This window comes from Nostoc sp. (assembly GCF_036917095.1).
GTDB lineage: Bacteria > Cyanobacteriota > Cyanobacteriia > Cyanobacteriales > Nostocaceae > Nostoc.
Genome location: NZ_JBALFH010000023.1, coordinates 57,672 through 115,342, shown reverse-complemented (window position 1 = coordinate 115,342; position 57,671 = coordinate 57,672). Strand labels below are relative to the sequence as shown.

At 40.3% G+C, this 57,671-nt stretch carries 46 protein-coding genes and 1 pseudogene (2 of these 47 cut by a window edge); 24 read left to right on the top strand and 23 right to left on the bottom strand.

The annotated features are described in order from the left end of the window. Window positions 1-2,045 carry the 3' portion of a molecular chaperone gene (locus V7L01_RS12555; RefSeq protein WP_335035140.1) on the top strand. Its footprint begins 931 nt before the window's first position, so only the last 2,045 of its 2,976 coding nucleotides appear in the window; its start codon lies off the left edge, out of view; it ends in the stop codon at window positions 2,043-2,045. Window positions 2,046-2,286: 241 nt separating this feature from the next. Then, window positions 2,287-3,378 (top strand): hypothetical protein, encoded by a 1,092-nt coding sequence (locus V7L01_RS12550; RefSeq protein ID WP_335035138.1) that lies wholly within the window; start codon window positions 2,287-2,289, stop codon window positions 3,376-3,378. A gap of 150 nt (window positions 3,379-3,528) precedes the next feature. Here V7L01_RS12550 and V7L01_RS12545 read toward each other — a convergent pair whose 3' ends face one another. Continuing rightward, window positions 3,529-3,708: a high light inducible protein gene (locus V7L01_RS12545; protein WP_069071239.1), complete on the bottom strand. Its 180-nt coding sequence runs from the start codon at window positions 3,706-3,708 to the stop codon at window positions 3,529-3,531. Between the two features lie 272 nt (window positions 3,709-3,980). Here V7L01_RS12545 and tcmP point away from each other — a divergent pair, with 272 nt between their 5' ends. From tcmP to trpD, 4 genes are all read left to right on the top strand, one after another. Beyond that, window positions 3,981-5,276, top strand: coding sequence for a three-Cys-motif partner protein TcmP (gene tcmP / locus V7L01_RS12540; RefSeq protein ID WP_335035136.1), 1,296 nt, complete (start codon window positions 3,981-3,983; stop codon window positions 5,274-5,276). A gap of 43 nt (window positions 5,277-5,319) precedes the next feature. After that, a complete protein-coding gene (locus tag V7L01_RS12535) occupies window positions 5,320-6,069 on the top strand; it encodes a DUF5131 family protein (protein WP_335035134.1) in 750 nt (249 codons plus the stop codon). A 15-nt stretch (window positions 6,070-6,084) separates the two neighbouring features. After that, complete coding sequence (locus V7L01_RS12530; protein ID WP_335035239.1) at window positions 6,085-6,966, top strand: DNA adenine methylase; 882 nt, start codon at window positions 6,085-6,087, stop codon at window positions 6,964-6,966. A gap of 80 nt (window positions 6,967-7,046) precedes the next feature. Further along, the gene (trpD, locus tag V7L01_RS12525) at window positions 7,047-8,114 is read left to right on the top strand and encodes an anthranilate phosphoribosyltransferase (protein ID WP_335035132.1); all 1,068 of its coding nucleotides are present in this window, start codon (window positions 7,047-7,049) and stop codon (window positions 8,112-8,114) included. Here trpD and V7L01_RS12520 read toward each other — a convergent pair. Next, window positions 8,044-9,099 carry a retropepsin-like aspartic protease family protein gene (locus V7L01_RS12520; RefSeq protein ID WP_335035131.1) on the bottom strand — a complete coding sequence of 352 codons (1,056 nt, stop codon included), beginning with the start codon at window positions 9,097-9,099 and terminating at the stop codon, window positions 8,044-8,046. The genes trpD and V7L01_RS12520 overlap by 71 nt on opposite strands. A gap of 236 nt (window positions 9,100-9,335) precedes the next feature. Between V7L01_RS12520 and carA the strand changes: the two genes are divergently transcribed. The 5 genes from carA (at window position 9,336) to V7L01_RS12495 (ending at window position 13,755) form a co-directional block, all read left to right on the top strand. Continuing rightward, window positions 9,336-10,499, top strand: a complete 1,164-nt coding sequence (gene carA, locus V7L01_RS12515; protein WP_335035129.1) for a glutamine-hydrolyzing carbamoyl-phosphate synthase small subunit — start codon at window positions 9,336-9,338, stop codon at window positions 10,497-10,499. Window positions 10,500-10,665: 166 nt separating this feature from the next. Then, entirely contained in the window at window positions 10,666-11,031 is a 366-nt protein-coding gene (locus V7L01_RS12510) for an STAS domain-containing protein (protein ID WP_190893946.1), read from the top strand. A 686-nt stretch (window positions 11,032-11,717) separates the two neighbouring features. Then, entirely contained in the window at window positions 11,718-12,197 is a 480-nt protein-coding gene (locus V7L01_RS12505) for a Mini-ribonuclease 3 (protein WP_335035127.1), read from the top strand. A gap of 92 nt (window positions 12,198-12,289) precedes the next feature. Next, window positions 12,290-13,372, top strand: coding sequence for a 23S rRNA (guanosine(2251)-2'-O)-methyltransferase RlmB (gene rlmB / locus V7L01_RS12500; RefSeq protein WP_335035125.1), 1,083 nt, complete (start codon window positions 12,290-12,292; stop codon window positions 13,370-13,372). Window positions 13,373-13,452: 80 nt separating this feature from the next. Next, on the top strand, window positions 13,453-13,755 hold the full coding sequence (locus V7L01_RS12495) for a DUF1816 domain-containing protein (protein WP_335035124.1): 303 nt from the start codon (window positions 13,453-13,455) through the stop codon (window positions 13,753-13,755). Window positions 13,756-13,919: 164 nt separating this feature from the next. On the opposite strand, the gene V7L01_RS12490 is transcribed toward V7L01_RS12495, so the two are convergent. The 3 genes from V7L01_RS12490 to V7L01_RS12480 all read right to left on the bottom strand — a co-directional run bounded on the left by V7L01_RS12490 (window position 13,920) and on the right by V7L01_RS12480 (window position 18,677). After that, window positions 13,920-14,768, bottom strand: a complete 849-nt coding sequence (locus V7L01_RS12490) for an alpha/beta fold hydrolase (RefSeq protein WP_335035122.1) — start codon at window positions 14,766-14,768, stop codon at window positions 13,920-13,922. Continuing rightward, window positions 14,768-15,001 carry a hypothetical protein gene (locus V7L01_RS12485; RefSeq protein WP_335035120.1) on the bottom strand — a complete coding sequence of 78 codons (234 nt, stop codon included), beginning with the start codon at window positions 14,999-15,001 and terminating at the stop codon, window positions 14,768-14,770. The genes V7L01_RS12490 and V7L01_RS12485 overlap by 1 nt, the downstream gene beginning before the upstream one ends. Before the next feature lie 67 nt (window positions 15,002-15,068). Then, window positions 15,069-18,677 carry an NB-ARC domain-containing protein gene (locus tag V7L01_RS12480; protein ID WP_335035119.1) on the bottom strand — a complete coding sequence of 1,203 codons (3,609 nt, stop codon included), beginning with the start codon at window positions 18,675-18,677 and terminating at the stop codon, window positions 15,069-15,071. Window positions 18,678-19,175: 498 nt separating this feature from the next. Here V7L01_RS12480 and V7L01_RS12475 point away from each other — a divergent pair, with 498 nt between their 5' ends. The 6 genes from V7L01_RS12475 (at window position 19,176) to V7L01_RS12450 (ending at window position 25,024) form a co-directional block, all read left to right on the top strand. Then, window positions 19,176-19,721 carry a COP23 domain-containing protein gene (locus V7L01_RS12475; RefSeq protein ID WP_335035117.1) on the top strand — a complete coding sequence of 182 codons (546 nt, stop codon included), beginning with the start codon at window positions 19,176-19,178 and terminating at the stop codon, window positions 19,719-19,721. 138 nt (window positions 19,722-19,859) lie between these two features. Beyond that, on the top strand, window positions 19,860-20,735 hold the full coding sequence (locus V7L01_RS12470; protein WP_335035115.1) for a S1 family peptidase: 876 nt from the start codon (window positions 19,860-19,862) through the stop codon (window positions 20,733-20,735). A gap of 59 nt (window positions 20,736-20,794) precedes the next feature. After that, the gene (locus tag V7L01_RS12465; protein WP_335035114.1) at window positions 20,795-23,401 is read left to right on the top strand and encodes a COP23 domain-containing protein; all 2,607 of its coding nucleotides are present in this window, start codon (window positions 20,795-20,797) and stop codon (window positions 23,399-23,401) included. A gap of 242 nt (window positions 23,402-23,643) precedes the next feature. Continuing rightward, window positions 23,644-24,018, top strand: a complete 375-nt coding sequence (locus V7L01_RS12460) for a hypothetical protein (protein WP_335035112.1) — start codon at window positions 23,644-23,646, stop codon at window positions 24,016-24,018. A gap of 41 nt (window positions 24,019-24,059) precedes the next feature. Beyond that, window positions 24,060-24,473, top strand: coding sequence for a hypothetical protein (locus V7L01_RS12455; RefSeq protein ID WP_335035111.1), 414 nt, complete (start codon window positions 24,060-24,062; stop codon window positions 24,471-24,473). A 146-nt stretch (window positions 24,474-24,619) separates the two neighbouring features. Further along, window positions 24,620-25,024: a hypothetical protein gene (locus V7L01_RS12450; protein ID WP_335035109.1), complete on the top strand. Its 405-nt coding sequence runs from the start codon at window positions 24,620-24,622 to the stop codon at window positions 25,022-25,024. A 369-nt stretch (window positions 25,025-25,393) separates the two neighbouring features. On the opposite strand, the gene truB is transcribed toward V7L01_RS12450, so the two are convergent. From truB to V7L01_RS12395, 11 genes are all read right to left on the bottom strand, one after another. Continuing rightward, the gene (gene truB / locus V7L01_RS12445; protein WP_335035237.1) at window positions 25,394-26,284 is read right to left on the bottom strand and encodes a tRNA pseudouridine(55) synthase TruB; all 891 of its coding nucleotides are present in this window, start codon (window positions 26,282-26,284) and stop codon (window positions 25,394-25,396) included. 279 nt (window positions 26,285-26,563) lie between these two features. Beyond that, the gene (locus tag V7L01_RS12440; RefSeq protein ID WP_335035107.1) at window positions 26,564-30,193 is read right to left on the bottom strand and encodes a hybrid sensor histidine kinase/response regulator; all 3,630 of its coding nucleotides are present in this window, start codon (window positions 30,191-30,193) and stop codon (window positions 26,564-26,566) included. A gap of 50 nt (window positions 30,194-30,243) precedes the next feature. Then, complete coding sequence (locus V7L01_RS12435; RefSeq protein ID WP_335035105.1) at window positions 30,244-30,375, bottom strand: hypothetical protein; 132 nt, start codon at window positions 30,373-30,375, stop codon at window positions 30,244-30,246. Between the two features lie 50 nt (window positions 30,376-30,425). After that, complete coding sequence (locus V7L01_RS12430; protein ID WP_335035103.1) at window positions 30,426-30,566, bottom strand: hypothetical protein; 141 nt, start codon at window positions 30,564-30,566, stop codon at window positions 30,426-30,428. Between the two features lie 31 nt (window positions 30,567-30,597). Beyond that, a complete protein-coding gene (locus V7L01_RS12425; RefSeq protein ID WP_335035101.1) occupies window positions 30,598-33,906 on the bottom strand; it encodes a GAF domain-containing protein in 3,309 nt (1,102 codons plus the stop codon). 125 nt (window positions 33,907-34,031) lie between these two features. Further along, window positions 34,032-34,505 carry a chemotaxis protein CheW gene (locus V7L01_RS12420; RefSeq protein ID WP_335035099.1) on the bottom strand — a complete coding sequence of 158 codons (474 nt, stop codon included), beginning with the start codon at window positions 34,503-34,505 and terminating at the stop codon, window positions 34,032-34,034. 100 nt (window positions 34,506-34,605) lie between these two features. Beyond that, window positions 34,606-34,971 carry a response regulator transcription factor gene (locus V7L01_RS12415; protein WP_335035097.1) on the bottom strand — a complete coding sequence of 122 codons (366 nt, stop codon included), beginning with the start codon at window positions 34,969-34,971 and terminating at the stop codon, window positions 34,606-34,608. 349 nt (window positions 34,972-35,320) lie between these two features. Further along, entirely contained in the window at window positions 35,321-36,520 is a 1,200-nt protein-coding gene (locus V7L01_RS12410) for a response regulator (RefSeq protein WP_335035095.1), read from the bottom strand. Between the two features lie 525 nt (window positions 36,521-37,045). Next, window positions 37,046-37,972: an N-acetylmuramic acid 6-phosphate etherase gene (murQ, locus tag V7L01_RS12405; RefSeq protein ID WP_335035093.1), complete on the bottom strand. Its 927-nt coding sequence runs from the start codon at window positions 37,970-37,972 to the stop codon at window positions 37,046-37,048. A gap of 258 nt (window positions 37,973-38,230) precedes the next feature. Beyond that, on the bottom strand, window positions 38,231-38,659 hold the full coding sequence (locus tag V7L01_RS12400; protein WP_335035092.1) for a DUF3110 domain-containing protein: 429 nt from the start codon (window positions 38,657-38,659) through the stop codon (window positions 38,231-38,233). 326 nt (window positions 38,660-38,985) lie between these two features. Continuing rightward, a complete protein-coding gene (locus tag V7L01_RS12395; protein WP_335035091.1) occupies window positions 38,986-39,363 on the bottom strand; it encodes a hypothetical protein in 378 nt (125 codons plus the stop codon). A 124-nt stretch (window positions 39,364-39,487) separates the two neighbouring features. On the opposite strand from V7L01_RS12395, the gene V7L01_RS12390 reads away from it, so the two are divergent. The 3 genes from V7L01_RS12390 (at window position 39,488) to V7L01_RS12380 (ending at window position 41,588) form a co-directional block, all read left to right on the top strand. Beyond that, window positions 39,488-39,682, top strand: coding sequence for a hypothetical protein (locus tag V7L01_RS12390; RefSeq protein ID WP_099098922.1), 195 nt, complete (start codon window positions 39,488-39,490; stop codon window positions 39,680-39,682). Window positions 39,683-40,046: 364 nt separating this feature from the next. After that, window positions 40,047-40,424, top strand: a complete 378-nt coding sequence (locus tag V7L01_RS12385) for a surface-adhesin E family protein (protein ID WP_335035090.1) — start codon at window positions 40,047-40,049, stop codon at window positions 40,422-40,424. Between the two features lie 207 nt (window positions 40,425-40,631). Continuing rightward, entirely contained in the window at window positions 40,632-41,588 is a 957-nt protein-coding gene (locus tag V7L01_RS12380; protein ID WP_335035088.1) for a hypothetical protein, read from the top strand. A gap of 182 nt (window positions 41,589-41,770) precedes the next feature. Here V7L01_RS12380 and V7L01_RS12375 read toward each other — a convergent pair whose 3' ends face one another. After that, window positions 41,771-42,955 carry a tyrosine-type recombinase/integrase gene (locus tag V7L01_RS12375; protein WP_335035086.1) on the bottom strand — a complete coding sequence of 395 codons (1,185 nt, stop codon included), beginning with the start codon at window positions 42,953-42,955 and terminating at the stop codon, window positions 41,771-41,773. Window positions 42,956-43,418: 463 nt separating this feature from the next. Here V7L01_RS12375 and V7L01_RS12370 point away from each other — a divergent pair, with 463 nt between their 5' ends. After that, window positions 43,419-49,397 carry a translocation/assembly module TamB domain-containing protein gene (locus tag V7L01_RS12370; protein ID WP_335035084.1) on the top strand — a complete coding sequence of 1,993 codons (5,979 nt, stop codon included), beginning with the start codon at window positions 43,419-43,421 and terminating at the stop codon, window positions 49,395-49,397. 14 nt (window positions 49,398-49,411) lie between these two features. Here V7L01_RS12370 and V7L01_RS12365 read toward each other — a convergent pair whose 3' ends face one another. From V7L01_RS12365 to V7L01_RS12355, 3 genes and pseudogenes are all read right to left on the bottom strand, one after another. Further along, complete coding sequence (locus V7L01_RS12365) at window positions 49,412-49,657, bottom strand: hypothetical protein (protein ID WP_335035082.1); 246 nt, start codon at window positions 49,655-49,657, stop codon at window positions 49,412-49,414. A gap of 3 nt (window positions 49,658-49,660) precedes the next feature. Beyond that, window positions 49,661-50,203, bottom strand: a pseudogene (locus V7L01_RS12360) (Rpn family recombination-promoting nuclease/putative transposase). A 51-nt stretch (window positions 50,204-50,254) separates the two neighbouring features. Further along, window positions 50,255-51,184: a carbohydrate ABC transporter permease gene (locus V7L01_RS12355; RefSeq protein ID WP_335035081.1), complete on the bottom strand. Its 930-nt coding sequence runs from the start codon at window positions 51,182-51,184 to the stop codon at window positions 50,255-50,257. 136 nt (window positions 51,185-51,320) lie between these two features. Here V7L01_RS12355 and V7L01_RS12350 point away from each other — a divergent pair, with 136 nt between their 5' ends. Next, window positions 51,321-51,983 carry a GIY-YIG nuclease family protein gene (locus V7L01_RS12350; protein ID WP_335035079.1) on the top strand — a complete coding sequence of 221 codons (663 nt, stop codon included), beginning with the start codon at window positions 51,321-51,323 and terminating at the stop codon, window positions 51,981-51,983. A 541-nt stretch (window positions 51,984-52,524) separates the two neighbouring features. Continuing rightward, on the top strand, window positions 52,525-52,845 hold the full coding sequence (locus tag V7L01_RS12345; RefSeq protein WP_335035077.1) for a hypothetical protein: 321 nt from the start codon (window positions 52,525-52,527) through the stop codon (window positions 52,843-52,845). Window positions 52,846-53,016: 171 nt separating this feature from the next. On the opposite strand, the gene V7L01_RS12340 is transcribed toward V7L01_RS12345, so the two are convergent. The 3 genes from V7L01_RS12340 to V7L01_RS12330 form a co-directional block, all read right to left on the bottom strand. Then, a complete protein-coding gene (locus V7L01_RS12340; protein ID WP_335035075.1) occupies window positions 53,017-53,793 on the bottom strand; it encodes an ABC transporter ATP-binding protein in 777 nt (258 codons plus the stop codon). Between the two features lie 409 nt (window positions 53,794-54,202). After that, window positions 54,203-54,760: a pentapeptide repeat-containing protein gene (locus tag V7L01_RS12335; protein WP_335035074.1), complete on the bottom strand. Its 558-nt coding sequence runs from the start codon at window positions 54,758-54,760 to the stop codon at window positions 54,203-54,205. Window positions 54,761-55,159: 399 nt separating this feature from the next. Beyond that, window positions 55,160-56,002, bottom strand: coding sequence for a methyltransferase domain-containing protein (locus V7L01_RS12330; RefSeq protein WP_335035072.1), 843 nt, complete (start codon window positions 56,000-56,002; stop codon window positions 55,160-55,162). A gap of 409 nt (window positions 56,003-56,411) precedes the next feature. Between V7L01_RS12330 and V7L01_RS12325 the strand changes: the two genes are divergently transcribed. Next, window positions 56,412-57,671: the 5' portion of a TrkH family potassium uptake protein gene (locus tag V7L01_RS12325; protein WP_335035070.1), read on the top strand. Its footprint extends 78 nt past the window's final position; only the first 1,260 of its 1,338 coding nucleotides appear in the window; its start codon is at window positions 56,412-56,414; the stop codon falls past the right edge of the window.

The following is a 57,671-nucleotide window of genomic DNA, read 5'->3' as shown; positions in this document are numbered from 1 at the left end:
CTGTGGCGATATTCTTTTTATGGCGAGAATTTGGTGGTAATCTCAACATTGGCATTGAGTCATTCAAAACTCGTTGTCGCCAAGCAGGAAACAAATGGTCGCAAAATGTTTTGGTTTTAGATATTGGCGGCGGAACCACAGACTTAGCTTTAATTGAACTGACTTTAGAAGATAAAACTCCTACTTTTGCCGATTATGAAGACAGAGGTTTAGGAGGACGTTACTATAAACTCACTCCCAAACTATTAGGTTCATCTGGTCATTTACAGCTAGGCGGTGAATTAATTACACTGCGAATTTTTAGATTATTAAAAGTTGCGATCGCAGATTTTTTATTGACAGCAGTCACAACAGGTGATATTGAAAGCGAAAAACTAGAAGATTTAATTAACTCTGAGTTAAACGAGCGCTTCTTAGAACAAGGCAAATTCAAAAGTGGCAGTCTTTTAAAATGTATAGATAAAGAGAATCCAGAAGGCGATATTGCTTATAAAGATGCCCTAGATACTGCCGAGAAAGTATTGCCTACCCGTTGGCAACAAGCACCCCAACGCTTACAATCTTTTTATATTCTTTGGGATTATGCAGAAGCAGCTAAACTTAAACTTGGACAAAAGGCATCAGCAGACAATTCTCTATTAACCTTTACACTTTCTGAACAGCAAATTTCCGAACTGCTCACCCAAAGTGCCCTGAAATTGCAAGTCAAAGATCCAAATAGCATCTGCGTTACCCTAAATAACCAGCAATTTGAACGAGCCGCCGCTTCTGGAATTAAAGAAGCGATCGGGATTGCCAAAGGATTAATGGAAAGCCGTTTGCGTCCCAATGATATTACCAAAGATTCTTGGAATTCTCAAAAAGTTGATTGGTTAATTTTGTCTGGTAAAACTTGTAATTTAGACATAGTGCAACGCCAAATCTACCAAGAATTTAGTAAGTCTCCATATTTTGTCTGGAATCCAGAACGGATTACCTTTGTACTGGAATTTACCAAGCTAGCCACCTCTGCCGGTGCTTGCTATGCCGAAAAGTTACGAAGATTGAGATTCGATCCAGAAGAATCTAAAAGCTTGCTGCGTAAGGGAGCAAACCAGCTAGAAATTGATGTCAAAAACCTGTTTTATTATTTACCCTGCAACTTCAAACGCAAAACCCAAAGCAACGATTTACTAACTATATTCAAAGCCGGACAAGAACTCTATCAACTTGCACCTTGGGAAAGTGTCGCCAAAGTTCGTACTTTCTGGCAAGGAATACAATTAACTAACATTATCTATCGTCAGGATTACGAGGAAGGAGATTTACGACTATGGGGTAGCTTTGACGGCAAAAACCTGATGAATCAACTGGGAATGCAAGAAGTAGAATTCCTAAAAAAAATTAAAGTTCAGTTTGAAATTGACCAAACCCTCGAATTTAACGTTTTACTTTGTCAGGGAAATCCCCACTATTTAATTGACATTCCTGGCATTGATTTGGAATCGGTCGTTTCAGAAACTTCAGCGCTATTTGCTGATGGTAAATTGAACTGGAATATCGCTGTGGAAGGCTTCAATAAAGATTTAAATGATGGTGATATAGCCGTCAATGTTATTGAGTCTGCGACTGTCGATCAACCAGATGCTTATCATCTTGTATTTGAAGTAGGAAATGATGGTAGTAAATTGTTCCAGAAATTTCACTATCTGCGCGATGGCGTGACGCAACCAGGAATTGGGTTAATTAGTAATCCCTTACCTCCATTCCCACAAACTGGCCAGCACACTTTCTATGTTTATCAAACAGATGCCGGAACCAACAGTAAAAAATGGATAAGAATTGGCGCACTCAGCAAACCAGATGTGACAACAGATTATCCTTGCCAATATCGTGTAAGTCTTGACGATAAAGGTATCTTGCGGATGCACGCTGGTGAAGTCCCTTACTGGACATCACAAAAACAAGAATGCCTAAAAGAAGAAGGATGCGTTTATCTTGCTGAATTAGAGTTACAGCCTAATGAAGTTGATAAAGAACGCGATCCATTTTGCGGCATACATTAACTATTGCATTAAACCTTTGCGTACCTCTGCGCTAACCTTCTCTGCGAGACGCTTCTCTTTCAGAGACGCTAAAGCGAACGCGAATGCGTTCCTCTGCGTTGAAAAAATTAAGATTTTTAAACGCATAGGCGCTTCTCTACGAGACGCTACGCGAACGCCTTCCCGTAGGGTAGGGGCGCAGAGGTTTGCAAGTTTAATTCGTTACCGAATCACATACAAGTAATATTTGGAGGTGAGATTCATGCAGCACTTGCGTCAATTATTAGAGATAGAAAACTCAGAGTTAGCCCAGTTACTGCGGTTTAGTTTGTATGGACTAGAGGCGACTTTAAATCAGGCTCGTACAGCATTACCACTAGATCCAGGATCTAAAATATGCGATGAGGTGCTGCAAGAACTTCATAACCTGTTGGAACCCGCACCCCCACAGCAAAATACTGGTTGGGAAGATGTGTCAGAAGAGTTAAAGCTAATTCACCTGCGGGAAGCTTTTAATTCTGACTCAGAACTTAATTATTATTTGGGTAATTCCCAACTGCAAAGCACAACGGACTCTGATTTGTGGAATGAGATTCAACGCAAACTGCTGCGAGTCCCAGAGGATTTAGCTGCATCTTGGCGATCGCGCACTTTGGATTTAGCCCAAGAAGTTGGTGCGATCGCAGATAATTCTAATCTCTATCAACTTCCCTTTATCCGCGATGAAATTATCTACCCCGGCCTTAGCGGTACTGTTCAAACTCAGGGACTGTGCTTGTATCAACAGGCACTGTCAAATCCACTAGTTACTCAAGGGAATGCATCTGATTTACCAGCAGCATTCCTATTTTTATATATGAATTTTATCGAAATAGACCCAGATTTACATCATGCTTTAAAGAGCGTTTTTAGCTTCGATGTCATTTCCTTACACTCTAAACCAGAACAGCGCGATCAATATATTGATGCTTTAAGCGATCGCTTCCAACGCACCCAAAAAGCTGAAAAAAATACTGATCCCCTGTCAATTCTCCGTGCTTGGATTGACATGGACGAAGCGATACATTCCCTAGTCTTCGTACCACCGGCTGAACGCTATTCTTGGTGGGGAAAGCTACAACATGAATCACGGCGCATTCTGAAGAAAGTCGCTGATGAAGCTATTCATGCAGGTAATGAAGTGCGAATTCGCCAATTATCGGGACTTTATGCAGATATCTGTGCTTCATCCAAGGATGACTTACAACTAGACTGTGGTGGTATTCCAGGCGAAGTCTTAACTTGTCTTCGAGTGTATGCGCGAATTAATCAGGAAGAATCTCCAGGCCGTGTAATATTTCGCTCATCACGCTAGTAGTCTGTCAATAAAGAATTGATGGATAGATTCCTTGTAGAGACGGCGATTTATCGCGTCTCCCTAATTCTTGAGATTATGAGGCAAGGCAGAAGATTTTGCCAATCCCCGCCTTGCCTCATAATCTAATGAAGGTCAAAACGTTTAAATTTATAAAATGCCCCAGAAGTGTAGAATCCCTTGACCAGAAAACACTTCAAGTGCAACGGCAGATAAAAAACCAATCATTGCAAAACGACCGTTCCAATTTTCGCTCTGAGGAGTGAAGCCCCAGCGCAAAGCATTAGGATCTTCTGAAACCGAAGGCGTAGTCTTCTTAACGTCTGCCATAAATAATACTCCGAGCTTTTATGTTGTAACAGTTATAACTGCCTGTAAAGTAATGTAACAGACTTTTACGAAATTGCAACATAAACTCGATATAAAATTCCGTATTATGTATTACGGGTGCGTAGTTTTTTGTTAGTAGGTTTGCGATCACTCCATTTAGCAGGTTGGTACGGAAATTTTTAGAGAGTTGTTGCAATTTTTACCAGCTTTGCCTATGTTTGCTAACCTAGTGCAAAGTCATCAGATATTTTGTTACTTTATAAGGTTCAGAAATGTCAGTAAAACAATTATCTCTATTTGATCAGCAACCAGAAGATTCAAATAAATTTTTTGCTCGTAAAAGACCTTGGTCAGCAGCAAAACATAGGATAATGCTGAAATATATACAGGCTCATTGCTATAATTTGGGCGGCAGCAAATCCTATCAATCTATGTATATTAACTATGTTGATGGTTTTGCAGGAGCAGGCAAATATGATGAAGGTATTGGTATTGAAAACTTTGTAGATCAATCGAAGTTTTGGCAGAGATATAACACTGAACTTTTGGATACTGACGGTTCGCCTTTAATAGCTCTTAAATGTGCTAAAATATTCGGTCTTGAAGAACGTGTTACTTTAAGATGTTTTTTTACTGAGGAAGATAAAGACCTTAACCAAGAACTTAAGAGTAATTGTAATTTAATAGGTGAAGGATTGTCCTATAAAGTTTATGACCCTCAAAGATTTGACAAAGCGTTAACTCAAATAATGAATGAATTGGACGAATACCCAACGTTATTTTTTCTAGATGCCTTTGGAGTTAAGGGAGTTACTTTTGAGCAAATATGTTCTATTGCCGATTACGTCAGTAAATATAAAGGAGAATTATTTTTACTGTTTCATAACCGCGCAGTAGCCCGTCATGCAGGTTTATATAAAACAAGCTATAAAAATTCCAAAGATCAGAAAACTGCCGAAACATATACACAAAATTTAACTAACTTATTAGGTAGTGATTCTGATTTAGACTGGAAACGCAAGTGGATAGAATGCCAAGATCAAGAGCAAAAACAAAAATTTGAAAGGTGGGCGCTTGATTACTTTAAGTCTAGACTTCAAAAAGAAAGTAGTTTTAAAGGAGTGGCTAGTTTTGAAATAAAGGAGACATACAATGATTCTAGACCGCAGTACAATATTGTAGTTGGTAGCAATCATCCAAGGAAAGCTTTTGGTGAATTTTTAAACGAATTTTTTTGTGAAGAGAATAGGTTACTTTTCTTTGAAGATGACAAAAGTGGAAAAAATCATAAATTTTTGACTCAATCATGGGAACGCGAAAATGATGAGCGAGTTGAAATAATTAGACCTAAAATTATTGAAATTTTACGAAGGAATAATCAAGATTGGATAACATTGAAAGATGTAATAAGTCTTATTATTCTTGAAATTGGTAAACTAGGTTATTTAAGTAGACCTAAGTATAGAGAAATTTTACTGGATTTTCATAAAAAAAATATCATAGAAGCTAAAGAATTGGGCGTTAGAGGTAATTTAACTTTGGATAATTACGTCAGAGCAGTACAATAATACTAATATAGTAAAGCTAGTTTAATTGGGAAAGTAAAATTCTATGTCAGTATCTTCAACAATAGAATGGACAGAAGCTACATGGAATCCTACCACTGGCTGTCATAAAATTAGTCCTGGTTGTCAAAATTGTTATGCAGAACGATTTGCAGAACGGTGGCGAGGTGTGGCTGGTCATCCCTACGAACAAGGTTTTGATGTAAAAACTTGGAATGAAAGGCTAAGAATGCCCCTTTCATGGAAAAAACCTCGCCTAATTTTTGTTAATTCCATGAGTGATTTATTCCTTGATGATATTTCAGAAGAGTTTATCAAAGATGTCTTTCATGTCATGAAAGAAGCTAGTTGGCATCAGTTTCAGGTATTGACTAAACGTCCGCAAAGGATGCTTAAAATAGCTAATTGCATAAAGGAGTGGCCTCCTAATGTTTGGGCTGGAGTAAGTATTGAATCTCAAGCTTGGGTATGGAGAAGTGAAATTTTAAAAGAGATTCCTGCGAAAACTAGATTTTTATCTTGTGAGCCTCTTTTAGGTTCTTTAACGCTTTGTTTAGATGAGCTACATTGGATTATTGTTGGTGGAGAATCTGGTGTAGGCGCTCGTCCTATGAACATTGAATGGGTAAGAGATATTAGAGAGCAATGTATCCAAGCTAATGTGCCATTTTTCTTTAAACAATGGGGAGGTGTTCAAAAGAAAAAATATGGTAGAGAACTTGATGGAAGAACTTGGGATAGTTTTCCAGAAATTGTAGCTGATACAAGCACTAAACAAGTATCAGTTTTAAAATGAAGATGTCCGTAAATGATTATCAAAAGTCCTCTCCGATATCCTGGTGGTAAGTCAAAAGCAATAAATCAAATAGTTGAATACTTGCCAGAGAGCTTTTCTGAATTTCGAGAACCTTTTGTGGGTGGTGGTTCTGTATTTATTTATTTAAGACAAAAGTTTCCTGATATCAAGATTTGGATTAACGATTTAAACCGCGAACTCTTCTTATTCTGGAAATCTGCCCAATCTGATATAGCTCAGTTAGTAAAAGAAATTCGACATATTAAAGTCAAATATACAAATGGTAAATTACTCTTTACAGAATTAACTAGTGTAGATATAAATAATTTATCTGATTTAGAAAGAGCAGTTCGCTTTTTCGTACTCAATAGGATTACTTTTTCAGGAACTGTAGAATCAGGGGGTTTTTCTGAACAAGCTTTCCATAAAAGATTTACTGATTCTTCAATAGAACGGCTAGAAAAGTTAGAAAACATTTTATCTGAAAATGTCCAAATTACTAATTTAGATTACAGCCACTTATTAAAATCAGAAGGAAAAAATGTATTTTTATTTTTAGATCCACCATATTTTAGCGCTACAAAATCAAAGCTATATGGTAAAGATGGTGACTTGCACACTTCTTTTGAACATCAGAGATTTGCTAACCTTTTGCAACAATGCCATCATCGCTGGCTAATTACCTACGACGACTCACTACACATTCGAGACAATTTTCAATGGGCTAATATCTCAGAGTGGGAATTACAGTATGGGATGAATAACTATAAGCAGAGTGGTGCAGCTAAAGGAAAAGAGTTATTCATTACCAACTACAAAGTTAAACTTGATTTGGATAAAAAATTACAAGTTCAGAATCTTGCTAATCCAGCTTTGCAATTAAGCCTTGAGATTTAAACCTAACTTTGATAGCTTCCAATTTTCCGGTAGGATAACCCCATAGCTCTCAATATAGCTACAACATACAAACCTTAGCTATGATAACTTCTCCAATCCCTCCTCAAGAATCCTCTGCTACCTGGTATGTCCTGCTGCAACAATTAATAGATGGCCAATCTTTGTCCCGTACTCAATCTGCTGAATTGATGCAAGGATGGCTCAGTGAAGCGGTTCCCCCAGAGTTATCGGGAGCAATTTTAACAGCACTGAATTTTAGAGGCATTTCTGCCGACGAGTTGACCGGCATGGCTGAAGTATTACAATCTCAATGTTCCCCACTCAGCCCTCAGAAATCAACACTTAGCACTGTAATAGATACCTGTGGCACTGGTGGAGATGGGTCATCAACCTTTAATATTTCTACAGCAGTTGCTTTTGTTGCTGCTGCATCTGGCGTACCTGTCGCTAAACACGGCAATCGTTCAGCGTCAAGTCTCACAGGAAGTGCAGATGTATTGGAAGCTTTGGGTGTAAACTTAAGTGCATCGAGCGAAAAAGTACAAGCTGCATTACAAGAAGTCGGGATCACTTTCTTGTTTGCCCCTGGTTGGCATCCAGCACTCAAGGCGGTTGCGTCATTACGGCGGACTTTGAAAGTGCGAACAATTTTTAATTTGCTCGGCCCGTTAGTAAATCCCTTGCGTCCAACTGGGCAGGTAGTAGGCTTATTTACTCCCAAGCTTTTGGCAACAGTTGCCGAAGCTTTACAGAATTTGGGCAAGGAAAAGGCGATTGTGCTGCACGGGCGAGAAAAACTTGATGAAGCTGGGTTAGGAGATGAAACTGACTTGGCGGTGTTATCAGACAAAGAAGTACAGTTAACTACCATTAATCCCCTAGATTTGGATTTAACCCCTGCTTCCATAGGTATGCTTCGGGGTGGCGATGTCCAAGAGAATGCGGAGATTCTCAAGGCTGTACTCCAAGGTAAAGGAACTCAGGCGCAACAAGATGCAGTAGCGTTGAATGCGTCTTTGGCGCTACAAGTAGCGGGGTCGATCGCACTTCTAGATCATGCCCAAGGGATTAAAATCGCTAAGGATATCCTACAAAGCGGGGCAGCTTGGACGAAGTTGGAGCAGTTAGTTGAATTTCTGGCGGATTGATTTGCGATCGCAATTGCGGGCGAAATTCTACTACATTACGCTTAATGGTGACATCGTAGTTGCCAAAAAAGTCATGTCCTAAAAGTCCAGTTTCTAGTTCCGCACCTGCGATCGCTACTGCTACTCTATTCACTATTACCCCGCCAGCTGCCATCGAATTAACGTAGCCTACAGGAAATTCTACTGCTCTGGAACTCGCGGTATTTGCCTTAGCTCTCCCAACTGGCACAATTCCTAAAGCATCGGCCATCTGTTGGGTGATTACAGTGCCACTGGCTCCCGTATCCACAATCATCTCGAATTGTTGCTGGCCATTGAAGGTGACTTCGACAATTGGCGTTCCACCAATCCGCCTTTTAATCGGGGCTGTAAATACTGCTTCATCTGGAATTACCACTGCTGATGAGGGCAAAGCTGGTTTTGGCGGTAACGGTTTTATTTCTTGTGGAGGCGATAGAGGTGAGGTATACTTTGGTGTGGTTGGTATCTGGGGAACAACAACTACTATCCTCTTTCGTTCGGCAACGCGCACAGGGCGAGGAGCAGCTTGCTGTTGGGCATATTTGATTTGCCGCCGATATTCAGTAATCTTGGTTTGAGCGATCGCAAATTCTGGGCTTTTTCGCCGCACTCTTCGCATCAGCGCGATCGCATCCTGGTACTGACTCGCCACCAAACTCCAATCACTTGGAGATTGAGCCGATTGGCTGATACTCCAAGCACCAACGGCTTTATCTAGCCCCATCTCAAAAATACTTGGTTCGCTTTCAGACGGCTCTAGAGGCTGTGCTTCTGGGGTAGCGGTAACTGCTGGTGTTGTTGGTTTAACGGCAGGCTGGATTGATGCCATATCTCCAATTGGCGTGGGTTGCTCATTGCCACCAGTCGCAGTGTTCCGTTTGTCTTCACTACAGGCAACACACAAAACCGCTAGAGCGCTTGATAGAAAAATTAGGGTTGCACGGGATAAAAAAGACTGAAGCATAATTAATTTTAACCACCCAAGCTTTGCCAAAGCCACTCCCGCTAATTTAATTCCCTTTTAATTTTAATTAACTATCTTAAAAACTCCCAATTACTCAACTCATGGGATAATTAGCAATCGCAGTCTTGGGGAATGAGGTATGAGAAAGATGAGGGAGCAGGGGAAAAAATTGATTAATGCCCTATCCCCCATGCCCCATGCCCAATTCCCCATGCCCAATCCCCAATCTATCACCTATGCCCCTGACTGACGCAATACCAGCTTTACTTGTCCTAGCAGATGGAACCACTTATCGCGGTTGGTCTTTCGGTGCTACGGGAACCACGATCGGAGAAGTGGTCTTCAACACTGGTATGACCGGCTACCAAGAAGTACTAACCGACCCAAGTTATTGCGGTCAGATTGTCATTTTTACCTATCCTGAATTAGGCAATACTGGCGTCAATTTGGAAGATGAAGAATCAGATGGGCCCCAAGTGCGGGGTGCGATCGCTCGGAATATTTGTCACCGACCAAGTAACTGGCGATCGACACAATCTTTACCTGACTACCTTAAACAAAACCAAGTACCGGGGATCTACGGCATCGATACCCGTGCCCTCACCCGCAAAATTCGGATGTTTGGAGCCATGAATGGCGGCATTTCCACAGACATTCTCGATGAAGCGGAATTGCTAGAGCAGGTACAGGCGGCTCCCAATATGGCAGGATTAAATCTGGTTCGGGAAGTCACCACCGCAACAGCTTATGAATGGTCAGAACCCACAATTCCAGCTTGGGAATTCAACTCTGAAGCTGCGGAAAATCTTGGGGAACCCTTTACCGTTGTTGCCCTTGACTTTGGCGTAAAACGCAATATTTTGCGTCGCTTAACAAGTTACGGTTGCCGGGTAATTGTTGTACCCGCTGATACACCACCAGAGGAAATTCTCAAATACAATCCAGATGGTGTGTTTCTTTCTAACGGGCCTGGCGACCCTGCTGCCGTCACTGAAGGGATTGCAACTGCCAAAGCACTTCTGTTAAGTGAAAAACCCATCTTTGGTATTTGTATGGGGCATCAAATTTTAGGTCATGCACTGGGGGCAGAAACCTATAAACTCAAATTTGGTCACCGTGGTTTAAATCAACCTGCCGGGTTACAACAACGAATAGAAATTACCAGCCAAAACCATAGTTTTGCTATTGACCCAGATTCTTTACCTACGACAGTTGTGGAAATCAGCCACCTAAACTTAAACGATCGCACCATTGCCGGGGTACGTCACAAATCTCTACCTGTGTTCTCCGTACAGTATCACCCAGAAGCCAGTCCTGGCCCCCACGATGCTGATTACTTGTTTGAGCAATTCGTCCAAGTTATGCGAACAGCACGTCAAGCCGTAGCTAAGGTGAGTTAAAAATAGGGAATAGGGAATGGGGAAGAAGCAAGGGAGCAAGGAGCAAGGAAGAGAAATTTTCCCCTCTGCTTCTTTTCAATCCCCAATACCCTATCCCAGCAGATTGTAGACAACTTGCTCAAAAACCATCTATACTTGAGCGTTCACTTTAACTCATGAGGAGGGAATTATTGCTGAGCCACTGAATCTAACCGTTAGCCTGAGGGGCACTCGTGAAGTCCGGGATAACTGTCAGCTATTCCGCCTCACAGGTTTGTTAGATGCCTTTTCTGAGCCGACATTTCGCAAGGTGCTTGGTAGCAAGATTGATGAGGGCCCTAAGCACATTATTTTGGATCTCTCACAAATCGACTTTGTTGATAGCTCTGGCTTGGGTGCTCTGGTGCAGCTAGCCAAGCAGGCTCAAACTGCTGAGGGTACTTTGCAAATTGTCACGAATGCCCGCGTAACTCAAACGGTCAAGCTTGTTCGCCTAGAGAAGTTTCTCTCCCTGCAAAAATCAGTTGAAGAAGCTCTGGAAAACGTCAAGTAGTCTTGATTGCTCGGCCGGAGAGAGCGATTTAGCTATCTAGATTCAACATCGGATAGCTTAATTTTTAAAACTTCTGGCAGAAAACCTCTCTCCTTGTGGGAGAGGAACAAAGCCAGTTTAGGGATTATGTTTAAAGTTGAGCAATAACTAAAGATATAGACACCCAGTTATTGGGTATAGCGTTTCCTAATCACATGAGGTACATCTGAGCAAGCTCTTGGCTTGCTCTTAGGGGGTTAGAGTAAGGTTTTTTAACTCACTCAACCCAGAACCGCTATATGTAATTGTTGGCTAGAATATTCGGATAAACCATCAAGTCTGAAAAAGTTGTAGAAATACAAAGCCAGCAGATTTGATTTGTCTATATGTAAACTTGACTTGATACTGTATAGTTAAAAATTGTCGCTTACTAAGTAAGTATGGCAATGCGATCGAGTAAAAGGGTGAATTTGATGTCCAAATTTTACCCTATCTTAGGCACACACCACAAGAAGTAGGCGAAATTTGGTTTATAGGCGTTGACATCAGGGTGATTTAAAATGCCAACTCTCAAGCAAAAAGATGAAATTAGGAAGTAATTTTGATAGTATTGTTTATGCTAAGTATACTATCATGGCATACTTCAGAAAAATCAGTCTTTGCGAAGAATGCCTGCCAAATGTAGCCCGTCAAGGAATGATGTATTTGTGAAGTCACAGGAGGAAGAGTTATTAGATGGACAAGATGAAACTTCCAAAGAGAATTTATCTTGGACTCAAGCACTCTTGGCAACCACAGCGCCATTCCAACAGATTTCCCTCTCACAAGTGCAACAAATTTCTCCTAATGCTTTAGCATATTTGGGGGATGCAATTTATGAGTTATATGTTAGAATTTTCTATCTGCTGCCATTGCAGCGGTCAGGAATTTACCATCGTCTGGTAGTGGAGCAGGTAAGAGCGGAAACACAAGCGTTACATTTGCGATCGCTAATTCCTCATCTCAGGGACACCGAATTAGAAATTGTCCGACGGGGTAGAAACGCCGCAACAGGACGCCCTAAGCGACTTAATCCCGAAATTTATCAACAGGCAACTAGTCTAGAAACCTTAATTGGCTACTTATATCTCACCGATTACCAGCGTCTAACCGAACTGTTGCAAATACTTCATATAGAAAAAGAGTGAGAACTCAATTTCACAGTAGCTACAACAGTAGATTACGTCCAAGAAATTGAGGTAATCGGAACGACCAACCATACGCTATATCCATAACTCAAATGCAGAATCAACCAAGAAAAGTCAAGACTTCTAACGACCCAAATCGCGGACAACCCGTAAAAATTAAAGGTAAGCGTGTTGTTACTAACCCCACTCGCAATCCCAGAAAGATAGATAGCAACCCCATGTCTGTTACTAACCCCACTCGCAATCCCAGGAAAATAGATAGCAACCCTATTTCTGTTGCTAATCCCACTCGCAATCCCAGGAAAATAGATAGCAACCCTATTTCTGGTAACTCCCGGCAACGAAATAGCAACTTCTCCAAGCCATCTGTATCTACACCGACAGAAGAAGATAACGATCTCATCTACGGTCGTCATCCAGTATTGAGCGCATTGCAAAATCAGCGCAATCTCAACCGCCTCTGGATTACTACCCGTCTGCGGTACGATCCCAGCTTTCACCATTTTCTCTTGCAAGCCAAGGAAAATGGCACAGTTATTGATGAGGTTGAACCCAAGCGTTTAGACTATCTCACCAACGGCGCTAATCACCAAGGTGTGGCAGCACAAATTGCTCCCTACGCTTACGTCGAATTGGCCGATCTAATTGAACAGTGTAAATCTGTAACCGATGCCGTAATTGTAGTGGCTGACGGAATTACCGATCCCCACAACTTGGGAGCAATTATTCGCACTGCCGAAGCAATAGGCGCTCAAGGATTGGTGATTCCCCAAAGAAGGGCATCTGGGATCACTTCCACTGTCATGAAAGTAGCAGCAGGCGCTTTAGAAAACTTTGCTGTAGCTAGAGTTGTCAACCTCAGCCGCTCTTTAGAAGAATTAAAAGAAGCTGGCTTTTGGATTTACGGTACTGCTGCAAGTGGCAGCGAACCTGTGCATACAGTCAATTTCACTGGCCCAATCGTTTTGGTAATCGGCTCAGAAGGCGAAGGTCTGAGTATGTTAACTCAACGCTCCTGTGATTTTTTAGTATCAATTCCTCTACAGGGTAAGACTCCCAGCCTGAATGCTTCTGTAGCAGCGGGTATGGCGCTTTATGAAATTTATCGTCAGCGATCGCTAAATACGCTGCACCTGGATAAATTGCAAAAAAACTCTTTGAAAAAATATCAGTAACAGAGTATAAAGAAATGTAAAAGATAATAAAGCAACATATCGTTTAACACCCTGTAGACGTTTATAAATCGGCGAAAACCATGAAAACCATTTGGCATAACCTCAAGGAAGTGTTAATTAACACATTCGACTACATCGGCTTGGCTTGGTGGGTAGAGATTGTGACGCAGAATCCCCGTTGCACTTACTACTTCGGGCCATTTCTAACTTCTTCTGATGCAAAATTGTCAAGCATTGGATACATAGAAGATTTGGAGACCGAAGGAGCGCAGGGAATTTCTGTGAATGTGAAGCGCTGCAAACCTAATACCTTAACAATTGCTGAAGACTTGGGGGAAAGATTTGACCGCAAAGTACAGCCTGCCTTTGGCGGTCAAATTTAACTTAGGCCAGAGAATGAAAAAGACGCTCTGATGCGAGGACGCAAATACACGGAAACCCTGAGAATTCTTGTACCGTGTTATTGCGTCTTTTCGATTCATCGTGTCACCACATCTTCACTCTCTATTTATTCTTCGTCAATAGTCAAAATTGTTTAAATATTAGACTATTGACTACCAATTACCTGCGGATGAACTTCGAGCCAATGGTCAATATCATTCAGCACCTGCTGGGGGACTTCCCACGGAAAAAGATGGGCGGTGTTCGGATAGCACTGCCACTGAGAATTGTTGAGGTGTTGAGCAGTTTGTAAGCTGGAATCAGATGTGATGTGGCGGTCTTGGTCACCAGCAAGGACTAAACTAGGACATTGTATTTGTTGCAAATCTACAAGTCGGTTGTATCCCGATTGAATTGCACTATAGAGGGCGCGAGTAGCAGCAGGAGAGGTTTGCAAATAAGCTGGTACTGCAACGGTTGCGATGTAGTTGTAAGTGGTAGATGTATGTTGTTGGATTAGGTAGCGGAAAAGCGATCGCTTGCCAAAAGTATCAATATTCCATTGCCAACTCGGTTTTATATAGTTTATTAAGGCAGCAACACCAGTATATAAATTATCTTGCCAACTGATAGGAGGATGACTGCCACGGGGTTTGGCGGCTGTCGCCACCAAAATCAGCCCTGTAATACGCTCTGGCAAACGTAATGCCAGTTCCATTGCCAGAATGCCCCCAAGCGACCATCCCAATACTAGACATTTTTCAATCTCAAAGCGGTCTAGCAGCGCTTCTAAATCAGTTAAATGGTCATTCATATCAAAATTGCCATTCCAGCGACTTTTGCCGTATCCACGTAAATCAGGGGCAAAAGTTTTATAACGTTTTGATAAATGATTGGTAAAGACAGATAGACTACGACCAGTACCAGGATGACCATGTAAGCCCAAAATGGGGAATCCTTGACCTTGGATGTAGACATTGAGACGTGCAGCAGTGGTAGGATGGCGATCGCTCATTACTTGTCGTTCTCCTGTCTACCGAACAAATGTTTTAAAATGCTTTGGCTTTCAGTTCTCAAGCCTCTAATTTCACTCTTAATTTCTCTGAGTTCGGTTACAATCCCTTCAAAGTTACCTTGATGGATTTCAACTACTTGGACTAGTGAATTTGCAGATGAGCGTAGTTGGGTGTAGACGTGTAGTCCTACGCCGAAGCAAGCTAGAGGTAGTTCATATAAATGATAATTCATATGTGGGGTTCGACGACACAGTACTTGGTAAACGACACGCCACAGAAATACAGACAAGTAAAGCACTTTACTCTACCGCCCCCAAAGCTTTTAAAGTAGAAATTTCAGCCTCATTCAACCCCGTAGCTCCAGTAATAATCATACCTTCGTATGAACGGGCTGCTCGCAACGTTTGCTGAGACTGCCATGTAGCCATATCCCAACAATTGATTGTTTCATCCTTGCTGCCACTGAGAAGAGTTTGAGCATCTGGAGCTAGACTCAGCGACCATACCCAATTGGTATGATTTTTTAGTGTGGTAAGGCAGTCTCCAGTAGCTACATCCCAAATTTTAATGGTGCGATCGCTACTACTGCTAATCATGCGATCGCCATCGTCGGCGAACAAAATACAGAGAACCTGGCTGGTATGTCCAGAGAATGTACGCAGGCAAACCCCTGTGTGAATGCTCCACAGTCGCACCAAGGATTCATCACCACCCGTAGCAACGTATTGATTATCTGGACTCACCGCAACTGCCCAAACACGGTTGGAGTCTGCCTCCCAAGTATGAAGACAATTGCCTGTTTCAAGATCCCAGCGTTTAACTATTTTTTCATAGCCACTACTGAAGAAAGTTTTTCCGTCAGGGCTAAAGGCGATCGCCAACACAGAACCAGGATGCCCCTGCAATGTTTGCAAACATTCGCCAGAACGCACATCCCATATCTTGATTGTATGGTCGTAGCTGCCACTAGCAAGGAAGTTACTGTCTGGGCTGAAAGCAACTGCCCAGACCCAACTACCGTGACCATGCAAGGTTTTGAGACATTGCCCTGTATGCGGATTCCAAAGTTTAATAGTGCGATCTGCACTGGCGCTGGCAAGAAACTGTCCATTGGAACTGAAGGCAACAGAAAAAATACGATTGCTGTGTCCATGTAGTACGCGAAAAGGCTGGAGGTCAACCTTTAAGTTTTGCGGGGCATTGAAATTTACATCCCAGAGTTTAATTGTCTGGTCTTCATGTCCACTAGCAAGTAAGTTGTGCTGCCAACTGTGTGCGATGCCTCCGGGGAGCAAAGCTAACGCATAAATAGCATTGCTGTGTCCTTGCAAGGTTTTGGTACACTTTCCAGTCTGAAGTTCCCAGACTCTAGCCGCATGGTCATCTCCACCACTAGCAATTAAGTGCCCTTGAGGGTGGAAAGCAACTGACCAAATTCGATTTGTATGCTTCTCCAGCGTATCCAGACATTTCCCAGTGTCTATGTCCCAAATCTTCACGGTTTGGTCATAGCTGCCACTTACCAGCCGTTCGCTTTTGGGGCTGAACGCTACTGAGGTCACGACTCCTGCGTGCCCCTGCAAGGTCATCAAACACACACCAGTATGTATATCCCACAGTTTTATGGTTTGATCGAAACTGCCACTTGCTAATATTTGCCCTTCTGGACTGAAGGCGATCGGTTTTACCCAGTGCTGATGACCTTCTAGGGTTTGTACACAGCATCCAGTTTGCAACTCCCACAGCTTGATTGTGTTATCTTCACCAGCCGTTGCTAATATTTGATCTGCGGGATGAAAAGCTACACTCCACACACAAGCATTATGTCCTTCTAGAGTTTGCACACATTTGGCTGTGGCTAGATGCCAGATTTTAACTGTGCGATCGTAGCTAGTACTAGCAAGGAGTTGACCGTCAGGACTCCATGCGATCGCTGTGACAATGCTAGTGTGACCATACAGCGTTTTGAGAGATTCTCCTGTGGTAGTGTCCCAAAGTTTAATTGTATGATCCTGACCGCAACTAGCTAAAACTGAGTGCACGGGGCTAAAAGCAATATTCCAGACCCAACTGTTGTGTTCTTTAAAGCTAAATAGTTGTTTACTATTGTTAACATCCCAAACATGAATTTCACCATTTGTATCACTGGTAGCAAGGGATTGCCCATCTGGGCTAAAGACAACGCTAGTAATTCCACCAAAGGTGGCAGCAAAAACACAATCTCGAAACGTTGTTTGGCTAAAGTTTACCCGATGTAAGTTGAGCGATCGCAAATCACAGTTACGGATGGTGAGATGCGAAAAATCATACCCAGTTAAATCGGTTTCTAATTGTGTCAGTAAATTCAAAAGATTACCGCCACCATACCCAACTGTATCTATCGCTTCATTTTGGAGCTTTACAACTAGTCTGCCAAGTTTATGCTCAAGCTGATGAGTAGAGCCAAGCTTTATTTGTAGCTGATTTAGGATCGGTCGCACAATTAAGTGAATTTGACTATCGCGGATGTAGTCTTTTGCCTGAGCTTGCATCAAAGCATGAGTCAGCAGGTATTGTGGTGATTCTGTGACTATTTCCTGGCAGATTTGTTCAATCAAGCAGTCTGTCACATATTCCATCACCACAGGTTGCTGTGTAAATCCTCCAGTATTGCTTTCTATCAAGCTACACCAGCGTAAAGATTCTAGGACTGACATTAACTTAGGCTTAGGCAATGTTGGTGTGAAGGCTGTTTGCAATTCTGTCGAGAAAAGCTTTTCCCGATTAATCGCCAGCCAGTACATTACTTGCTGCTCTGAGGTGGAGAGTCTTTTGAAATGCTGCTCTAGGAGATTACCAATACCCTTAAATACGCTTGTGCCTTCAGCAAAGAAGCTGGCGATATTGCCTTCATGTAAATCCCGAATTGAGGTGGCGGCAATTTTCAAAGCTAGTGGATTACCACGGTAACACTCAACCAGTTGGCGGGTTTCGTCTTCGGAGCCTGATAGCCCTTTGAGTGTCAAAATTGTTTGTCCGGCTGCGACTTCTAATCCTGATAAAGCAAGGGTACGAACTGACAAACCATCACCTTCCAAGGCGGCCACTTCAGTAGGTTTTTCCCGACTGGTGAGCAGGACACAGCTTTGATGCTTAGTTTCTCCTAATCGCCACAGGAGTTCGCCGTAGGGTTCGTAGCCTTCACGGTAACAGCCTGTCCCTTTACCTTGCTGCAATAATGTGTCGAAATTATCTAGAATCAGCAAGCATCGAGATTTGCGGAGGTACTCGATTAAACAAGTAATTTGCTCATGAGGGGAAGCAGGTAATGTAGTAACTTGCCCATCGGAAAGGATTTTGATGCACTCTGTCACCTTGTCAGAGAAAAAAGGTGCGTGCCGGAGCGATCGCCAAATGACATATTCAAATTCTCCCTGCAATTGTTCTGCTAACTTCACCGAGAGTGCGGTTTTGCCCATGCCACCCATACCTAACAGTGTGACCACACGAGTGCGATGGCTTCGCCCGCCGCAGGCATCGCCCACAATCCATTGGCTGAGGGTTTCTAATTCAGTGGTACGCCCGTAGAACTGGGAAACGTCGATTGCTTCCCCCCAATTTGTGCAGTTCGTGAAGGGTTGAAAGTTTAAGGTTGAGGAGGCATTTGTGTCTTTTTGTTGCTGTACGGTTCGCTTCAGTACTCCGTGCAGATTATTTTTCGTAACTTTTTCGCCCAAAGCTTGAGAAAGCGATCGCCATAATTCCGAGCCAATGTCTTTGATGTAACCACAATCGTAATCGGACTCTACAGCCATTTCTGAGTACGTCTGTCCTGCCCAAGATTGACGGAAAACAATCTCTTGAACTTTTGTTAAGCGTCCCTGTGGCAATAATTGTTCTATTAGTGCGATCGCTTCTTCAACCGTCATTTATTTCCGTAACGCTACTAATTAACTACGATATTCGCACCATAAGCTTTATTTCTTCAAAAAACTTATGTAAATATACTTAAAATTTATGCAACTTGGACATAGATTCGGGTGTGTCAGAGGCGCAAATCCTTAATAATCGCTCCATAACTTCGTCTGACGCACTCAACAAGTTGATTTAAGTGTGACAGGCAGGTTTAGCCCTAGATACTAAAAAGATCCGACTTTTTTCCGACCTTTTCCGACCGTCAAACTTTATACCAGCCAGTAGAGTATTAGATAAGCAGTTCTAGGAGCGCAAATTAGCACGTACCACTGAAGGAAGATGATTTTATGCGATGCCTACGGTCGTCAACTATGTACTGGCAATAGTCTCAATCGCACATCTGAATTTTTCGATTAATCGGTGGTTCAATCGCACAGACTTGATAAAAGCTGATTGCAGAATAATCTGCAATTTTTCTGGGAAACACTTAATACAATAACAAGGATTTGACTATGAAACTGAATTTAGCTAATCGGGTTTTATTAGGAACACTGGCATTATTAGTATCAATGCCACTTGCAGCAAATGCTCAAGCTGATGAGCCAACTGGTGAGCCAACTAAAGAGTCTAGTGGGAGTTTTGTTTGCGTGGCTGATGATAGCGGCACACCTACCACTGTTTTCCAAACAGATGGAGAAAATGAGGGCCCAATTATAATTTGGAAGACTAAATTTTTTGGCACTAAATACAATCCGAAACAACGCTGTAAGATTGTTTCTAAAAAGTTGAATGATGCAGTAGCTAGTGCTAAGGGATTAGAAAACTTATTTTTGACACACGGACCAGTTAATAAACTAACCGTAATTTGCTATACCGAAAGCGAGACTGGTAAGTGTAATAGCAAAAATATGTTGTTCACTTTATCTCGTGAACTTGCTAAAAATCCCCCAGCTGTACTAGAACTAATTGAGAGACATGCGATGGGTGAAACAGATGTTCCACCTATTGACAATAATACACCCCAAAAATACGTGAATTTAGGTGTGTTCAAAAAATAATCAATCTTGGTAAGAAAGCAGCTTGTTGACTTTAAATATAAAGTCACAGACTCACGTTAACTTTTTTATCTGTCTCTTATATAAACCTGAGTCATATCACTGCTCAGGTTTATCCACAATCAATAATTATTTTGTTAAATGAGATTAATATCTAGCAATAAAGCTTTAGCACTACTTATGCTTGTGTTATTACTTTTTAATGATTCAACTAGAGCCGAATCCGATATTTCTTATGTACAACATAGTATCTATCCACAACAAATAATTTCTCAAAATAAACAACGAGGCTTATCCAGCTTAAAAAGTAAAACACAACAATCTCAAGAATCTACGGAAAACATCCCTATAACAGTAATTGCCCAAGAGGTAACGGTTCGAGTAATTGGGGATTCTGGTGTTGGTTCGGGAGTAATTATTGAACGTAAAGGAAAAACTTATACAGTTTTAACGTGCCGTCATGTGATAGCTAATTCCAAAAGCAACCAGGTTCAGATTTTAACAAATGATGGTTTTACTCAAACTGCTACATGGAATCTTTCTAGACAATTGAATGATATTGATTTAGTACAACTTCAATTTACTAGTGATTCTAACTACAAAATAGCAGCGATTGGAGAAACAAGTCTTTTAAAGGTTGGCGATACTGTTTACGCCGTGGGTTTCCCGAATTGGCATTGGAAAAATCCTAAAACTATTCAAAACACACGCGATTGGGGCTTAAAAGCTTACAAACTTACAACGGGTATAATAGGAATGATGCCAGAAAATTACCTAAAGCGTGGATATCAAATTGGCATTACTAATAATATTTATAGAGGTATGAGTGGTGGACCATTATTTAATCAGCAAGGTCAATTAGTTGGTATTAATGGACGTAGCAAATACCCACTTTTAAAAGGTAAAGCATTTCGTTATCAAAACGGTAAGTTAGTTGCTACAAATGTTGCTGGAAAAATGCAAACTTTAAGTTGGGCAATTCCAATTACAAGAATTAGAGAATTAAATAAAAAATAGCTCTAATTTATTAGCATTAGTACATTAATTAAATTCATAGGTTATAGGATATAAACGTAATGAAATCATTTACTAGATTTTTACCTCATTTATTATTTAGTAGCGCGATTATTAGTGCAATTATAATCCCTGCTTTTCTAAATAGTAGTACTTATGCTAATCAGAGCAATAGAACAGAAACCAAAATACCAGAAACAGTTAAAAACGTGGCAGTTAGAGTTGAAATACATGGTGTTATAAATGGTCAAGAACAAATTGAAAATGGTTCAGGAGTTATCATTTCACGTAATGGTAATTACTATACTGTACTAACTGCTGAACACCTTTTATATTCAACTCCTATGCCAGCAAAATACGCAGGCTATCACCCTTATTTCTTTGAGCAAAACTATAGAGAAACATATCAAGGTAAATTAGTTATTGTTGTTAACAATCGTTCTTATGAAGTTACTCCAGAAAATATATATCGACTTCGAAATGACAGAGTTGTAGGACTTGATTTAGCACTAATTAGATTTGAAAGCAACGAAAATTATCCCGTTGCTAAACTAGCTCTAACAGCAGGAATCTTTGACCCAGTTAACGTTTATGGCTGGCCCGATCCAAAGAAACTAAGCCCACAGCCAAAAAAATATGAAGACAGGTATCTTACTTCAACTATTTACAACCTGAGTACAGACTATTCCGGAAGATCAATCGCTCGTGGCTATACCATGTCATACGGTTCTGATCTTAATGTAGGTGGGCTTAGTGGAGGCCCAGTTTTTGATGAGAACGGAGAGTTCGTGATTGGAATTCATGGCAAGGGTGGGGATGTACGTAGCGAAATTCCAAGCATAATGAACATCTTTGAAGAAGATAAAAGTTTAATAAATCGAGCTGCTGCAACTCCGATTGATAACTTTTTAGATCAATTACTACCTAATTATCCGCAATATAATCGTGACTCCTTAATTGCTAAGATTAACCCTCAGTGGTTAACGGGCATAAATAATAGTAAAACATCTGCACAAGCAAATAGTAGTATTAATAAAAATACAGAAGCACGCCAGAATTATCGTGACGCAGTTAGGTCAATGAGAGGAAAAAATTTTAGTGATGCAATTAATTTTCTTCAAAAGGCGGTAACACCTAAGCCGGATGATGCTATTGCTTATTTGGCTTATTTAGCTTTAGGTGATGCCTATTATCAGAATGCTGAGAACGGTAATATAGATCAAAAGAAAAAAGCTAAAAAGAAAGCTTTTGCTCAATATCAGGAAGCTGAGAAGATATTGAACAAAAATAAAGAAGACAAAACTGATATAATACTGCGAAAATTAGCTATTTTATACAGAATGAAAAAAGATGAAAATGATGATGAAAATGATCGAGATATGAAAATCGAACTTAATAAACTAAAAGCTTCATCTGATGAACGAGGTTCTCTACCTTTAAGTATTACTTATTACATAAATCAGGCTTTAATTGATAAGAATAAATCAGATGCGAAAACCTCCCTATCCAAGGCACTAGAAATGGTACAAAAAAAGGTAATAAAGAATAAAAAACTATTAGAAAAACTATTAGAAAACAAAGAAGGATCGGAAAATTTAAAACAATTTGCGTATATAGAAAGGTCAATGAATGCTTTTTATTTAGTAGCTATTGGCAAAGAATATTATAAAGCCCACTTTTTAGAAACAGGGAAAGAAGAAGCACTTAAAATTTTTGATGAAGCGATTGATATTAATCCTAATGAGGAGAGCACTTATTTAGCAATTATCACATTTCTGATTGAACAAAATCAGGAAACCGCTTTAGGATATTTACAGAGACTACAAAAACAAAACTTCAATAATCCAGAGATATTGCGTACTATTGCAGGAATATATGAGAATAATTTTCAATTGCCAGAGCAAGCGATTATAATTGCAGAGAAGCTTGCTAGCGAATATCCAGAAAATCCTGAAGTTCATTTTGAAGCTGGTCTATTACTAGAGAAGAATAACAAGAAGGAAAAAGCTGTTGAATACTTTAAAAAGGCGTTAGTACTATTCATAAACATAAAAGATCCTTATGGTATCTCATATGCAAATAGAAAACTTTGCTTCCTCAGCCCAAAAGACAACCGAGAAAGCTGTAGTACAACATCACTTGCACCAAAGAAACCGCCTACAGTTAATCCACTACCTACAAAGAAAATGATTCCTACAACTCCAGAATCAACCTTCAGTTGCGATCCAAAAACTAGTAACTTAACGCTACGCACAACTAACGGCAAACAGCGCATCTTAATAAACTGGCAATCTACAGCTTTTACTCCTTCGGGTTACAATCCGCAGATACGTTGTAAACATATTTCTGCAAGGTTAGAGAAATTCCAAAAAGAAAACAGATTAAATCCTGAAAATATCACTTCCAGCGTGAGAACCTACAAAATTAAAACAGATAGAGGTTCGATACCATACACCCTGAATATTTTATGCCTTGCAAAATCATCAAGTGACGCAGCAGCAAAAAAATGTGCAGAAGATGGACTAATTATTACCTTAGAACGCAGCGAAAAACCTGAACAAATACTTAAGCAATTCCGTGAAGCTTTATCACAAGAATTCGCAGGTGAACCACTCACAAAAGATATTGATAAGCAGAAAAATAAACCTACATCTGAAAATCAGAAATGAGACTTGAGTAGATGTAGGTGCTGTGCAGGCACAGGGAGATAGAAAAGATTGGGCTAATTCCCAGCAATATTGCACTCATCCTAAAAATAGATTCTCTTTTGGCTCTGAGGAAAATGTTTTTAATTTTCCTTGTAGTGGACGAAGTGCAAGCAATATTAGTTTCATTTTTCAATACAGGAAATACATCTGATTTTAACACATTTACATTCAAGCAAGCGCTGAATAATTTGTGAGGTTAACCCATGTTTCGCAATTTAATTTTACTAGCGATCGCTGCTTCTATCTGTACTGCTCCTACTGTAGTATTCGCACAAGATAGTTTGCCCAAACCCAATAGAAAAGGAGATTACTATTATGGACTATGGCGTGAATGGCTGGTTGTTGATCGCGATCGCAGAGGGTTGAACTGTCGTAGTGGTGCTGGTGCAAATTACAGTGTCATCAAAACATTTGACAACAACAAAAAAATTTATGCTTACACTTTAGACGATAATCCGATTGAACGTGATAGGCAAGGTAAACCCTGGATAGAAATTTTACCCACTGGCTATCAATATGAAAAGCCCTGCTTTGTGAGAGCTAATAACAGTTTTATCCGACCGATACCACAAGAGTAAAAGCTGAATAATAATAAGTCTTCATCACAAATAAAATAAATATGAAAGTCATACAAGCGACATTTTTTACTTGTTTACTATTGCTGCCAATTCCAACTCAAGCAGTACAGTTGATATCAATTCCTAAGAATTCACCAGTTGAAAATAAATTCATCGCGCAAGCTTTTTTAGATGATAGATGTCCGGAACAATATGTCCACTTGCGAGGTTCAACAAGCAATCGTACAGTGACGATTTGCGGAGAGCGCGATACTGGTATCCCCACACACTATATTGCAGATACTAAGAAAAATGGAGGTAGTATTTTTCTACCCCTAAGTAGCTACACAAAGACTCAGTTTGTTGCTCGGAATGGTAGATACATTTATATACTTGACATCAAAAAGAGTAACTTAACTATTAAAGTTTCTCGCCAGCGTCCTCGCGTTGAAAAATTCACTATTGACTTACCATAAGTGTTGTAAATATATCCACATTTTTATTAGATTAAGGGACAGACTCAAAACTTTACTTATCGTCTAACTAATTAAATGCTGATTCATTCCAGTTAATTCCGGGCAAAACATTTAATATTCCCAATTAAACTTATACACTAAAATTCATGAAATTACTTTTATTAATTACCTTGAGTACAGCAATTACTCTCACTTCCACATTAGCGATCGCTCAACCTAATTTCCAATATCCCCAACCGAATCGACAAGGTGACTATACATCAATTTTCAGTAAGCTTCAAGATGGGACAAAATCTCTACATTATGTGTGGAAGGTTGTAAGTAGCGAACTTAATTGCCGCGCTCAAGCTGGAGGGAATTATCCTGTGGTGCGAACCCTTTCAAAAGGCGACAATATCGATATTGTTGGCAAGCCGAAAATTTATCGAGATAAACAAGGTAAAACGTGGCTGTATGTTGCCAAGGAAGGTAGTGCAGAAGATGTAAAAATTCGATGCTTTGTGCGTGCGAATACTCAGTTTATTAAACCGATCCCTTATTCGATTTATTAAACCAATCTCTGATTCGATTAGTTAGTAATTTGATTAGAGCGATCGCACTTTCCATTACATGATTATTTTGTGCAATGCCTGCGGCGGGCGTAGCCATCGCATCTTTCATCACGCGACAACTTATATTAAGGTGATTCCTTTCTTTGGATGTCCTTAATCAACCTAATTGGCGTTTTGCTCATATTCTATTCCCAGTTTTATTTGATTTTGGCTAAACAAAACTAGCAAACCACTGGTTGTTTGACATCTAATTTCAGGTTAAATATCTGCCCAATTATTTGGTAAAATTACCATTTAATTAATAAAGATAATTTTACACATTGCGGTCGAACTCTGTATTAAAATTCAGACCTTCAATTTAGTACGGTTTTAAGTAATCGGTTCATAAACCATTTGGGGAATCAACACTTGGTCTTGTACTTGTAATTGCCCAATACCTAAAAAACGAGTCTCTTCATCATAAACTCGCACTATTTCAGAAACATCAAAAGTTAGAGAAATTCGCTGTCCTTGACACCATTTTTGAGCAGATGTTGCTGGTAAAGTCACAGATGACAAATGTTGTAAAGCTGCATCTGGACAAATCACTTGAAATATTCCGGCTTGCAGTTTAGTTTCTAAATCTGTCAAAGTGAGACTATCTGTTAAATCGAAACCACTGCTTTGGGTGCGAATTAAAGCCGCAAGAGTGCCACCAGTTTCTAAAATTGCGCCTAAGTCACGAGCGATCGCTCTAATATATGTACCAGAACCACAGGCGATCGCCACATCCAATTCGGGAAAATCGCCTTCTCTCCAGTCCAAAATATCTATCTGAAAAACTTCCACTGTTCGCACTGGAACTTCCACCGTTTTTCCTTGACGTGCTAAGTCGTAGAGACGTTTACCATCCACTTGGATTGCACTGTAACTAGGTGGTATTTGCTCAATCTTGCCTTTAAATTGTGCCAGTGCAGTTTTCACCTCTGCCAAACTCAATCCAGCACAAGGTTGAGAAGTGATGATTTCACCTTGTAAATCATCGGTTGTAGTACGCACACCCAGCCGAATAGTGGCTTTGTAAGCTTTGTTTTCTGGCAGATACTGCAATAATCTTGTGGCTTTACCAAGCGCGATTGGTAAAACCCCTGTAGCTGCTGGATCTAAAGTTCCCGCGTGTCCCACACGTTTGAGGCGCAACAATTTTCGCACCCGCGCTACGCAGTCGTGGGAAGTCCAGTCAAATGGTTTGTTTAAGTTAAGAAAACCTTGAGATAACACAATAGCAATACTTTTAGTCTTTTCTCTCTCAAATGCTCGTCTAATGCTCAAATATCTTAATTCTAGCATTCAAGCATAAATTATTTAGTATAAAATTATACTTATTGTAATTCAGAAAATGCTCACCCTCTCAACCCCGTTATCGGGCAAAGAGGAATAAAAGCATATCTCTATCCTATATCCTTAGAGTTCTCTAAGTATTACTCCAATAATTTCAGACCTCTAAAGGGCGGGTGCATCATATCTCGAAAGTAATGTCAACTAAAATTAAGATTAATTTTAATGATTTGTCGCTACGAGTAAATGATTTAAATCATCTGGATTACTATTAATTAAAGTCTTAATTCTAGAAAGAAACTCATGCTCTAAATAAGGCTTAGTCAAGTAAGCCCTTGCACCCAATTCTTGGGCAAGCTGACGATGTTTTTCAGCGCTGCGAGATGTGAGAATCACTACAGGGATTTTTGCTAAATTTGGGTATTGGCGGAAATTGCTCAACAACTCAAAACCATTCATTCGTGGCATCTCTAAATCTGAGACGACAACTTGAATTTCAGGATGTAACTGCAATTTTTCTAGAGCTTCTACACCATTTTGAGCTTGTATTACATGATAGCCAGATTTTTGCAGAGTCAGAGAGAGAGTTTGCCGGAGGCTAATTGCGTCATCTACTACTAAAACAACTTTTGGTAATTTATTATCTGACTCTTGAGAATAACTAGGTTGGGTTTCTATAGTTGTTGTGGAAGTAGATGCAACAAGTAATGGTGTAGATGAAAAAGTATGTCCTGATATCGGCAACGCCTTTTTATTTGAGGAAGAAGCGACTGGTAGCGCCCTGATATCAAGTGTTGTTTGTTGGATTTCGCTAGACTTTACTAGCAAAGAAGCATCAATTACTAAGATGAGGTTACCATTGGCTAAACTACTACAACCATAAATATATTTTGGCGGTGCGATCGCATTTCCTAAAGGTCTAATTACCAGTTCTTGTTCGCCAATTATTTGGTCAACTTCTAAAGCAACCTTTGCCTGATTTCGTCGTAGTAAAAGCACCGGATTTTTGGCTATGCTTGGGTCGTGAGTATTTGATGTGTTGTATGGAGCCTCACTATTAAAAGATGAACCATTATAATTAATCAACTTTGAAAGTTGACGGAGGCTGACCATAGTTTCATCATTGTCTGTGTTCAAATATAAGACTTTTTTTCCTTCAATTTCTTTAATCTGTTGTTCGGAGGGAATCAATATTTTTTCGATACTATCCAAAAGAAGTGCATAAACAACGCCTTTGGCTTGAACTAGCATTAATTTTTCTGTAGTCATAGAAAAAGGTATTTTGAGTATGAATATTGTTCCTTGGTTGGGTAAGGATTGAACTGAAATTGAGCCGTTGAGTGCGTGCATCTGAGTACGCACAATATCTAACCCCATACCGCGCCCAGAGATTTCACTTACTTTATCGGCAGTAGAAAAACCTGGCCAGAATATCAAATCTAAAAGTTCAGGTTCAGCCAGATTAGAAGCAAAACTTCTAGTTTTTTCTTCAGTTTGTATGGGATAAAATTCAATAGCTTTTCTGCGAATTCTGTCTAAATTCAATCCCTGACCATCATCCCGAACTTCGATAACAGTTTGGCTACCCTGATGATAGGCGCAGATTTCGATTAAACCTTGTTCTGGTTTACCAAGCTCTCGGCGAACTTGGGGAGCTTCAATACCGTGGTCAAAAGCATTACGCACTAAGTGTAATAAGGGATCGTAAAGCTTTTCTGCGATCGCTTTATCTACTAGTACCTCAGTACCATTAAGTTTCAATTCTACAAGTTTGGCATGAACATTCCCCAACTTATCTACCATATGGGGGAAGCGATTCAGGATATTGCCCAAAGGCGACATTCGTGCATCTACTAAGCTATCTATAATATTAAGAGTTAAATTCTCTTTTTGATCGCTAATTTGAGTAGCTTGTGTCAGAAGCAAGTCAAGAGACTCTGTGGTTTCTTGTAGTTGCAGTGTCTCTTCTATTGCTTCATGCAATGTCATGTGAAATTCTGTATATACATCCATTTCTAGAGAGTCAAAATCCACTGCAAAACTTTGCGTTTGTTGTGAGGTAATATTTTGTATTTGTAATGGTAGATCGCGTAATTCATTTAAAGTTGTTTGGTGTCTAGTTAGTTGCTGTATTAATTGCTCAGTTATTTCTTTGACCTGTTCATCTTGCAAGCTACGCCGTTTTTGGTAAATCAGCAATTCTCCAGCTAGATAATTGAGCTGTTGCAGTCTCTCTGTATCTACTCGTATAAATGAAGGTTGGCGAAAATTTTTAGTTTGAACGTACTGTGATTTATCTTCTATTTCTTTGTTGATTTGTGTAGCCAAATCAGGGATGATTTCAATAGCTGTTTCTGAAACATCTATAACTACTTGCTCGCTAACAGTTAATGAATCAAGCTTTTCTGAAGAATCATCAGTCTGGGTGGTTACAACTTCAGCAGCAAGGTTTTGGCTAGCTTCTTCTCCCCATATTGCTTCTAGTAGGTTATCAGTTGTTTCCGAAGATAGAGATTTAGATATTTCCTTAAGAACTAGCAGTGTTTGTAACTTGGGACTATCAAGCCAATTTTTCTCTTCGCCAGCAACAGGAGGATAATTTTTATATTCTTTTGCTAATTTATGAATTTGGTTCTGTAGTATTTTAATTACCGAGAGGTAGCTATCAGATGGTTTAAGAGAATATTGGAATTTTGCAACTGCAAATAGGATAATTAAAATGATACCATGCCGATAAATACAAAGGCTTTGACTATCTTCTTCATCTTGGACAAAATCAAGAAAATTTCTCAGCCAATTTTCGATATACTTAAGTAGAGTTTTTCTTTCTAAAGTGGGAACTAGTAAATTTAAACTAAGTTCTGGTTCAGGTATTTCCATCTGGTGATTAAACCAGCCAAAAATATAGCGAATTACTTTTAGATAAAACTTGGCAGTTGTTGGGTTAACGGATTCGTTTTTATTATTATCTGATGTAGTGAGAAACTGATAAAATTGCTCTTCATTGATGACAAATGCGCTAGTAGATGAATTATTTTGTAATTCTTCAGATAACTCATTATTTGCCACTTCTGTGAGTTTTTGCAAACCTGGAGAAGGTTTTCCACCAGATGTGCGATCGCCTTCTAGTACCAATTTTTGTGATTGTTGCAAATCTACAAGGGCAATTTCTGCAATTTGCTGCACCTGAGCGGGATTTGCTTGCAGCGCTGACAAAATTGTTTGGGAAATTTCTCCCAATCCAGGTAAATTTAAAGATTCTGCTAAACCGAGAAACACCTCAGCTTGAGAGTGTAAAAACTCGATAAATTCTTCATTATTTGGTGAGTTGTTAACAGCGTCAGCAATACTGTTTAGACGTTGTTCTACTCCGACTTCAAAAACAGACTGCACAATATCAAACCCCAATTCTTCAGAAGTGGGGATATGAGATTCAGCACCAAATGCATCACCCAGTTTGTCCTGCAACTGTGCAAACACTGAAGTTGCTCGATGGAGCAACTCTTCATCATTAACAGTACTGCCTATTAGCTCGGTATTTAATGCTATGCTCAGGCACTCATAACCTTGTAACAAAAGTGTTTGTAATTCTGTATCAACAACTACTGTTGGATTATAGAGAGCCTTAAATACATCTTCTAAAAAATGGGCTATCATCTTAATTACTTCTAGCCCAACATTAGCAGCGCCACCTTTAAGCGTATGAGTAGCCCGCATTAAGTTATGAACTTTGGCAGTGCTATAACCTTCTGACAAGCTAAATAGTTCTTGTTCAATAATTTGGACTAATTCTGGGGCTTCAGCCAGAAAGTAGATGTATCCTTGTTCCCGAATTTCGTTATCTGTAATCATATTTTAGATTTTAAATTTTGGAATTTTGATTTGTTACGCAAAGTTTTGATTTATGCAACTGTCATTGCCATAATTTCGGTATTTTCTGACATCAAGTTGCTTACTTTTTCCAAAGGTAATAACCCAACCTCAACGATGAGTTCCATCCAATAAAGACTTTCATCGACTTCTTCCTCTACCAAGCTGAGTTTAGCAATGACATCGGCAGTTGACTTACCACGGCGACCGATAGTTAGCTCCCACAGATGTTGCCGAACGGATTAGCTGCTTGCCAATTACCTCTGCCGTTCGGCTCTGTGGACTGGCTTTCTACTAAGCGGATTACTCGCAATGCTAGCTGCTTTGTTCTTTGCTTAAAGTCCTCCTCATTCATAATCCAAAATCTAAAGTCTAAAATCTAAAATTTATTTGACTTTAAACTTACTAGCAGTTACTAATAGCTCTTGTGCCATGCCTGATAAATCTTGGAACACAGTCGCAATTTGTTGAGATTCAGCAAAAGTTTTGTTAGCAATTTCTGCTACATCTTGCATTGATTTAGTTACTGTTACAGATTGCGTCATTTGTTTTTGAGTCGCTGCGGTGATTCGCTCGATTAGCTGACTAATTTCGGCAGTTGCAGAAACGATCGCATTTAAGTTTTGGCGAGTATCACTGACCAGATTTGTACCTTCTACCACCTGTTGAATACCAGTTTCCATCGCTACTGCAACTTCTCCCGTTTCTGCTTGAATCTCCTGGACTAATTTTTCAATTTCGATGGTTGCTGCTGCTGACTGGCGAGATAAAGAACGGACTTCATCAGCTACAACCGCAAAGCCTTTGCCATATTCACCGGCACGGGTGGCTTCAATGGCTGCATTCAGAGCCAGTACGTTTGTCTGTGTGGCAAAATTTCCAATCAAATTCACCACTTTGGAGATTTTTTGCGAAGATTCGCTGAGGCGTTTAATCTTTTTGCTGGTTTGAGCAACGGTTTCGCGAATTCCTTGGATTGCTTTCACAGTCAGGTTCATCGCAGTATCGCCAGACTCTACAGTTTGATTGGCTTGTTGCACTGCTAGTTGCACTAATTCAGCATTCGCTACCACAGCTTGAGTAGAGTCAACCATCTGTTGAATTTCGCCTAATGCTGCGGTAATTTCCTCAGATTGTTGTTGTGCCAGATTGGTCAGTCCCGCTAGTGAAGACTCGCTATTGCTAGAAGTTTGGGCAACTTGTTGAGCAGCCCCTTGTACTTGAACAACAATTTGCCGCAGTGCTTGCAGAGTATTATTGTAAGCATCAGCGATCGTGCCTAGCTCGTCTTCTGTAATCGGTGCGCGTACCGTTAAGTCGCCATTGAGAGCGGGTCTAAGGGCTGTTAGGAGTTGAATTGATCGTTGTTGGAGTAACTCCTTGGCTGCCTTTTCTCGTGCTGCTGCTTCTGCTAATTTTGCTGACTGCGCTTGTACTTGTTGCAAATATTCGGTATGTTGTAATGCCAATCCTAACTGGCTGCCAATGCGTGCTAGCAAAATGACTTCCGACTCTTCCCAATCACGAGTTCCCGAATTTTGATAAGCTGCCAGCAAGCCCCACAATTGTTCGCCAGCAAATACAGGAACAATTACATAAGCTTTGGCTTCAAATTGCTCTAAAACTTCAATGTGGCAAGGAGAATGACCTACCTGATAAATGTCATTTACAACAAAGTTTTCTCCTTGGGCATATCGACCTCCCTGAGTTTCTTGTAAGTGGGTATCTTCCCAGACGGTTTTGATATCGGGGCCTACCAGTTTTACCCAAAGATGACCTGCTGACTCGGCGACAAATTCACCACTCCAATCAGGGTTGAAACGATACACACCGACGCGATCGCATCGCAGTAATTGCCTTACTTCTTGAGTGGTTGTTTTGAAGATTTCTTCTACATTTAAAGATTGCCGGATGCGGTTACTGATCTTGGTGACAGCTTTCTCTTGTTCTGCTATCTGAGCTAATTTCTCAGATTTCACCCGCACTAATTCCAAATAATCTATCTGTGATTTAGCTAGGCTAAATTGCAAGCTAGTCTGAACCAAAAAATTCACTTCCCAGGTTTGCCATTCACGGGCGCTGGAATTTTGATACGCTGCTAGCAAACCCCACAATTTTTCTCCGAAGAATATCGGAACAATTATGTAAGCTTTGGCTTCAAACTGCTCTAAAATCTCAATGTGACAGGGAGCAAGCCCTACTTCATAGATGTCATTTACAACAAAGTTTTCACCTCTGACATACCTACCTCCCTTAGTTTCTTGCAAGTAGGTATCGTCTAAAACGGTTTTAATATCAGGGCCTACCAGTTTTGTCCAACCAGTAGCCACAGACTCAGCCACAAATTCGCCGCCCCAGTCAGGGTTAAAGCGATAGACAGCGACGCGATCGCATTGGAGTGATTGACGCACTTCTTGAGTGGTTGTTTTGAAGACGCTTTCTACATCTGAAGATTGGCGGATACGGTTGACTATTTTAGTGAAAACTTTCTCTTGTTCAACTATTTGAGCTAGTTGGTCAGATTTCGTCTGCACTTGTTCGAGATATTCACTTTGTGAGATAGCCACACCAAATTGCAACCCAATTTGAGTTACAAAGCTTTCTTCCCAAGGTTGCCAATCACGAGGCCCAGAGTTTTGGTAAGCTGCCAACAAACCCCATAATTTTTCTCCAGCAAATATGGGTGCAATGATGTAAGCCTTCATTTCATACTGCTCTAAAATGTCAATGTGACATTGAGCATGGCCCATTTGATAAATGTCATCGACAACAAAACTTTCACCCTTGGCATAACGTCCTCCTTGAGTGTCTTGTAAGTGGCTATCTTCCCAGACCATGTAAAAATCAGGGCCGACCATTTTTACCCAGCCATTACCCACCGACTCAGCGACAAACTCGCCACTCCAATCAGGTTTGAAGCGATAGACACCGACGCGATCGCATTTTAGTAATTGACGTACTTCTTGAGTGGTTGTTTGAAAAAGCTTATCGACATTTGATACCCGGAGAATTTTGTCGATGACTTTAGCTACCGATTTTTTTGCTAGTATCCGCTGTTGCTGTTCTTTTTGAAATTCAAAGCTCTGCAATTTGTAAGTCAGTTCTGTTGTAATTTGAGATAGTAGACTAATTTCTACTTCTTGCCACTGTCGCATTGAGTAGCAATTATTTACTGCCAGTAACCCCCACACTTTGCCTTCTACTAAAATCGGTAAACTCAAACTAGCTTTAATTTGAAATTTATCTAGCAGTTGTTTTTGATAAGGGGTAAGTTGTATCTGATTGATATCATCAATAACTACAGATTCTATATAGTCTTGATTGGTATGTAAGCCAAAAAGAATTCCTGGAATATTTTCACCTAAAGTTGGCGTCCAACCTAGTGTTCTGGATTCTGCTAAAACATTACCTGAATCAAGGGAAGTAAACTGATAAATTAAGGCGCGATCGCAGCCAATCTTTTCTCTAATTTGCACTACAGTTATTTTGAGTAGTGTCTCAAGGTCTGGTGCTTGGCGCATATGAGTTGCGATATCTTGCAACTGTCGCCGCCAAGTTTTAAATTCCTGAGCGATCGCATTTAATAAAATTATTTCATTGCTAGCAATATTCGCTATATTAGGGTTACCATTTTGATTTTCTAATTCAGAGATTAGGTGCTGATTATCATGGCTATTGTTATACAAAAATGTCATTTGTTTAACCTCAAAAATTGTAATGGATAATAACTTGTTGTGTCGCAGGGAGAAATGAGCTTGGATTTGGTAATTAATGATTAGGAGTTATAAAAAAATATCCCTAATTACCCATTAGCAAATGTTCAATTATGAATCCCCCACGTGGGAGTTTGGATAATAGTTATGGCATCTAAATTAAAAATCATCTCCTCAGAATTATTAATAAAGTATCCCTGTAAAAAAGGTGATATTTTAGGATAAAATAATTCAGCACTTGCAGGTTTCATTTCGTTAGTATCCAGCCATTCAATATCTATAAGCTGTCGCACCAATAGACCCAAATACTTACCCTTATTTTCCAGAACAATCGCCATCATTCTTGAAAGTAAATTTGGCCCTTGCGAAATTGGAGGATAACCTAACATTGCCTCTAAATCCACTAACCAAAGCATCTCACCGCGCCAGTTATAAATACCCAAAACGCTACTGGGCATCTGAGGAACGCCACATATTTCTGGTAATGATACTTGCAAAACTTCTGTGATGTGTTGTAACGAAATTACGGCTGTATCACTTACTCCCAAATTAAAACTTAAAAATTTTTCCTTGGTTTCCAAAGTTATCGATCCTTTGTATTTGATGATTTAGCTTTAGCCACTATTTGCAATTATTATTTAATTTCTAATTAGTGACTTTTATTGATTATTTATTAAATTATTAATTATTAATCAATCGCTTCAAAATCCCCACTAATTCCTCTCGATCGATTGGTTTTGATAGATAACCATCAGCGCCCAACATATTACCCCAAATTTTATCTACATCACTATTTTTTGTAGAGCAAAAAACCACAGGGATTTTGCTAGTTTCGGGATTAATTTTTAGTTCTCTGCAAATTTCAAAGCCACTTTTTCCCGGTAAAATAACGTCGAGAAATATTATATCTGGCTTATTTATATCTATTTTCTCTTGAGCCTCTTCACTGCTTTTGGCGCTCATCACAGAATAACCTGCCTGTTGCAAGTAACAGCTGATTATTTCCATATCTGTTAAGCCATCTTCAACAACTAAAACAGTATTCATGGTAATTACTGGTTAACTCTTTATCAAAATGTAAACAAAATATACAAATCCTAAATGATTCCTCAAAAAAGACATAGAAGGGACTAGAGACTAGCCCTAACCCCTTTGCCCTAAGCACTATTTCACAAATCAAATAGGACTGCTATAAATACAAAAATTTGTATTTGTCTAATTTTGATTCAATCTTTATGTATCAACCTCAGAAAAAGTACGTAATAAACATAAATTAATATACTTTTTTGAAATAAAAAATAGGTTTTTTCACCTCAATAATTTAATTTTTTCCGAGGTGGAAAAGTCTCTAAATTTTGAAGAAGAATTCAGAATCAAAAATAGCTTCTAATTCTCCCTAATTACAAACCTCTAAATTAGCTTTATTCTTCTCGATGGATACACTCGGCGTAGGTAAATATTTACGTACTATACTCATTACCTTTTCAGCCGCTACAGGTTTACTCAGAAAATCTGTAGAGCCAACTACTTTGGCACGAACTCTATCTAAAAGACCATCACTGCCTGTTAATATAATTATTGGTGTGTTGCCAAAGGTAGATATTCGTCGCAACTGAGTGCAAATTTCGTAGCCACTGGCAACTGGCATAATCAAATCCAAGAAAATCAAGTCCGGTTTATCCTGAATGAGAGTTGGTAGAGCTTGTACAGCATCTTGAATCTTGACAAACCTCAATCCATTAGAAGTGATAATATCCTCTAGCATTTTACATACCTGAGGGCTATCATCAACACAAGCCACTAGTGGAGCAATCCGTTTCTTTGGTTGTGTGCTGGTAGAATTATTGTTGGCTTCAGTAACTCCTAAGGGCAAGTCAGGTACTTCCACCAATTCAATGATTCCTTTCAGGATATAGGGAAGTAAGGAACGGGTAAGTGGTAGTACATTCTGCTTCATTTTCATGGCTAAATCTCGCAGAGTTAATTTGCCGTTGATTAAATTTACAAAGTTTTTATAGACAGATGGATTTACCATCTGCTGAAGTTGTTCTGGTTGGCGCAGAACTGGTGCTAAGTCAGGAGAAAAATTTGCTAAACCAGCTTCTGACCAAATTTTCCACGAGTCTTGCATGTGCTTTACAGACATTTCTGCACTCGTGAAGCTCATTGGTGTGTCTAAGATAACTTCTTGGCTGCGATTGCAACTTATAGAAGCAAAATTTCCTTGCATAGCTAGGTCAAATAATAGTTCTGCTATCGTGTTATCGACAATAGAATTAATCTGATCTCGCTGGATTTTCTGTTTTTTATAGAAGATTTCTAGAAGGCGATAATCCCAGTAATCGATTGATAGGTCTTGCAAATGTAACTGCAACTTATCAACATCAATTTGGGGGCAATTTTGAGCCATGTGTCTACGCCATCGTCGGAACGGATGAGTTCCCCCTGTTGCCCAAACTATCCGTCCCAGCCGATAGTAAAAAGTCCATTGGCTGCCCTTTGAACTCTTAATATTTAACTTGCCATTATATTGCAGTTGAGTGCAAGTTTTAAATTCATTTACTAGATTATTTGAAATAATTTCCTGGTGGGACATAGTTTGTTCCTTTTATTAAAAAGCCAACCTTTGAAAACCCACACTAGCTATTTAGCGCTCGGCAGATATGTGAATAAGTGCAAATACATTTAGTATATACCAGTCTAAATCAAGATTATTAAAACCAAGGCAGATGGGAAGATAGCAAAACTACTGCTAGTTAATAATTTATCTAGCATAGAGTTTTTATTGGCAGACTTTACTTTTCTGCTAATATTTATGACTCAAGTGGGTTGCCATAGTCTACATCATGATGTAATCAGTATTGATATATCATTTTAATAATTTTCATACTGAATCATATCCGTATAAGTTCTGAATTTTGGTTTAAAAAGGATTAGCAGTCTCTAGATAGTTCTGCTTTCGCTATTCACATTGACAATATATGTTAAAAACTTTATATAAGTTTATTATTCTTAACTATATTATTTACTGTCAGCTTTTCTAGGAAACATTTTTCTTAAAAAAGGCGTGCTACTAAAACAAGTAGCAGCCATATATAGAGTATTTATTTAGAAAATTTGTTCAATCTTGCTTGGGGTTTTCATAGCTGACGACAGCCGCCCTGAGATTACTTTGGTGTTCTGAAAGAAGCCGATCGCCCTCGTCTTTTTCCAAACCAGTCCAGTGCATCAATAGCGCTAGCTTAACCCATTTACCACTGCGTTCTAGTAAAAAGCCAGCAGCTTCCCGACTTAAACCTGTGAAGTCTTGCAAAATTCGCAAAGCGCGATCGCGTAACTTTTGATTTGTTACCGCCACATCCACCATCCGATTGCCATACACTTTGCCTAACTTCACCATCACCCCAGTCGAAAGGATATTTAAAGCTAACTTCGTGGCTGTACCAGCTTTCAGGCGAGTTGAGCCGGCGATTATTTCTGGCCCTGTCAATAGCCGAATGTCAATATCGGCATCAAAGCTAACTTGTTCCGCTGGAACACAAGCGATAAAAATAGTAATGGCTCCGCGCTGGCGAGCAGCATGAAGCGCACCGTGGACATAAGGTGTTGTACCACCAGCGGTAATGCCAACTACGACATCTAGCTGGGTAATGTGTCTTTGTGCGATCGCAGCTTCGCCATCTTCGATGCTGTCTTCTAAATCCTCGGAACTGCGTACCAGCGCCCCTGCGCCACCAGCAATAATTCCCTGTACCAACTCTGGGGGCGTACAAAAAGTAGGTGGACACTCAGCAGCATCTAACACTCCTAACCGACCACTTGTGCCCGCACCAATATAAAATAGGCGTCCTCCGTGGCGCAAACGTTCTGCGGTGCGCTCAATTGCTTCAGCCAACTGAATTTTTGCCGCTGCAACTGCTGCGACTGCCTTTTCGTCTTCGCTATTAAACAGCTCTACCATTTCCAAAGAACTGAGCTGGTCTAAGTTAAGACTGTTAGAATTTACCAGCTCCGTTAAAAGATGCCCGCGTTCCTGCAAATTTGTCATTTGTCCTTTGTCCTCTGTCCTACCCTACGGGAAGCCGCCCAAAGGGCGTCTATGTTCTTATGTCATTAGTCAGTTAGCGACCAATGGCTAATGACCAATGACCCTTCTGGTGACGCTCGTGCCGACGCTTGTTCCTCGCTAACGCTGCGCTATCGCTAACGCTGCGCTAACACCAGTTGCTCATGGGGGAAACCCCCTTGGCGCTAGCCTCTCCCAAAGGGAGAAGACCGCACTGGCTCACCAATGACCAATGACTAATTACAACAATCCTTCCAATTTGCGACGAATCTTCTCTAGTTCAGAATCAGACAATTCTGGTTCTTCTAGTGGCTGTTGATTGAGAGGGAAGGTGTCTTCAACAGTATCCTCCTTCTGGGCATCTACTTGCCAGTCGGTTTTTTCGACGTTAAGTTCTGGGGGAGTGACAACCAAATTGCTGTTTTCTGGGATGATTTCCCATTCATATCCAGCACTTTCGCAAAATTCCTTGATTTCTTCAGCATCGATCGGCTCTGGTGTAGGTGCGGGAAAATCCTGAGCTTCCAGCATCAAGGCAAAGCGCGTGGCGTCGTCTTCTGACTCGAACATCAGAATTTTATTGCGATCGCCTTCCCGAATCGTGTGAATTCCCTCATTTTCTGTTCGAGCATTAAAAATTAACACAAAAACACGCATAGGCGTAATCATAAGGTTAAACCAATACTTTCAGGTTGTATTTTTCTATCTTCTATTAATTTTCTAATATTTAACTTTTTAGTACATTTGAACTACTATTTCTGGTAATTTGATCTATCTAGTAATTTTCTATTTTAGGTATAAATAATTACTAAATATCAATGCTCAATATATGCTCACATATCTCTCACCTCAGAAAAGACCATAAACATAAATATCCTAATATATATCAGTTACCCCGTACTTCTTAGACTATTACTCTAAGAACTTTCGTCACAAACAAACAAAAAAGACTCTATATAGAGTCTTTAGTTATTAATCTGAAATTTTTAAGCTACTTACTCACCTAATAAATACATGACTTCTTCTAGTTTCTGTTTTGCTATGTAGAGGTTAAGTAGCTTTTGCTGTTCCCAGGATAGCGGCGCACGTAATCTTCTCTCTTCCATCGTTAGCTTGATAAGTGCTGCTTGTTCATCAGTCGGATCATTCATCTGATCTAATGCTGCGGCAATATTCTGGAATGCTTCAAAACTTAACCTTTTTATTCCTCTACCGTCTTCCATCTGTTTAAGTGCGATCGCTGGGAATGACATCAAGCTTACAATGTAACTATTCTTGTAACCTGAGTTCCCAGTAGGCTTAAGACCATATCGACGGCATAAATCACGTAACTCCTGAATAGTTTTACTTTCGAGTTCTGAACGTGTAAACATAGAGTAACCATTCCTTAAAAGTGGTATCGGTGGGTAACAAGTTTCTCAGGCTTCTGTACCCACCGAATAAACACTCTAATGTTTCGCTTCCAAAAGATTCAAGCTATATTTACATCTCTCAATAATGCCTAATCCTAAAGGAACTCCTGAAAATTTAAAGCCAATTAAGTCAGAACGAGAGGAACCGCTTACCGAGAAGATGAACTTACGCATGACAAAATCTATGAAGGAGGAAGTGCAGCAACAAGACAATCCTCCTGAATTTTGTAGGGAAGCTATTCAAAAAGCACTGGATGAAAAGAAAGGAAGGCAACAGTAATTGGAGCTTTATTTCTAAGATTCTGTCTAAACTACAGATAGTTGAAAAGCAATATTATATATAACAAATTTAAGGCTAGGGTTAGAAAATTGACTCTAGCCTTAAATTTATAGCTGTATCTCTGGCTGTGTATCTCTGACTGTGTGAGAACCTTAGCACATCCGTGCCGATTGATTTTCAACGCGCTTCTGTAGACCCTATGATCCACAGGCTACAAGGAATTGACCTCTAATTAGTCAGAACTGCTTGACCGATATTAGTAATCGCCTGTTCTTTAGCAAGTTTTTACAGATGTTTTAGTAGTTATACTGTTGCAATATTTTTTACTTAGTAGGTAAAACCGAAGTATAGTTTTATCACTCGTATGTTAAAAAAAATAGCCATAGCAGCAATAGCATCTACCTTGATATTTATTCCGACGATAGTCAAAGCCGAATGGGTTTTTGTAGATCAAAACGATAAATTTGCTTCATTTGTTGACAGAATTACTAAAGTTAATGGCAAACCTGCATTCTTTTGGCAAAAAATAATCTATAAAACAATCTCTACTGACAATATAAAATCAGTAATTTTCCATGAAGCCGTTAGCTGTGATTTAATGGCTTTCAAGAACTTGACCGTTGTTTTTTATAACGATCGTGGCGAAGTATTAGCCCAGGAAGATAATAAAGAGCCTTTAGATTGGAAGTATGCAATACCAGGGAGCCAACAAGAGTTTATTTTAAAGGGAATTTGTAAATAATGCCTTAGCCCTAACAGCTTCCCAACGCCCTAGAATACCCTAACATGCCATGCAACGGTACTAAATACTTTAACGAAATAGTAACAAACATACAATCTTCTACTATTGATTAGTATTCAACCAGTAGACAACGATTGCCGAAGTTACTATAACTGTAAATACAGAAAATATATAATTCCTCTTTTTCTATAAAATTACAAGGAAAAAATGATGAATGGTTTTTCTCAAAATCAAGAAACCTGGATAAGTTATGAAAAAGGTTATGAACCATATATAGGAATAATGACGGCTGAGAAATTGGAAAAAGCTTTTGAAAGAACTGAAAAAACTTTTAACCAAGCTCTTATTGAAGAAAATTCTAAAAGATTGCTCGATATTATGAATAGTTTGAAAAAACATAATAGATTTTTCAGATTACCTAGTATTGCATACGTAGAATTTGAAAGAGAAGAAGATAATGATGATGATAACCCTATACGACACAGTTATATCATTGGAGGCAGGCATAGAGTCACTGCGTTACTGAAATTGTTGGAAAAAGCTAATAAAGATAAATCTCATTTCAAAGTTCAGGTAGAAATGAGAAAAGTAAATAATTTTTTGGATATTATTGAATTAATTATTGCAGACAATGAAGGAAGAAGTATGACAAAAGCTGAAGAAATTTACTTACGACAGCTTCAAGATATTTTACCTTTAATTCAAAATACTAATATAACCTTTGCTCAATTTATAAATCAAATTTTAAATAATAGTGCAATAAACAAAAAAGCGAAAGAGAACATTATTTCAGCTTATATAGATTACCAAAAAAATAATATCGGCTTCAATAGGATTGCAAGATTACACGGAAGGAAAACATACACACAGTTAATAATTAAATCGCTGTTAAGTAATCTTTTGAATAGAAACCCTCAATTAGGTACATGGGATGGGGTAAAGCTAGAACGTGCAATAAAATGGTGTTGGGGAGGTTACAGAGAAAGCCCAATTACAAATGTAATTACCAAATCAAATATTGTTTGGCGTAGTAAAAATAAGCCATTTATAGCAACATTACGGGAGACTCAGAAACTAGGCAATGGTGATATTTATATAGGTAGATGCTATAAAGAAATAGCAGATTACGCCGTAGAAGAATGGGAGTTTGCTAATAAGCCTTGAGGCAAATATAAAAACTTTCAATAAGAAAAGACCTCAAACTACTAAGTGTGATTTTAGTTGTTGATCGGCTATTTAGTGTAGGTGGCATATACAAAAAAACCTCTAGAATGCTTATTCCTAGAGGTTTTTAATTTACTTGGAGTCTCTACTTGGAGTAATTTCAACTACACTTCTCTATTTACTTAGATGTCTTTCAGTACTCTTTCCTTATCCGGTTGTAAATAATGCTTAATAAGAGTGTCTACACTGTTACCACAACTATCAGCTAATAATCCCAAATCAGCACCATTGTTAGCTTGAATACTAATAAAAGTATGTCTAGTAGAATAGGGCTTAAGATAAGCGTGTATTAATCCTTGAGTGGCAAGTCTACTAACAACCCCAGGATAACTGTAGGCTTTTCCGTCCTCATTTACACGGTTATTGTGGTTCCAAGCTACTCTAATCTTAGGTGAGTCATAGTATTTGCCTTTGTTACTAAAAACTAATTCATCATCATTTTCTGTTTTTTCTTTCAAAGTTTTTAATAGATTAATTAATCTATTCATCCCTTTCATTTTAAACCATCTAATTATTTCTGTTTTAGTGGTTTTAGTTTTCTTCAATGAATAAGAATAACTTTCACCAAAAATTATCCATCCGTAATCAAATTTAATATCTTTCCATCTAAGGGCGAATGCTTCTCCGTGTCTACATCCAGTAAGAAATAAAAATTCAATTAAATTCGCAACTTCTCTTTCGTGTTTTTTATTTGATTCATAAAATGCATTGATAATTATATCTCTCTCTTCCAGAGTATAAGCTTTATAATCTTCTTCCTCTTGTAACTGTTGTGATTTTTTAGGCAGTCGATAAGATTCTTTAATCTCGTTAAAATAATCTCGGTTTATTCCTAAGTTATTGTTAATTGCCCACAAGGAAAGAGAAGACAAAGCACCGTACAAAGTTTTTATTAAGTGCTTACCAGTTTTTTTTGCATTCAATGTATTAATAATTAAACTTGCTGTTTCTTCTCCAAACTCTTGATCTAAAAAAGGTGTTAGCAATGTAGTGTAAGTAGTTTGGTATAGTGTCCTATGTGTTGACTCAGCAATTTGTTGTGTTTGCAGCTTCCAAGCGATATATTTACTCCACAACTCTCCCAATGTAGGCAATGCTCTCGCAGTCGGTAACTGAGTAACAGTGGCTAACATCGGCTTGATATCCAAATACTTAGCTAGGGTAGGATCGAATAATCCTCCGTCTGGATGGTCGATATCAGCTTGTATCCGCCTAGCTATACCATCAGCCCATTGCTTGTTCTCTGGGGTATCACTTCTACCTAATCCTTTATATGCTTGACGTTTGCCGTAGAACTCCTGACTCACCCTAGTACTGAACTGAAGCCGGAGAGAACCTTTGTCAGTTCCTACGTTTACATCGGCTAATCGGCTAGAACCCTTAGTCTTTGGACGTTTTGAGTACATCTAGTAATTCTATAGTAATTTCTATTATTTCAGTTTTTGAATAACTGCTTAAATACTAGAATACCTTATGAGTATCATTTGACGCCTTGGTGTAATCATCTGTCCTTTTTAAGGTCTATCCATATTAAAGTTCTAGCTTGTGCCTTAGTGAAAGTCACAGGAACAATTTTCACTCTATTCAGATCAGATTTAATTGAAAACGTCAATATTATCAAGCATAAGTATTGAATCAAGCAAATACCGTAACTTAACCAATGAGGTCTTAGGTTTAGTTGGCGTATCCTGGAAATGGCATACTGAATCAATGTGTCAGTTAATGCTTGTGTGTGCCAGCGACATCCGGCAGTTAATACAGTGAAAGCAAATGACTAAATCTTCCAATCAAGATATTCTCTCCCCTTGCCCTATCCGCAAACGTCTGTGGTTGTTGGTGTTAAGTCGGGGTAGCATTGCTTTGGGCGGACTTTTACTGTTAGGAGTTGTCGTTGGTATTTGGCGGTTGTGGACTTTTGTCCAAACAGAGTTAACACCCTTGGCACAACAAAGTCTCACGACTACACTTAACCGTCCGGTAAACCTGGGAAAAGTCACACAATTTTCCCTGACGGGAGTGCAGTTTGGAGCTTCAACTATCCCAGCCACACCCACAGATCCAGATCGCGCCGCAGTCGAATCTGTGGAGGTGGGTTTTGACCCAGTGCAGTTAATTTTTAACCGCCACTTAAAGTTAGATGTCACGCTAGTAAACCCGGATATTTATATTGAACAGGATAACCAAGGGCGCTGGGTTTCTACTAACATAGCGTCGTCAGGTGAAGGCGGCGCTATTAAAACCGATTTGGACAAATTACGGTTTCGTAATGCCAAGCTGGCCTTGATGCCGCAGAGGGAAGTAGGGGAAGCGGAGGAAGCAGGGGAACAGGGAGCAGGGAGCGGGGGAGAAGAGTTTTCCCCTCTGCCCCCCGCACCCCGCCCCTCTGCCTCCTCTCCCTTATCCCCTGTGGGATTTTCTCAACTCAACGGTTCTGCCCAACTTTTAGAAAACAACCAATTGATTAGGTTTGAAGTGGGGGGGCAAGCAGACAGTGGTGGTAGTATTTCCATTCAGGGAGAGACACGTTCCAAGGTGCTAGCAGGCAACTTTCAGTTGCAAGCACAAGATTTTCTGGCTGCGGATATTACTCGGTTGATTAAGTTACCAGTGAACTTACAGGCGGGTCGAGCCAATGGCGACTTGTTAGTTAAGTTGACACCAGGACAGCAGACTTTATTGTTTGGTAATGCGACTGTACAAGGGGTAACAGTTCAAATACCCAAAGTCCCGCAACTGTTGAGCAATAGTCAAGGAAACCTGCGCTTCCAGGGAACGGAGGTGCAGTTAAATAATGTTACTAGCAACTACGGCAAAATTCCCCTAGTGGCTACGGGAATTATCGATACTCAAGCAGGCTTTAAGTTGGCAGCGCGTGTAAATGCGGTGAGTTTGGCGAATGCCCAGGAGACTCTCAAGGTAAAACTACCTGTGCCGATCGCTGGACAAGTACAAGCTTCTTTGCAGATTACAGGATCGACTAAAGAGCCAATTCTCTCAGGCTCAGTTGCTACGATCCAAACTGCCCGGATTGATAAAGTTGATTTTAATAGCATCCGTAGTAAGTTTGAGCTTGTTACTAGTTCTTCTTTAATTACCCTGAAAGATATTCAAGGTAAAGCTAAAGTTGGTGGTGACATTACGGGCGCTGGCACAATTCAACTTGGTAAAGCACCCCGACTGGATTTAAATTTCGCCGCCAAAAATGTTCCAGGGGATGCGATCGCAAAAGTTTATGAAACAACACCCACTTTCCAAATCGGCAATGTCTCAGGTACTGCCCAACTTACAGGCGTTCCTACCAATGTCCAAACTGTAGTAAGATTTCAAGCTCCTAACGGAACTTACCCCGGAACTGGTGAAGTTGCGATCGCTCCAAATCGCACCGTTTCTTTCCGCAATGTGGCTCTGAATGTAAGTGGTGGTACAGTCCGGGCAACTGGAAGTTATGCCAATGAGCGTTGGCAAGCTGTGGCTGTTGCCTCTGGAGTAAAATTAGAACCCTTTGTAGACAAAAGTCAATTACAAAATGTCTCTTTGGCGGGGGCACAGTTTAATGGTCGTCTCCTCCTTTCAGGCAGCACAGCACCATTTCAAATTGCCACGATTCGCACTGATGGTGCAGGAGTTCAAATTGGTGGCGGCACAGTTGCAGTTTCTAATCTCCAACTGCAAGACCAAGGCTTTTCTGCTCAACTTGTAGCTAATGGTGTGCGGTTGGGACAAATATTGAAACAGTCTCCCCCAGCTTTAAATAATCCTTTGGCGGGAACCTTCCAAATCGCAGGCAACAGAGATAATTTCAGCCTCAAAACCCTCCGTGGCACTGGTGAGGGTCGCCTTGCTATTGGCGATGGTACGGTTACAGCCTCTAATATTCAAGTGGGTAATGGTGTATATCAGGCGCAAGTTCAAGCAAATAATGTTCCTGTGCAGCAGTTGGCAACACTACCAAAGCAGTTCCAAGGAGGGTTAACTGGTCAGTTCAATGTAGCGGGTTCTGTTGATTCTTTTAAACTGCAAACTATTCAAGCCAGCGGACAAGCGCGGATAAATGTTGGGCGGGGGACGATCGCAGCTTCTAATATCCAACTTGCTAATGGTGTCTATCAGGCGCAAGTTCAGGCTAAGAATGTTCCTGTGCGGCAGTTGGCAGCAGTACCACCACAGTTTAGAGGGACGTTAACTGGTCAAGTAAACGTGGCAGGTTCTGTTGAATCCTTCCAACCGCAAACTATCCAAGCCAGCGGTCAGGGAGAAATAAATATTGCAGGTGGAATCATTACAGCCTCTAATATCCAAGTGGGTAATGGTCTATATCAGGCGCAAGTTCAAGCAAATAATGTACCGTTGCAGCAGTTGGCAGCAGTACCACCGCAGTTCCGAGGGACGTTAACTGGTCAAGCAAACGTGGCGGGTTCTGTAGAGTCCTTCCAACCACAAACTATCCAAGCCAACGGTCAGGGACGGCTGGATGTTGCAGGTGGAACGATCGCAGCCTCTAATATCCAAGTGGCGAATGGTCGCTATCAAGCTGTAGTTGATGCTTCTGGCGTAGAATTAAATCGGTTAAATCAGCAATTACGAGGTCAGTTTGGCGGTCAATTGCAATTAGCTGGCACGCTAGGATCGTCCAAATTAGCTGATGTGCGTGCTGCTGGACAGGTGCAATTATCTCAAGGTCTCCCTGGTCTTGAACAACCCCTGATAGCTGCGATCGCTTGGAGTGGTGAAAGGCTTACCATTGAGCGAGCAACTGCTCCCGGTTTAAGTGTTACTGGTAACATATTAGCCAATGCTAAGGGAGCAGGCATACCGGAAATTACTGCCCTAAATCTCAACGTCCAAGCCCAGAATTACAACTTAAAACAGTTACCAATCAATCTTCCTAATCAGGTTGCTGTGGCGGGAAGAGTAGATTTTAATGGACAAATCACTGGTAAACTGCCCTTGCCAAACGTAGTAGGGCAAATCAACTTACGAGACTTAGTTGTTCAAGATATTGCTTTTGAGCCGTTGTTAACTGGAAACATCGATTCAGCACAGGGACGCGGGTTGAATTTGAACTTGGCAGGAAATAGCGATCGCCTGGCCTTCAATTTAGATGCCAATAATCGCCCGAAATCCTTCTTAGTAAAATGGCAGCAAGCATCAGCCACAGGTAATGTTCAAGGCAATGATTGGGCGCTCAAAGTTGCAAATTTTCCCTTACAACTATTGAATTTGACTCCGCCACCAATTACTCGCCTGGGTACTGGTAAGATAGCTGGCTTGTTAACTGGAGATTTGCTGTTTAATCAGCAGACATTCGCAGCTACGGGAAATTTAGCGATCGCTAATCCGCAAATTGGCCGGGTTCGTGGCGATCGTTTAGCTGCTCAATTCCGCTACGGTGAGGGTAAAGCCACACTCGCCAGTAGCGAATTTGTCAAAGGTAAAAGTAGCTACGCCCTTGTCGGTACTTTTGCTCAAAGCCCTAAAGGCCCTCAACTACAAGGTAAACTGAACGTCAGCCAGGGTGAGATCCAAGATGTTCTAGCTGTAGCACAGGTATTTGAATTACAAGATTTGCAACCCGGTTCAGCAGCCCCGAACTATGGTACAGCAGCGGATCTGACTACCACTCCCCAAGGAGCGCAAAATCAACCCTTAATAAACCAAATCCAACGGTTTTCTGAAATTGAAGCTTTAGTAGCACAACAGGAAGAACAGCGGCTTAATTCCACTCCCATACCAGATTTGGCAGACTTAAAAGGCACTTTCAACGGGGAAGTGGCTGTAAATACAGCTACAGCCAATGGATTATCAGTGGATTTTAATTTCAATGGACAAAACTTTGCCTGGGGTAAAAAAGAAGAACGAAATCGTTATTATACTGCCGACAAAGTGATTGCTGAAGGCAACTTTGAAAACGGTGTTTTGAGTTTGCGACCTTTACGGCTCGAATCTCAAAACAGGCTGATTGCCTTCACGGGTAACGTTGGCGGTGATGAACAATCTGGTCAGCTGCGCGTGAATAATTTTCCAGTACAACTACTGAATAATTTTGTCAAACTACCAATTGGAATTACAGGTAATCTTAATGGTACAGCAGCTTTAGCAGGCAGCATTGCTAATCCCCAAGCTAGAGGGGAATTGCAAATTACAGAAGGAATACTAAATCAAAACAAAATAGAGTCAGCAACAGGAAGTTTCAGCTATGCCAACGGGCGCTTAAACTTTGGTAGTACTGTAGCAGTTGCTGGGCCAAAACCTGTTGATATTACTGGCAGCATCCCTTATAAATTGCCTTTTGCTTCCGTGGCACCAGACAGCGAGCAAATCAGCCTAGATGTGAAGTTGGAAAATGAGGGATTGGCACTGTTAAATGCATTGACTAGTCAAGTGGTATTTGAGAAAGGTGAAGGAGAAATAGACCTCAAGGTACGCGGAACATTGCAAAAACCCGAAGTAGATGGAATTGCTACTATCAATAATGCTACTTTTTCAGCCCAGGCTTTGCCAGGTAAGCTCAGACGTGTCACAGGTAGAGTGCTGTTTAATTTTGACACCATCATAGTAGAAAATCTTCAGGGTAGATTTAGCCGTGGAAAGGTAGAAGCTGCTGGAGAAATTCCCATTTTCAACAATGAGAGCACTATCAAAAATCCCCTGACCGTTAATCTAGATCAACTAGCCTTGAATCTCAAGGGACTTTACCAGGGAGGTGCTAGCGGCAATTTGCAGATTACTGGTTCTGCCCTTAGTCCCATAATTGGCGGTAAAGTAAGTTTATTTGATGGTCAGGTATTGCTAGCAGAATCTACCGACGCTAATACATCTGCAAATGGTGGTATTAGTGTATCACCCACAAAAGCCAATAAGCAGAGTAAACCTGAAATTGGGAATGGGGCTGGAAATTCGTTGAAAACAGCCTTACCGTCAGGCATCGCTAGATTTAATAATCTAGATTTGGAACTAGGCAAAAACGTTCAAATTACCCGTCCCCCTATTCTCAACTTCCGGGCAACTGGTAATCTCATAGTCAACGGTTTAATCAATCAGCCTGTACCTGATGGCACTATCCGGTTAGAACAAGGCGGGGTGAATTTATTTACTACCCAATTTAACCTTGCTCGTGGCTATAAACATACTGCAACTTTTAGCCCCTCCCAACCCCGCGACCCCAACTTAGATATACAGTTATTTGCCAAGGTACTGGACGTAACGCAAAGTAATGACTTCAGCCGGGTAAATACCACGGGTTTATCAGCTTTAGAAAGTGTTCGCGTCGAAGCCACTATCAACGGTCTTGCTAGCAAATTAAATGAAAATCTAGAACTAACAAGCAGTCCGTCACGTAGTCAAACCGAAATTGTGGCTCTTTTAGGAGGTGGGTTTATAGACACTCAAGGACGTGGTGACAGTACATTGGGTCTGATTAACATCGCAGGTTCGGCTGTGTTCAACAATTTTCAGTCAGCTTTTAGCCAGATTGGAAGTACTTTTGGCTTAAGTGAACTGCGGATATTTCCTACCGTTATTTCTGAGAATCCCGAAGCCGGAAGGAGCAGTTCAACGTTGGAATTGGCAGCAGAAGCTGGGGTTGATATTTCTTCTAAAATTTCCGTTTCTAGTATCAAAATTTTAACAACTAGTGACCCCTTCCAATGGGGTATTAATTACCGGATAAACGACGAATTCCGTGTGCGTGCTTCCACTAATTTAACCGATGATAGTCGTGCAGTAGTGGAGTATCAAACGCGGTTTTAAAGAAGTATCTTCAATTATGAATTACTTCCTGTTCCCTCTTCTCCTTGCTTCTCAATAACTTGTCGTACCTGTTTAACATCCAATTCTAATGCTTGGGCGATTTGCTCTATACTTAAACCAAACTTAAGTAGACGGGGTATAGTCTCCAACTTTGTTTCTTCCTTTACTTCTTGGTAAAATTTAGTTTCTCTCCAATCGGTTAATCCAAACATCGCTTCCAACTCCTGCTGAGTTTTGTTTACAAATTTATAGATAAGCATTCTCTATACTAATTCTAAGAGATTGCTACGGTTAGCTTCATCCGTTTGCTGTACTTGATTTATCAAGTTTTTCGCTTGCTGTACGGCTTTATCTTCTGTTGCAACTACTAACTTAATCACACTTAGCCCAATCGAAGACGATGGTATATTATCTAACTCGTTTAAATAAATTATCCGAATTTGCTGTTGAGCTAATGATGTTTGATAAATGAATGGCACGCCTGGGTCGAGACTGCGTTGAGCAAAAAGTAATACTGCTTGCCAGCGACGTTGAGGTTTATATTGGTTTATATACAGGAAAGCTTCTGTTATTATTCGCCAATAAATATCATCATCGCGCTGAAACTGTACCTCAACAAAGTATATTAGGTCTTCTGGAAAGTCAGGTTTTGGTAAGAATAAACCATCGATACGACGTGCTAGTTCTTTGATTTATACCGAGGTAAATTGGTAGTGCAAAGCCAGAGATTGAGATTGTTCCAAAAGTTCAAATAAAACACCTGGAAGAGTTTGAAATAATGTATAAAAAATCGTGTCTGTTTTCATGAACTCTGGATATTTAAATATTTTAAGATTATCGTCGCTAATAGGGCAATATCAGATTGTGATATTATTTCCTTCTTCTTGATTAATAACTAATCGCAAAATTGATAACCCCAAAATTATCAAAAATAGCACTAGCCCAATTGTGCAAGCATAGCTGATTTCTAAATTAGTGAAGGCTTGCTCATATAGATAGTACACAATCGTTTTCGAGCTACTGAGCGGGCCTCCTTGGGTCATAATGTATACTTCTTCAAACACTTTGGTGGCAGAAATAGCCGAAATTACCGCCACTAGTGCTAAATACGGCTTCATCAAAGGTATGGTAATATCCCAATGTTTGCTGATACCATCAGAGCCATCGATCGCAGCAGCTTCGTACACATCAGCGGGAATTGATTGTAACCCCGCTAAATAAATCACCATGTAGTAGCCTAGTCCTTTCCACACGGTGACAGCCATGACGCTGGCGAGAGAAATTGGTACAATACCAAAAATTTTTGCTGGGCTAGTTAGCCAAGGAATGCCTTCTGGAAAAAGCCCCAAAGCTTTCAGCAACTGATTCAGTAATCCGTTTTCTGCATACAGCCATTTCCAAGCTATTCCCGCAACCACCATTGAAATTACCACTGGGGTGTAGTATGCCGATCTAAACCAATTCATCCCCCGCAGTTTCTGATTTACCAATATTGCCAGTACTAAGGGAGCAATTACTAAAATTGGTACTACACCCACAAGATATAGAAAAGTATTTTCCAAGGTTTTCCAAAAAACTGCATCCTTCCAAAGCTTGAGGAAGTTGGCAAAACCTATCCATTGTGGCGGCTGGGCAATATCTTCATAGCTAGTAAAGCTGAGGTAAAACGCTTGCAGTGCAGGCCAAAAGACTGTTAAACCCAAAAGAACTAAAGCGGGTAGTAAAAATAAATAGGGGGTCAGTCGCTGCTTGATAAATATCCAATTTTTAGGCATCAATTGATTCATATAAGGTCTAATAGTTGTTTTGGCTTTGTCAAAATCTTTAAAAACAAGAATTTGGGGATGTGAGTAGATTTAAGCTTCAATATTCTAAAGGCATATATTTGCGTAGCGCTAATTAATAACTCGGAGATAAACTGCAATGGAAACTCAGCACAACCCGCCAATTGAACATCAAAATGTCCCCATAAACCACCGTGGACTACATGACTTTTTGTACAGTTCAGATGATGAACACGTTGCCACTGAGGTGAGTATAACTCCTGAACTGGCAAACAATGGCACTGAAATCATTGACCTTGAGGCTTGGAGTGCAGCTGCTCAGAACGCTAAAATTGCAGGTGTTTACGCAGTATTAGACGCAGAACGCAGTACGCAGTACATTGGCTATTCTCGGAATGTGTTGCTTTCCCTAAACGGTCATCTTCGGCAAAATGGTCAGCAAAAGTGTGCTTTTGTGCGCGTGCAAGCATTCAAATTCCCGAAGCGTCAAGAAATGGAAGATTTGCGAGATGCGTGGATAGCAGAACTCGAAAGTACACCACCTGGTAATGCAACTGATGGCGATATGTGGGCTAGTACGGTAGGGGAAGCTGCAAAGGCGGTAATGTCAGAGGCGGAACGTCAAGCTTACGAGGAGAAAAAGCTAAAACTGCGGAAAGCAATGGCTGACACAAGCCTTTCTAAAGAGTCAGAAACAATAGATGCGAGTATAGCCGAACGTCAGCGTCAACTTGAAGCTGCTGTGACAAATGATGACTGGAGTGTAATTATCGACGCACAGACACAAGAAACCAAGTCTTAGGATGAGTGTTCAGTCCTCTGGTTATTTCTCCACTTGGATACCCCATCCTGTAAATGGATGGGGTATCCAAGTGTTTGGATGAATGTTTTTGCTGGCTTTGCATAGACGCTATGCAGTTTTGGGGATCTGTCTTAAGGTGGTTTTTTGCTCATCACTTTTAACTATCGTTTTGAAAATAAAGAATATTTGCTCCTATCGTTCAACCAACGTACATTAAAAGCTATCAGGCAAAACACAGACCCAAGAGGTGCAATATGAATGAACCTATCTCACTAATAAGTTTTGTGCTAAAAAGCTTAAAGTGATTGAGAACTAAAAACGAAAAATAAAGATTTTCAAGCACATTTTACGAAAAGAAGTAGGAATTTTTAGAATAGTGGGATAGCTTCAAGTGTTATTTCAGTTCATCAAAAATCAATCTCAACATCTTCAGCGACTTGTGAGGTCTTTAATAAATCAGCATCTTGAGGAGGATCGGAGAATTTTCTTAGATAGGAATCCAGTTCAATCAGAGTCTGATTTCATTGCAACCTGCTTTCAGGTGTCTTCTAATAAGCAACAAGAGGTTGCAATTGCTATTCGTCGTGCGATTGCCAGTTTAGGGAATATTGAAAGTGAGTTTATTAGAGCTGAAGTATCTTTTGAGGAGCTAGATATACTTCCATTTTGGAACTTGTGTGGAGAAGCTGGTTTTAACTCAACAATATTTATTGAAGCGATTAAATCAGAACTTCATGTTCAATTCACAGAAGAACAACTCAAACTATCGACTGTGAGAGATCCAGACTTAAACACACACATGAAAATTTCTGAATTCGTCAATGAGTTTTATCACTGGTATAATTCGCTTAGTGATTATTAATACTTAAGTAATAGATACAGCCAGTAACCCAAAACACTTCCACAGAAGAACTGACTCGCGGACAACGCCTTGCCGATAAATTTGCAACGCAAGTAAGTTCTTAGGGAGGCAATAAATCAACCCTAGCCTAGACACGCCAGCATGAAGATTGAGGAGAGATAATAATGAACCTTAGACAGCAGAAATAGCACAAACCTGTAATCCAACAGGTGTGTGAATAATTACAGATTCTACTCCGAAGACTTGTGCGATCGCATTTGGTGTCAGAACTTGTTCGGGTGTACCAACTTCCCAAATATGACCCTGTTTTAATAATGCAATGCGGGAACTATACCGCGCCGCTAAATTCAGTTCGTGTAAAACTGTGACAATAGTTAATTCCTGCTGCTGATTCAGTTCTTTAAGCAGTTCTAATAATTGCAATTGATAGTTGATATCTAAAAAAGTTGTCGGCTCATCTAATAGTAAAACTTTTGGTTCTTGCGCCAGCGCTAGAGCTAAAAAAGCCCGTTGTCTTTCACCGCCTGAGAGTTCTTCGACTAAGCGATCGCTCAATTGTTCTAGTTGCGTCTTTTTAATTGCAGCTTCAACTTTAGCCCAATCTTTGGCGTTTAATTCCCATTGCCACCAAGGTTGATGTGGCGTGCGTCCTAAACTTACTAATTGTCGCACTGTTAAGCCAACAGGAACCGTTTGTTGTTGCGGTAATAATGCCAGTTTCTGTGCAACTAGATTTGGAGGTTGAGAGTGAATTGCTTTGCCATCAAGTAGCACTGTTCCCTGCTGAGGGGAGAGAATACGACTCAGCAATTTGAGTAAAGTTGATTTACCTGAGCCATTAGCACCAACTAAACTCAACCATTCTCCTGTTTGCAGAGTGAGGTTAATGTCTTGAACAATTGGTACTAACGTGTAACCGCCTGTGAGATTTTGCAGTTCGAGTGGCATTTCAGAAGTTCAAAAATCAAAAAGGAGAAACTTAATTTTACAGGATTTGAGTGGATTATTTAGCATCCTTATCCCCGGTTCAATTCAATTTCTCTCTAAGTAGAGCAATTGGCGTGAGACGCTTTGGCGGATGGGGAGCTAGTCCATTGCGAACTTTCTCAAAGTTGAAGTAAGTGGCTCCCCATAAGCTACTAGCATGGGTTGGCGGTATCTTCTGGGGCTAAATATCACTAATACCAAGGGTATTGGAATATGGCTTAACCTGTAAATACAAGTGTTCCCATATGCCAACACCATCAGTTTAGCGATTCGATAACCGATTTTCTTAAGATTAGTGTAATGAAGTATCGATCTAATAACGGCGATAAACCTGGTTAATTGGCCTGTTTTTTAAGACTGAATCGGTGTTCTAAGAGGAGAAGTAACTGCCAGCCCAAGTTACCCATTTGTGGGATAACCCTATATTTAAAACTCCCTCTGTTTTCTCTTGTTCAGTAATGATTGCTCCTGTTAAATCTGCACCGCTGAGTTCTGCCTCATTGATGTTACTACCAATCAAATTTGCCTTCCTGAGATTGGCATCTCTCAAATCCGTTCCACTCATTTGCGCTTCGCTGAGGTTTGCATCAACCAGGTTTGCCAAAGATAAATTGGCACTCCGCAAATCTGCTCGACTCAGGTTAGTTGCTTTTAAATTGACCCTCATCAGGTCTGCACCAATCAAGTTTACCTCACTCAAGTTGGCTCCACTCAAATTAGCTCCACTCAACTCTGCATCAGTTAGATTTGCCCGACTTAGGTTACATCCACTCAAGTTGGTTTGACTGAGATTGGCACCACTCAAGTCAGCTTCGGCCAAATTTGCACCACTCAAGTCAGTTTCGGTTAGATTTGCCTGATGCAGATTTGCCCCATTGAAATTTCGTTCTCCTGCTGCATATAGATTCAAAAGTCTGTTAGCGTCCATATTGTCACCTCGCTATGTCTGTAGGTAAAAACGCCCAGTTTGAATTAACACTACCCAAACCACACCAAAGACAATTTATTGAGTTGCCAGCAACGCGGATTTTAGCTAAAACTTGTAGTTTTATTTTGCTTTAGGTTTCAACATTTTGAACATTTACTTAATGGAAATAAATCAAACATTACATATCGTCTTTATCCAACGGTTTGAAGACTGAATGCTTCGTTTTTGGGTAGCAAATTAGAAATCTGGCCAATCTGCCTTTACAACCTGTGGATAGCAGTAATACTTCAGAATGCTTTCCCCTCTGTCCCCAATCTATTGGGCGACTTTCTCAGGAGACGCCCCTTCACTAATTGCCCAGGTTGCAAAGGTGCAGCAGCCCGTTGCTTAATAATTCCCCTATTTATTGCCGCACAATAAGCCAAACCGAATTAACCCACGCTGATAACCGCGACGCATTAATCCCAGCGATAATGCCCCTTGGATGGTAGTCCAACCAGCATTTAGTAAGCCCCAAAGCGCTTGGGGAGTGAATGCGGAATCAATCACCACATTCCAAAAGGGGGCGACAGCGGTTGACCAATCAGCGGTGCGGATATTATGTAATGGTAGCTGATGTGCGATCGCTTCGTACTCTGGCAAAGAAATCACATAAGGCAAACAATACACCCGATAAATATCCTGCAAATGCTTTTCCTCATCCGCCGTTAGTGGAGACTCATCAGTTGCTCGATGACACCAAGTCACCATAATTAACTTGCCACCAGGCTTCAATACTCGGTAGCACTCCTGGAGAAACTTGGTTTTATCTGGCATATGTTCGCCGCTTTCCAGCGACCAAACCAAGTCAAAAGAATTATCAGCAAAAGGCATTGCTTGAGCATTGGCCACTTGGAACTGTGTTCTCAGGCTCAAATTAGTCTCTAAGGCGCGTTCCGTTGCTCTCGCGGCTTGCACAGGACTCAATGTAATCCCTGTAGCCTGAGCATTAAACTTTTGTGCGAGGTATAAAGAACTGCCGCCAATGCCACAACCCACATCTAAGATATTTTCTGCTGCTTGTACCCCTGCCCAATTAAGTAGTTCTTCAATTAAATCAATTTGAGCCTGACGGCGGTCTTTTTTCTGGGTACCGTCCGCGCCATAGTAGCCGTGGTGCATGTGTTCGCCCCAAATCTGTTCCCACAGCCCGGAGGAAGCATCGTAAAATTGCTGAATTTGCTGATAAAGTGTTGGACTCATGAAAAAAGCAGTGTTAAGACAAAGCCGAATTTAAAAAAAAACATACACATAGGCTACCATGTGTGTTTTTAATTAAAATAGGGTCTTTTGGTTTGTAAGGATAATAAAGTCCGGTTTCTCTTGCCTGGAAAAATTTACTTATTTTACCTTAATAAGCCGGGAGCATCCCAAATGTGCAAGTTTATCTTTATAGGGTATTTGGACTTAGGCGGAGAATGAAATAACGAACCGCAAAGGACGCAAAGAACGCAAAGGAAAGAGGTTTCTAGAGATTTTCTGTACCAGTCCTGTGTCTTTTGGCCAAATTGGGGATGCTCCCTAATAAGCTGCCTTTGCTCTCATTTGCATACCGGATGTTTCCGAGATGGCTAGCATGATTGAGTTTTGAATTTTCAATTATCAATTAATTATGACTGTTGCTCGCACAATTTGTTTGGGATTTCTAGCTGTCATTGCTGTAGGTACTATTCTGTTGATGATGCCTTTTTCGACTAGCAATGGTACGTGGAACGATCTGATTGTGGCATTATTCACCTCGACATCCGCAGTTTGTGTCACAGGTTTATCAGTAGTTGATCCTGGTACTTATTTTTCCTTTTGGGGCCAGTTGTTTATTACGCTATTAGTTCAGATTGGCGGTTTGGGCTACATGACAACTACCACATTTCTCATTTTGCTCATTGGTCGTAGGTTTGATATGCGGCAAAAAATAGCGATTCAACAAGCTTTAGACCGACCGGGGATGAGTGGTAGCGCCCAAGTAATCCGTTCAATTATTGCCACCACTTTAATTTTTGAAATTACAGGTGTATTTTTACTTCTACCAGCTTTCGTTCCTGAATATGGATGGAGTCAGGGACTTTGGTTAGCAATTTTTCATAGTATCAATGCTTGGAATAATGCTGGTTTTAGTTTATTTAAAGATAACTTAATTGGTTATCAGTCATCCTCCTTAGTAGTCTTCACCATTACAATACTAATTGTATTTGGGGGAATTGGGTATCAAGTAATTTTGGAAATGTACCTTTGGTTGCGCGATCGCATTTTAAAACAATCTATTAAAATCCAAAGATTTTCTCTAGACTTTAAAGTTGCAACTAGCACAACTGTTATATTATTATTAATAGGATTTATTGCATTTTTTTGTATAGAAATCAGAAACCCTGAAACATTTGGTTCTTTAAATTTACGCGACCAAATATTAGTAGCTTGGTTCCAATCAGTTACTCCTAGAACTGCTGGTTTTAACACCATCGATATTGGCAAAATGACCACTGCTGGTCTATTTATTACGATTGCACTAATGTTTCTTGGTGCAAGTCCAGGTGGTACAGGAGGAGGACTGAAAACAACAACCTTGAGAGTCTTGACTAGTTGCACAAAAGCTATTCTCCAGGGGAAAGAAGAAGTTTTATTGTACGATCGCAAGATAGCAACATCTTTAATTTTGAAAGCTGTGGGTGTGTTGGTGGGTTCAGTAGCAACCGTGATTTTAGCCACTATTTTAATAAGCCTCACAGATCCAACATTAGATTTTATTACAATTTTGTTTGAAGTGGTATCAGCCTTCGCCACTGTAGGGCTTTCTACAGGCATTACAGCAAGTATTTCTACAACAGCAAAGCTCATCTTAATTGCCACAATGTACGTTGGACGAGTAGGTATTTTA

What these genes read in the sequence shown, in the direction of transcription:
- V7L01_RS12335 (WP_335035074.1), bottom strand. Translation starts at nt 54,760, where the DNA reads ATGGACGCTAACAGACTTTTGAATCTATATGCAGCAGGAGAACGAAAT.
- carA (WP_335035129.1), top strand. Translation starts at nt 9,336, where the DNA reads ATGCCCCTGACTGACGCAATACCAGCTTTACTTGTCCTAGCAGATGGA.
- V7L01_RS12480 (WP_335035119.1), bottom strand. Translation starts at nt 18,677, where the DNA reads ATGACGGTTGAAGAAGCGATCGCACTAATAGAACAATTATTGCCACAG.
- V7L01_RS12425 (WP_335035101.1), bottom strand. Translation starts at nt 33,906, where the DNA reads ATGACATTTTTGTATAACAATAGCCATGATAATCAGCACCTAATCTCT.
- V7L01_RS12455 (WP_335035111.1), top strand. Translation starts at nt 24,060, where the DNA reads ATGAAAGTCATACAAGCGACATTTTTTACTTGTTTACTATTGCTGCCA.
- rlmB (WP_335035125.1), top strand. Translation starts at nt 12,290, where the DNA reads ATGCAGAATCAACCAAGAAAAGTCAAGACTTCTAACGACCCAAATCGC.
- V7L01_RS12350 (WP_335035079.1), top strand. Translation starts at nt 51,321, where the DNA reads ATGGAAACTCAGCACAACCCGCCAATTGAACATCAAAATGTCCCCATA.
- V7L01_RS12330 (WP_335035072.1), bottom strand. Translation starts at nt 56,002, where the DNA reads ATGAGTCCAACACTTTATCAGCAAATTCAGCAATTTTACGATGCTTCC.
- V7L01_RS12340 (WP_335035075.1), bottom strand. Translation starts at nt 53,793, where the DNA reads ATGCCACTCGAACTGCAAAATCTCACAGGCGGTTACACGTTAGTACCA.
- V7L01_RS12355 (WP_335035081.1), bottom strand. Translation starts at nt 51,184, where the DNA reads ATGAATCAATTGATGCCTAAAAATTGGATATTTATCAAGCAGCGACTG.
- trpD (WP_335035132.1), top strand. Translation starts at nt 7,047, where the DNA reads ATGATAACTTCTCCAATCCCTCCTCAAGAATCCTCTGCTACCTGGTAT.
- V7L01_RS12550 (WP_335035138.1), top strand. Translation starts at nt 2,287, where the DNA reads ATGCAGCACTTGCGTCAATTATTAGAGATAGAAAACTCAGAGTTAGCC.
- V7L01_RS12465 (WP_335035114.1), top strand. Translation starts at nt 20,795, where the DNA reads ATGAAATCATTTACTAGATTTTTACCTCATTTATTATTTAGTAGCGCG.
- V7L01_RS12495 (WP_335035124.1), top strand. Translation starts at nt 13,453, where the DNA reads ATGAAAACCATTTGGCATAACCTCAAGGAAGTGTTAATTAACACATTC.
- V7L01_RS12470 (WP_335035115.1), top strand. Translation starts at nt 19,860, where the DNA reads ATGAGATTAATATCTAGCAATAAAGCTTTAGCACTACTTATGCTTGTG.
- V7L01_RS12365 (WP_335035082.1), bottom strand. Translation starts at nt 49,657, where the DNA reads ATGCTTATCTATAAATTTGTAAACAAAACTCAGCAGGAGTTGGAAGCG.
- V7L01_RS12535 (WP_335035134.1), top strand. Translation starts at nt 5,320, where the DNA reads ATGTCAGTATCTTCAACAATAGAATGGACAGAAGCTACATGGAATCCT.
- V7L01_RS12450 (WP_335035109.1), top strand. Translation starts at nt 24,620, where the DNA reads ATGAAATTACTTTTATTAATTACCTTGAGTACAGCAATTACTCTCACT.
- V7L01_RS12410 (WP_335035095.1), bottom strand. Translation starts at nt 36,520, where the DNA reads ATGTCCCACCAGGAAATTATTTCAAATAATCTAGTAAATGAATTTAAA.
- V7L01_RS12385 (WP_335035090.1), top strand. Translation starts at nt 40,047, where the DNA reads ATGTTAAAAAAAATAGCCATAGCAGCAATAGCATCTACCTTGATATTT.
- murQ (WP_335035093.1), bottom strand. Translation starts at nt 37,972, where the DNA reads ATGACAAATTTGCAGGAACGCGGGCATCTTTTAACGGAGCTGGTAAAT.
- tcmP (WP_335035136.1), top strand. Translation starts at nt 3,981, where the DNA reads ATGTCAGTAAAACAATTATCTCTATTTGATCAGCAACCAGAAGATTCA.
- V7L01_RS12415 (WP_335035097.1), bottom strand. Translation starts at nt 34,971, where the DNA reads ATGAATACTGTTTTAGTTGTTGAAGATGGCTTAACAGATATGGAAATA.
- V7L01_RS12370 (WP_335035084.1), top strand. Translation starts at nt 43,419, where the DNA reads ATGACTAAATCTTCCAATCAAGATATTCTCTCCCCTTGCCCTATCCGC.
- V7L01_RS12380 (WP_335035088.1), top strand. Translation starts at nt 40,632, where the DNA reads ATGATGAATGGTTTTTCTCAAAATCAAGAAACCTGGATAAGTTATGAA.
- V7L01_RS12440 (WP_335035107.1), bottom strand. Translation starts at nt 30,193, where the DNA reads ATGATTACAGATAACGAAATTCGGGAACAAGGATACATCTACTTTCTG.
- V7L01_RS12395 (WP_335035091.1), bottom strand. Translation starts at nt 39,363, where the DNA reads ATGTTTACACGTTCAGAACTCGAAAGTAAAACTATTCAGGAGTTACGT.
- V7L01_RS12490 (WP_335035122.1), bottom strand. Translation starts at nt 14,768, where the DNA reads ATGAGCGATCGCCATCCTACCACTGCTGCACGTCTCAATGTCTACATC.
- V7L01_RS12485 (WP_335035120.1), bottom strand. Translation starts at nt 15,001, where the DNA reads ATGAATTATCATTTATATGAACTACCTCTAGCTTGCTTCGGCGTAGGA.
- V7L01_RS12475 (WP_335035117.1), top strand. Translation starts at nt 19,176, where the DNA reads ATGAAACTGAATTTAGCTAATCGGGTTTTATTAGGAACACTGGCATTA.
- V7L01_RS12400 (WP_335035092.1), bottom strand. Translation starts at nt 38,659, where the DNA reads ATGATTACGCCTATGCGTGTTTTTGTGTTAATTTTTAATGCTCGAACA.
- V7L01_RS12390 (WP_099098922.1), top strand. Translation starts at nt 39,488, where the DNA reads ATGCCTAATCCTAAAGGAACTCCTGAAAATTTAAAGCCAATTAAGTCA.
- V7L01_RS12430 (WP_335035103.1), bottom strand. Translation starts at nt 30,566, where the DNA reads ATGAATGAGGAGGACTTTAAGCAAAGAACAAAGCAGCTAGCATTGCGA.
- V7L01_RS12545 (WP_069071239.1), bottom strand. Translation starts at nt 3,708, where the DNA reads ATGGCAGACGTTAAGAAGACTACGCCTTCGGTTTCAGAAGATCCTAAT.
- V7L01_RS12460 (WP_335035112.1), top strand. Translation starts at nt 23,644, where the DNA reads ATGTTTCGCAATTTAATTTTACTAGCGATCGCTGCTTCTATCTGTACT.
- V7L01_RS12520 (WP_335035131.1), bottom strand. Translation starts at nt 9,099, where the DNA reads ATGCTTCAGTCTTTTTTATCCCGTGCAACCCTAATTTTTCTATCAAGC.